Source organism: Acinetobacter sp. GQ146, assembly GCF_059758585.1.
The window spans coordinates 230,687-288,357 of sequence record NZ_JCAXDV010000002.1; the positions used below are offsets into that span (position 1 = coordinate 230,687).

Here is a 57,671-nt window from a genome sequence, read left to right on the forward strand (position 1 = left end):
TCTAAAGAACATGCACCAATTGACCGTTTCGTGAGCCCAGAAGAGTTTGAACGCTATGCAGAACATGGTCGCAAACTTGGCTTTAGAAATATCTGGTCTGCGCCAATGGTACGTTCTAGTTATTTTGCTGATCGTCAATATTATGGCGAGCCAGTGCCTGCTGTACGTCGCAAAACAGATCCTGCGAAAAAAATTGCAGTTCAAACCATTGAAGCTTAATTAGTTTTTTGATTTGCAAGACCCTTTAAATGTAAATATTTAAAGGGTTTTTTTTAAAAAAAATGAATTGATGTGCCTTAAATCCAATAAACATTAAAACTGTAAAAGAATTCATTAACTTCAAAGCGAACCTGATAGCCCAAATGGGTCAGCTCTGCTGAAAGCTCTCGAATTTCGACGAGCGGTAAGTGTTTGGGAAGTACCGCAAACACGGCAGTGTTGCCTTGTTGAGCACTTTCTTCAATGAGTTTGGCTAAACGTGATTTATATAAATTAATATCCAGTTTAGCGGTGGCTGATAGTATTTTTGCCTGCTCGGCAGTAAGAAAACTCATCTCTGTTCTCGTTATATTGATGAAGTATGCTTTTCCATCTTAGCAAAATCAAATCGAGCAATCGAGAACTTTTACCAACCGACTATTCGCCAACGCATCCACTTTCTAAAATTATAAAAAACATATAAAATCAATAACATAAAATTATTTATAATTCTCTTTTCACCCTCATTGTGCATAAAGCCATATCGTTAAACTTCTCTGTTTTTTATATGTAAAAGTTTAAAGTGCTATCACGACGTTTGCCGAGCTAAGCTGTATGTTTATACCATCTGCACATAAATTTTAGCTAAAGATGAATTGCTTTAAATTTGCTTAAAAACTAGACTAAAATTATAAAAGGCAGGTCTTAGTCATCTTTTGGTATTTCGGGCAAGCAATAGCAAGATGAGCTTCAAAATAGCCCTCAAGGCATGAGTAGCGAGGACATCCTCACTGATCTTGTTAGATTCAATATCAACAAAGAGATGTAAATATTATCCAGATAAAAACAACCAAATATGAAATCCAAAATTCTGAGTATTGCGATCACTTATAACTAATGGAGCTTTGATATGGAGGTTTTAAGCAGCCTTTTTGTTGGGCAACCCTTACACATCTTTTTTATTACGTTGTGTTTTTTTATTCTTTATTTGATTGTTAAAAATTTCAGTCATCGTCGCAGTTGTAAATATCTTGGTCTTACCACAATTTTATGGTTGCTCTACACCCTTTGGGAACTTTTCATCAAAATCAAAACACCAGATGCAAATATCCGAGTCGACTTATTCATCATTTGGCCAGTAATTTTTTGCCTTTCGCTATCTTCAATTATCTTGCTGTTTTTTAAGGCTGAAAAATAACTGGGGATTTAATCTTTCCCAAAAAAAGAACCAGTCGTTACCGACTGGTCAAGGAAAACAATACGATTTCATCATAAGAAATATGCAATTTCTCAATGGCTGGATAAAATCGTATTTGATTGAAAATCAATATTTATTGCGCAGTATATCCACCATCCATCACCACCGCCTGTCCTGTAATACCTGCCCCTTTATCACTCGCCAAGAAAATGGCATAGTCCGCAATTTCTTCAACATTTAATAAACGTTTTTGCGGCACCATCGCCAAAATCACATCTTCAAGCGCAGAATCTAAGCTGACATTTCGTGTTTTGGCCAAGTCTGCAATTTGTCCACGTACCAATGGCGTGTCTACATAGCCTGGGCAAAGTGCATTCACGGTAATCCCATCTCGAGCACATTCTAAAGCCGCTACTTTAGTGAGACCAATCACGCCATGTTTGGCACTGTTGTAGCCTGCTTTACCAGCAAAACCAATCAGACCATTAATCGATGCCATATTAATAATACGGCCTGATTTCTGTGCCTTCATGATGGGGAAAGCATGTTTAATTCCAATGAAGGAACCCGTCAACATCACCTGAATCAGCTTCTGATACACCGCCGTTGGAAACTCTTCAATGGGAGCAACGTGCTGGAAACCTGCATTGTTAATCAAAATATCTAAACGACCAAAGGTACTTTGGGTCAATGCAATTGCAGCTTGATACTCTGCTTCATCAGTGACATCACAAGGTGCAGAAAGTGCTTGAAAACCTTGAGCCTTGAGTGCCTCAGCAGTTTCCTGACATTTTTCAGCATTCATGTCCGAAATCACTACTTTCGCCCCTTCTTGGGCAAATTTCTTGGCAATTTCCAAACCGATCCCACTTGCTGAACCCGTAATAAATGCAACTTTATTTTCTAACTGCAAACTCATTGCTTACTCCTTTTACATCTTGCCGAGGTGAACTGGCAAGATGCGCAAATAAGATGTTTAAACGATACCAAAAATTGTAAATGCGGCAATCACCACAAACACGGCTACGGTTTTAATGATCGTGACTGCAAAAATATCTTTATACGATTGCTTGTGGGTTAAGCCAGTTACCGCAAGTAAGGTAATTACAGCACCGTTGTGCGGTAATGTATCCATACCACCTGATGCCATAGATACCACACGGTGCATCACTTCAGGCGGAATACCAGCAGCTAGAATAGCAGCATTGTATTGATCTGCCATCGCACTTAAAGCAATACTCATACCGCCCGAAGCTGAACCGGTAATCCCTGCCAATACCGTCGTCGTCACTGCACCATTGACCAATGGATTGGTAAAGGTAGAACTTAAACCATGACTGATCAAAACAAAGCCTGGTAATGCCGCAATAATCGCACCAAAACCATATTCGGAAGCGGTGTTCATTACAGCCAGTAAAGCACCACTAATACTGGTGTTTACACCTTCTTTAAATTGCACAATAACTTTTTGGTAGTCATATAAAAATGCACTGATGATCCCGACAATTAAAGCCAAACCAACGGCCCAAATTGCACCTGTTTTTGCGACATCAACTGTATAATTTGCTAAACCAATGGCATTAAAATCAAAACCATTTGGATACCATTTTGGTATTGCCGTAGATAAAAACTTGTTCATCACCGCAACAAGAATTAAGGGTACAAATGCCAAAGCTTGACGTGCTTTTGAACCATTTGGTGTATCTAATAAATTCGATGTGGTTGTAGTCGCAGTTGATTCAGTTTGAACTTGTGCATTAGCAAAGCCCGCATAGCCTTCACCTGCTTGAGCAGCAACACGACAGCGCCATTGCAGATAAAGCAAACCCATACACAAGACAAAAATTGCCCCAATGATCCCTAAGAACGGTGCTGCGTAAATATTGGTTCCGAAGAACGTCGTTGGAATTACGTTCTGAATTTGTGGTGTCCCTGGTAAAGCATCCATCGTGAATGTAAATGCACCTAAGGCAATCGTGCCAGGAATGAGACGCTTTGGAATATTAGCTTCTTGGAACAATTGGTTTGCAAATGGATACACTGCAAATACCACGACGAATAAGCTCACGCCACTGTAAGTCAGAATGGCACCTAAAAGCACCACGGTTAAAATGGCACGTTTTGCGCCAATCAAACTCACAATGGTTTTGGCAATTGAAGATGCAATTCCAGACATTTCTACGACTTTGCCAAAAATTGCACCCAATAAAAACACCAAGAAGTAGTCTTTAATGAAGTTCACCATCTTCGGCATAAACACGCCCGAATAAAACGGTAAAACATGGTTAGGTGCAATTAAAAAAACTGCAAGTAAGGCACAGATAGGTGCCATTAGAATGACCGAAAATCCCTTATAGGCTGTATACATCAACAAGCCTAAAGACAGCAGGATGACAAACAACTCCCACATATTCTTTTCTCCCTGATAAAGAATATTGAAGATTTCACACATTGCGAAACACAGTGTGATCAACCTTTGTTTTTTGACCGAAATAAATGCTCAATTTTATTAAGAGTAATCCTAAACTCCATATAAAATATCAAGCTTAAATATTTTTTAAAATAAAAATTTCTATTTAAAAAAATAACACCAAAAATTAAAAAAACAATATTTAAATATAAAAACAAATAAAAAATAAATTTATAATATTTAATAACAAGTACTTATAAAAACAGTTTAATAGAAAATATAATATATTTAAAAATATGATCAATTGTTTAAAAAAACTCATAAATAAAATATTAAAATAATTTAATCTAAAGACAATAATAAGATAAATCCAAATTAAATCCGGTTAAGATAAAAATAATCTACTGTTACTTAATTGTTTTTTTGCTTTTCACTCAAAAAAAGCTCAGAATCAATACAGTTGTCCTTCTTCGTCTAGACCTTGTGGTAAACATTCGCTTATGACTTTAAAACAATTAAAAGCTTTTCTAGCCCTTGCTCGCAGTTTGAACTATGCCAATGCATCCAGTGAACTGCATTTGAGTCAGTCAGCCTTGAGTCTCACCATCAAAACCTTAGAAGAAGAACTCGGAGGTAAGTTATTTAAACGCAACACTCGTCGTGTCGAACTGACGTTTGAGGGTAAGTCACTGATTCCTTATGCCAGAAAATTGCTAGCCAATTGGGAGGATATGGAAAAAGACGTTAAACAACGGTTTAAATTACAACGCGGTACGCTCAGTATTGCCTCCATGCCTTTTGTCACACATGCCATCATGCCCAATGTGATTCAAAACTTTTTGACCTTGCATCCAAATATTAATTTTTCTATTCATGACATCACCAATGAAAAAATTATTGAAAATGTCTTAGATGGAATTTTTGAATTAGGTATTTGTTTTGAACCCCAACAGATTGATACGCTGGAATTTCTTCCCCTCTTTAAAGAAGATTTTCTTGCTTTGTTACCCAAAGCACACCCTTTAGCCCATGCAGAGTCAGTCACCTGGAAAGAACTGTGTGCCAATCCGTTCGTCACTTTGCAACAACCCTCCATTGTGCGCCATTTAATTGAAGAAAATTGTATAAAAAACAATATTCAACTGGATTTAAAAGTGGAATGCCATCAAATCAGCTCTTTATCCAGTTTTGTGGCGCTCGGCATTGGTGTCAGTGTTATTCCGCGCCATTTTCAACAATTCATTGATACCGAAAAGAATGTGCTGGTTGAATTACAAGATCAGGACATCATCAAACCGGTTGGTATTATCTATAAAAAGAACTTTGAGATTTCAAACATTACGGCTCAGTTTATTGAAATCCTGAAACAGTACGACTATAGAAAACACATTTAAATCAATCTATTAAAACAATGTTTTTAATCTAATCTACCCAATTCAAAAGCATTCAGCCTGCGGATTCAGCTGAATTTTGCTGTTTTTTTGCTCCATTATTGAGTTTTTCTGATTAACTCTTTGAAATTTTCAACTTCATTCTGCTCCTACACAATGCTAATAATGAGTGTATAAAAACCTAAGGGATTTAGAGAAGTTGATATGAATAAGTTATATTCAAATGCAACACTTGCTTTGCAAGATGTCGTGAAAAATGGACAAACGATTGCTGTGGGTGGTTTTGGCTTATGTGGCATTCCAGAAGCACTGATTGAAGCTTTAAAAGAAACCGGTGTAAACGAGCTGACCTGTATTTCAAATAACGCAGGTGTCGATGATTTTGGTTTAGGCAAACTTTTACAAACCAAGCAAATTAAAAAAATGATTTCATCTTATGTGGGTGAAAACAAAGAATTTGAACGTCAGTATTTAAATGGCGAACTGGAAGTTGAACTGACCCCTCAAGGCACTTTGGCTGAAAAATTACGTGCCGGTGGTGCAGGTATTCCAGCATTCTTCACGCAAACAGGTGTCGGCACACTGATTGCTGAAGGCAAAGAACAACGTGAGTTTGATGGTAAACCTTATATTTTAGAAAACTCGTTGACCGCTGATGTTGCCTTGGTGAAAGCCTACAAAGCCGATAAAGCAGGTAATTTAATTTTCCGTAAAACGGCACGTAATTTTAATCCAGAATGTGCAATGGCGGGTAAATTTACCATCGTTGAAGTCGAACAGGTGGTGGAAATTGGTGAACTGGATCCAGATGACATCCATTTACCTGGCATCTATGTCAATCGCATTATTCTCAATACTGCACCTAAAAAACGCATTGAACAATTAACCATTAAGCAGGAGGCTTAATCATGGCTTGGACACGCAATGAAATGGCTGCACGTGCTGCCCTTGAACTTGAAGATGGATTTTATGTCAATCTGGGGATTGGCTTACCTACACTGGTTGCCAACTATATTCCAGAAAATATCAATGTCTGGTTACAGTCTGAAAATGGTTTATTGGGGATTGGTGAATTCCCGACGGCCGAAACGGTAGATGCCGATTTAATTAACGCGGGTAAACAAACCGTGACGGCCCGTAAAGGTGCTGCATTTTTTTCTAGCTCAGAATCATTTGCCATGATCCGTGGCGGACATGTCAATATTGCGATTTTGGGAGCTATGGAAGTTTCTGAAACTGGTGATCTTGCCAACTGGATGATTCCAGGCAAGAAGGTCAAAGGCATGGGCGGTGCCATGGACTTGGTCGCGGGTGTACAAAAAGTAGTGGTGCTCATGGAGCACTGTGCCAAAGATGGTAGTCCAAAAATTGTAAAGCAATGTGCCCTGCCCCTGACTGGTCAAGCTGTGGTAAATCGTATTATCAGTGACTTAGGTGTAATGGACATTACACCACAAGGTGTCAAACTCATTGAGTTAGCCAAAGATGTCACACTGGAACAAATTCAAGCGGTCACTGGCGTTGAATTGATTGTGGATGATGTCAAAGAAACTGCAAGCGCTTAATTGACTTTTTCAAAGCAGCTTCGGCTGCTTTAATTTTTTTATCAATAAAAATGGAACGCAAACATTCATACACGGAGATTCACATGAACAAAGACATCGTCATCGTTGCTGGTAGCCGTACCGCTATGGGAAGTTTTCAGGGTGCATTATCGAGCCTTTCAGCACCAGAACTTGGCGCGGCAGTGATTCAAGAAACTTTAGCCCGCGCACAAGTCCAAGGTGCAGAAGTTGATGAAGTCATTATGGGCTGTGTACTACCTGCGGGTTTAAAACAAGCTCCAGCCCGTCAAGCCATGCGTCTTGCAGGTGTGCCTGATCATGTGGGTGCAACCACCATCAATAAAATTTGTGGTTCTGGTATGAAAGCAGTTATGCAAGCCGCAGATGCCATTTGCGCAGGGAATGCAGAAATTGTACTGGCGGGTGGCATGGAATCGATGAGTAATGCTCCTTATTTATTACCGAAAGCACGTGCAGGTTACCGCATGGGACATGGTGAAATTAAAGACCATATGTTCCAAGAAGGTTTGGAAGATGCTGACACAGGTCTTTCCATGGGTGTGCTGGCACAAAAAATGGCCGATAAAAAAGGCTACACTCGTGAGCAACAAGACGAATTTGCCATTCGCTCACTGACGCGTGCACAAACTGCGATTCAAGAAGGTTATCTTAAAGCGGAAATTGCACCAATTACCGTTCCGAGCCGTAAAGGTGATGTTGTGGTCGCTCAGGATGAAAATCCGTTTCATGCCAATATTGATAAAATTCCAAACCTACGCCCCGCCTTTGCAAAAGATGGCACCATCACTGCGGCCAACTCAAGTTCAATCTCGGACGGCGCATCAGCCATGTTGATGATGTCGGCTGAACAAGCGGCATCCCGTGGTTTAACTCCTTTGGCACATATTCGCGCTACAGCAACCAACTCGCAACATCCTTCAGAATTTACCATTGCACCTGTGACTGCGATTGAAAAAGTCTTGAAAAAAGCGGGTTGGTCAGTGGCAGATGTGGACTTATGGGAAATTAATGAAGCCTTTGCCATGGTCACAATGGCAGCGATTGATGCTTTTGACCTTGATCCTGAAAAAGTAAATATTCATGGTGGTGCGTGTGCCCTCGGTCATCCACTGGGTTCTTCTGGTTCGCGTATTATTTTGACCTTGATTTACGCCCTGAAGCGCCTAGGCAAAAGCAAAGGGATTGCTACACTGTGTATTGGAGGTGGTGAAGCGACAGCAATTGCCGTTGAACTGGTTGACTAATCCTAAAGTTTAGAAAAAATGATACAGATCAAAGTGATAAAAGGTTAAACTTTTGTCACTTTTTTCATCAACAAGAGTGACACAAATGTCTCAGCAAGATTATGAAAATGGGTTAAAAGTACGTACTGAAGTGATGGGCGAAAGTTTTGTAAAACGCGCCCAAGACAACACTGTGCCTTTTACGCAGCCACTACAAGATTGGATTAATGAACATGCATGGGGCTCGACTTGGCAACGTGACGGGGTATTGCCACGTAAATATCGCTCACTGATCACCATTGCATTCTTAACCGCACAAAAAAGTCCTACTGAACTCAAGGGACACGTGCGTGGTGCGCTCAATAATGGCGCAACTGTTGAAGAAATTCAGGAAGTGTTATTACACAGCCTGCCTTATTGCGGAGCGCCCGCAACCCAAGAAGCTTTCCGTGCTGCACTCGAAGTGATTACCGAATATCAAAACAATCCGTAATACATTCGGGCATTGAAGGCATTTTCCGACCCTTCAATGCCTGAATGCTGGGCTAAACACTTTGCAACATCGCATACAACAGCATAAAAGCCAGTTGTAGGGCAATCACCATAGCAAACCATTTCCAGCCTTTTTGTTTTAATACAGCCTTGTTGGAATATGTTGCAACTTTCATCATTCCACGACTCCTTTTTATTGTTTGCCACAAGGATTCATTTCCTTTGCATGGCCTGAGCAAAGATTAAGCAACTTTTACACCAACTTTGCTTATTGCATTGGTTTAATGCTTCAAGCCATTTCCTTATGTCAGACTCTGTTCACAATTTAAACACTTTCTTCATGTTAAAATAGAAACAATAAAATTTCCATGCTTCTTAATAATGAATTTTAAACAAGCTATTTATACTTATATTCTGGTCTGTATCAGTTTTTATTCAGCGCATAGTTATGCTGATTTCTTCCAAAACCTGAATTTGTTACAACGGCAAAATACAACAATGAACATCCCCTACGGGACACATTCATTACAAAAACTAGATCTTTATCTGCCTACACCCAAAGCAAAACAGATGCTAAACCAAAGACTCGCACCAATATTAGTAATTGTGCATGGGGGTGCTTGGCGTATCGGGGATAAGTCTCATAATCGTGTTGTTCAAAACAAGGCCGCCTATTGGAACACACAAGGTTGGCTGGTGATCTCGGTAAACTATCGTTTAGTTCCCGAAGTTTCGGTACAGCAACAAACACAAGATATAGCCGATGCGCTGAGTTTTGTCCAAAGTCATGCTGCAAGTTGGCAAGCCGACCCTAATCATATTGTGATTATGGGGCATTCTGCAGGGGCACATTTAGTTACCCTGCTTTCTACGCATCCCACATGGATGATTCGATATCCGCAACCGTGGAAAGCCACGATTGCCTTAGATAGTGCAGCCTATGACTTGGAGAAACTGATGTCGGGTCAGCATGCGACTATTTATGATCCTGTATTTGGCACTTCAGTCGATTACTGGCATGCAGTTTCTCCTCAGCACCAAATCCGACAGGCACTCCCTGCTTTTCTTGCCGTGTGTTCGACCCTCCGTCCCGATCAGCCGTGTAACCAAGCTCACGCTTTTACTGAAAAAGCCAAAGCTTTAGGTACAACCACCCAACTATTACCGATTGCCTTAACTCATGCAGAGATCAATCAGGATTTAGGCTTGAACACCAGTTACACCCAACAAGTCGATCAGTTTATAAAACAACAGCTGCAATAACTTAAAATTTGAATATAAAAAAGCCACCCGAAGGTGGCTTTTCAATATGTTATGGCTTAACCAATAAACTTACGCGCATTACGGAACATACGTAACCATGCACCATCTTCAGTCCATTCTTCAGGTTTCCAAGAATGCTGAATTGCACGGAAATTACGCTCAGGATGCGGCATCATAATCGTTGCACGACCATCTTTAGAGGTTACCCCTGTAATCGCTTCTGGTGAACCATTCGGGTTCAATGGATAGTGCTGCGTTGGGTTTCCGTGACTGTCAACATAACGCAAGATTACTTGATGACCTGCATTCAATGCCGCCAATTGATCCGCACTCGCAACCACACGACCTTCACCATGTGCAACCGCAATCGGAAGAATCGAACCTTCCATACCCTCAAGTAATACCGAATTCGATTTTTCAATACGAACGTTTACTGCACGCGCTTCAAACACTTCTGAAGTATTGCGGTGGAAACGAGGCCATGCATCTGCACCCGGAATTAATGGTGCAAGTTGAGAAATCATTTGGCAACCATTACATACACCTAAAGTGAAGGTTTCTGAACGGTTAAAGAATTTTTCAAACTGGTCACGTAAGCGTGGGTTAAATAGGACTGATTTTGCCCAGCCACCACCAGCGCCCAAAACGTCACCGTAAGAGAAACCACCACAAGCCACTAGGCCTTCGAAGTCATCTAAATCAATTCGACCCGCCAGCAAATCGCTCATGTGCACGTCAACGGTGTTAAAGCCAACTTTATCAAAGGCAGCTGCCATTTCAGTTTGGCCATTCACGCCCTGTTCACGCAAAATCACCATGCTTGGGCGACGTAAGTTGATAAACGGCGCTTCCACTGGCTCATTCAAGTCAAAGGTTGGTTGAGCAATCAAACCTTTGTGTGCATTGTCAGCAATTAAGGCAAATTCTTGGTCTGCATTTTCGACGTTGTCACGTAAACGTTGAATTTGATGCGAAACTTCAGCCCAAGCTTGTTGCAAGTCTACACGTGCCAAAGTCAAACCATTTACGCTTAATTGATCCGTGTTATTCACGCGACCAACCACAGCAATGGCATCTTTTAAGCTTGATGCTGCAACTTCAGCTTGCAATGCATCCCAATCCGCTGTCTTGATTTGTACGACTGCACCAATTTCTTCAGCAAATAATGCAGCTGTTGACTGAGCTTCTAAGGCAACACCTAAACGTGAAGCAAACATCATTTCCGCAACAGTCGCCAATAAACCACCATCACCGATGTCATGGTAGGCTTGAATTAAGCCACGGTTGTTCCAGTCTTGTACCAAATCAAAGAAGGCTTTGAAGTCGTCAAAGCTGTCGACATCTGGAGTTACCGAACCAATCGCTTTGTACACTTGCGCAAGGATCGAACCACCTAAACGGAATTGACCTTTAGATAAATCAATACGTACCAACACCGAATCAGTATTTTTCAATTCAGGCGTTAAAGTTTTACGGACATCATTGACTGGTGCAAATGCGGTAATTACACCACTCATTGGCGAAGTGACAGATTTATCCTGACCATCTTCATTCCACGTGGTACGCATAGACAATGAGTCTTTACCGACAGGAATTGCAATGCCTAATGCAGGACACATTTCCATACCAATGGCTTTCACACCTTCAAACAGGGCTTGGTCTTCACCTTTTTGCCCTGCGGCGGCCATCCAGTTCGCAGACAATTTAATGTCGCTGATCTGTTCAATATTGGCACACATGATGTTAGAAATTGCTTCGGCAACAGCTAAACGTGCAGATGCTGCTGGGTTCAACAATGCCACAGGTGGACGTTCACCCATCGCCATCGCTTCACCAGTATAACCTTGTAAGCTAGTGGTGGTTACCGCTGCATCAGCAACTGGAACTTGCCATGGACCCACCATCTGATCACGTGCAACCATACCAGTAATCGAACGGTCACCAATCGTAATCAAGAATGACTTAGATGCCACCGTCGGGTTCTTTAACACACGGAAGATTGCATCTTTCAAGTCCACTTGAGCGGCATCAAAATCGTCGCCTTGACGTTCGATGGTTTCGTATGAACGGCTCATACGTGGTGTGCCACCCAACATCACTTGCATTGGCATATCCACGGCTTTGTTTTCAAACAATGGATCGTTAACCGTCAACTGACGCGCTTCTGTTGCTTCACCCAAGACTGCAAACGGGCAACGTTCACGCGCACAGATTGACTCAAATAATGCTAAAGATTCTGGTTTGATCGCGAGTACATAACGCTCTTGCGCTTCATTTGACCAGATCTCCATTGGAGACATACCTGGTTCAAGCGAAGGAATTTTACGTAAATCTAAAATCGCACCGAGTTCGTGATCATTGACCAATTCAGGCATGGCATTCGAGATACCGCCCGCACCGACGTCATGTACAGATACGATCGGGTTTTCATTTTCCATACGCCAGCAAGTGTCGATCACTTCTTGGCAACGGCGTTCCATTTCTGGGTTTTCACGTTGCACTGAAGCAAAGTCTAAGCTTTCGCCCATCGTACCACTGTCTACTGACGATGCAGCACCACCCCCCAGACCAATCAACATAGCTGGACCACCGAGCACGATCAATAAATCGCCCGGTTGGATTGGATCTTTTTCAACATGGTCAGGACGAATGTTCCCGTAACCACCAGCAATCATAATTGGCTTGTGGAAACCTTTGACTTCGCCATTTACATTTTGTTCAAAGGTACGGAAGTAACCATTTAAAGCAGGGCGACCAAATTCGTTATTAAACGCCGCACCGCCCAATGGACCTTCAATCATAATTTGAAGTGGCGATGCCATACGTGATGGTTTACCGTAGTTTTCTTCCCATGGTTGTTCAAAACCAGGAATATTCAAGTTGGATACGGTAAAGCCTGTTAAGCCTGCTTTTGGCTTACCACCACGACCTGTTGCACCTTCGTCACGGATTTCTCCGCCCGAACCAGTTGCTGCACCTGCAAATGGTGCAATCGCTGTTGGATGGTTATGGGTTTCCACTTTCATTAAGATATGAGCAGCTTGACTCTTATACTTATAGGTGTAGTGACCTGTGTCTTCGTCTTTTTTCGGGTAGAAACGTTGTGTGTCATACCCCACGATTACTGATGCGTTATCTTTATATGCAGACAAAACATCCGTTGGTGATTCTTTATAGGTATTCTTAATCATTTGGAACAATGACAGTGGTTGAACTTCACCATCAATCGTCCATTCTGAACCAAAAATTTTGTGACGACAGTGTTCAGAGTTCGCTTGAGCAAACATCATGAGTTCGATGTCGTGCGGGTTACGCCCTAACTTGATAAAGGCTTCAGTTAAATAATCAATTTCTTCATCAGACAAAGCAAAACCAAATTCAGAGTTCGCTTGAACTAAGGCTTGTTTACCTTGACCCAAAATATCGATTGAATTTAAAGGTTTTGGTGCAGTCTCTTGGAAAAGTGCGACCGCATCATCAATGCTGTTAAATACACTCTCGGTCATGCGGTCATGCAAAGCCTGTTTAACTTCATTCGATACTTCAGAAATACCTTTTAAAGTAAACAAAACACCGCGTTCAAGGCGGTGTATCGGGGTATTACAGTTGGCAAAAATATCCGTCGCTTTAGATGACCACGGCGAAATCGTACCGACACGTGGCGTCACCAGAATTTGAACTTCATCCGTTGCAGCTTGGCGGATTTGAAAAGCTTCGCCATCATTTAACAATTGTAAAGCAGATTGTTGCTGTTGCTCGTTGAGCGCTTGGTCGAACAGATAGACCCATTGGCTTTCTATTGATTGAACAGAACTAATTGACGATAGACGTGATAATAGTTGAGTTTTCTTAAAAGAAGAATGTGCTGGTGCACCGGCCACGATAAACATGCTGATTTTGGCTCCACGGGCAAGTCTTTTGAACTTTACCGCAATGTGACTTTGAAGAGAGCACATATTCTACTGTGAAAAGGAGAAATCAGCTAGATAGATAATTCCAATTATGTAACCTAATCCTGCAATAAAATCATCTGTAGGGTCTTGCTTTTATTTTTTTAGATAAAATCACATAAAAATAAACAACTAGCAATATGGCAAAATCCTCAAGCTCACGGCAAACACAGTCTTATCTCAAACCCCAAAAACAATCGTGATGCTCTGCAAAATTCTGGCGAAGCCTCTCAACGGATTTTATCCCTTAGCAGCCAATATTTACATTCCAACAGTCAAATCATGTCGCACTGCTCTAGTGCAACTTACGGTTTTTTGGCATGATTCAAACAACCCTTTAATGAAACATAATAAATGGAACAAATGCGTTGGTTAGAACTGCTCTCCACAGTTCGCATTGGTCGTAAAAAGCAAAGTACAGAACAAGCTCGAAGCCCTTTTCATAAAGATTATGATCGTATTATTTTTTCCCAAAGCTTTAGACAGCTAAACCGTAAAACCCAAGTTCATCCACTCACCCAGCATGATGGCATCCACACACGACTCACGCACTCCTTAGAAGTGTCCTGTATTGGTCGTTCACTCGGCATGCTGGCCGCGGAAAAAATTAAAGATGAACTGCCAGTCTGGATTTCTCCGGCTGATGTTGGCGCCATCATTCAAGCCGCTTGTCTGGCGCATGATATTGGTAACCCACCCTTTGGACATGCCGGTGAATATGCCATTAGAGAATGGTTTGACGATGCCTCACATGGTGATTTTCTTGCCAAACTGACCCCTGAAGAAGAAGCCGATGTCCGCCAGTTTGAAGGCAATGCGCAGGGTTTACGTTTATTGACCAAGATTGACTACCATCCCAATGATGGCGGTATGCGTCTAACTTATGCCACTTTGGGTGCATATTTAAAATATCCTTGGTTATCCAAAACCATTGCCGAACAAGGCAATACCCCTGCCAGCATGCGTGCGAAATTTGGCTGTTATCAATCCGAAAAAGAAATTTTGACTCAAATTGCCGAACAACTCGGTTTAATTCAATTGGCACAGGATCGTTATTGTCGCCATCCCTTGACCTATTTACTTGAAGCAGCGGATGACATCTGTTATGCGCTGATTGATTTGGAAGATGGCATAATTCTGAACATGTTGAGCTATGAAGAAGTTGAACCGATCTTTCTGGATTTGATTGCAGATTATGGCAGACCTTCTGAACTTTCCATGGATACCACATGGCAACAGAAAATTGCGGCATTACGTGGTCGAGTCATGAAACGTCTGGTGGATGAAGTCACTACCGCTTTCGCCAAACATCATTATGAGATTCTGACAGGACAACTCAAAGGCAGTTTATTGCAATACTGTGCCGAAGATATTGAACTCGGCATTAACCGCGCCAAAGAACTGGCGCGCGATAAGATTTTTGAACATCCGCAAAAAGCAGGTTTAGAAATTATTGCCCATCAAAGTTTACAAAATATTCTAGATGCCTTTATTCCACTGACCACACCGCACAAAACCTTAAGCTTTAAAGAGCAGCGCTTGTTTACCATCTTACAGCGTTCAGGTGCACGTTTTGGCAACAATCATTATGAAAATATTATGCAAGTACTGGATATTATTTCGAAGTTTTCAGATCATCAGGCCTATAATCTGTCGCAAGAACTACAAGGCAATAAATCTGGCTTGATGTAACATACCGCAGCAATCCAGACATGCTTTTCACATGATTGATGCCTGATGTTAAATCAGCACAGCTTGAAGACGAATAACCGTATACACCTAAAATAGTGAAGTTTTAAAAATGATTGGATGTTTAATTGGCGAAGTGTTTGCCCTCGAAGCCCCAACCGTGCTGCTCAATGTGAATGGCGTTGGCTATGAGATTGACACCCCATTGTCGACATTTTGCCAATTACAAAAAGGACAAAAAGTCACGTTATGGACGCATTTAGCCGTACGAGAAGATGCGCAACTCCTGTATGGTTTTTTACATCAACAGGAAAAACTGATTTTCCGTACCCTGTTAAAAGTCAATGGAGTCGGTCCGAAAATGGCTTTGGGTATTCTTTCAACCTTAAGCGTAGACATGCTGATTCATACGGTGGAGCATGAAGATGTCAACACACTGGTTAAAGTGCCAGGGGTTGGTAAGAAAACTGCTGAACGCTTGATGATTGAGTTGCGTGATCGCTTTAAAGCCATGTCTACAGGTACAGTCCCGAGCAACTCAACTGCTGAACAAATCCAATTTACAGGCAACTCAGCGGTTGCCGAAGCCGAGGCCGCTTTACAGTCTTTGGGTTATAAACCTTTAGAAGCGCAAAAACTGGTGAATGCAGCCAAAGGGGATTTTACTGAAGCCAGCGACATCATCCGTGCTGCACTCAAGTCGATGAATAAATAAAAATGTCCAATAATTTTGGATACACGCAGGCGACATGGATGTCGCCGTTAAACTGTGCTACAAGGATGTAGCATCAGTTTAACAAATGGGTTTTGTCACTTTTTCCCAGTCAAAAGTGAAATTGCCTACACAAAGGCATATAAAACCTAAAAGATTTTTGAGGCTGTGAGTTAATCCACCTCGAATGACTGTAAAGAGATAGATTTAACACATATGCAAGACCGTCTCATCGGTGGTTCCGAAAAACCCGAAGATCATATTGATCGTGCCATTCGCCCAACTTCACTAGATGATTATATTGGTCAGCCTGTCGTCCGTGAACAAATGGAAATCTTTATTGGTGCAGCCCGTGGTCGTGCGGAAGCACTGGATCACACTCTGATTTTCGGCCCGCCCGGTTTGGGAAAAACCACACTCGCCAATATTATTGCGCGTGAAATGGGTGGCAACTTAAAGTCGACTTCAGGACCGGTGTTAGAACGTGCAGGTGATTTAGCCGCCATGCTGACCAATCTAGAAGAAGGCGATGTACTGTTTATTGATGAAATCCATCGTCTTTCCCCAGTAATTGAAGAAATCCTCTACCCTGCGATGGAAGACTACCAACTCGATATCATGATTGGTGAAGGTCCAGCCGCCCGTTCAATTAAATTGGATTTACCACCATTTACTTTGGTGGCTGCTACAACACGTGCGGGTCTACTCACCTCACCACTACGTGACCGTTTTGGTATTGTGCAACGTCTTGAATTTTATTCGGTAAAAGACTTAACCCATATTGTCACCCGCTCTGCCAATTTGATGGATGTACCCATTACGCATGAAGGCTCGGCAGAAATTGCACGTCGTTCGCGCGGTACACCACGTATTGCCAACCGCTTACTACGTCGCGTACGTGACTATGCACAGGTTAAAGGCACAGGTGAAGTGACACAAGACATGGCACAGCGCGCCTTGAATATGCTGAATGTCGATAAGGATGGTTTAGACACCTTAGACCGTCGTTATTTATCCATGCTCCTTGAACGATTTGATGGTGGCCCTGCTGGTGTGGAAGCTTTAGCGGCAGCCATGGCCGAAGACTCAGGTACCTTGGAAGATGTGATTGAACCTTATTTGATTCAGCAAGGTTATGTGATGCGTACTGCGCGTGGCCGTATTGCCACCAATATGGCGTATTTGCAATTTGGGATGACACCGCCCGAACCGAAAGAGAAGTAATTTCAAAGGGAGCCTCATGCTCCCTTTTTTTATTTTCAGTCGGATGGATTTGAATTGCATGATTTGAACTACTGAAAATGAACGATGGCTTTTCTTGCTAACGATACCTTTAAATCAATTAAATATACCTATATGGTTTTTGCCTTCTTGATTTACGAATGGCATGTTTTACATGCTTAAAACTTATAATTCACAAGGCTGTGTATTTCATGAAACCATTTCTCTTATGCTGTTCCGTCGCTTCTCTTCTACTATCAAGTCCATTGAGTTTTGCCGATTGGATTAATACGGCTGTCGAAAAGAATGAAACTCAAACTATTCAACTACGCCAGCACATTCATCAGCATCCTGAACTGGGCAATATGGAATTCAATACAGCCAAACTGGTGCAAAAAGAACTTAAATCTTATGGCATAGAAGTAAAAACTGGCTTTGCCAAAACTGGGGTGATTGGCGTATTAAAAGGAGCAAAAACTGGTCCTGTCATGGCATTACGTGCTGATATGGATGCCTTGCCCATCGAAGAAAAAACCAATCTTGCATTTGCCAGCAAAACCAAGGCTATCTATCAAGGCAAAGAAGTTTCAGTCATGCATGCCTGCGGACATGATGCCCATACTGCGATGTTACTTGGTGCTGCCAAAGTATTGGCCGAAAACAAAGATCAACTTGCAGGAACTGTTGTTTTTATCTTCCAGCCAGCCGAAGAAGGCGGTGCAGATATTGATAACTTTAGCCAAGGTGCTGAAATTGGCTCACGTAAGATGATTGCCGATGGCGCATTAAAAAATCCACAGCCAGAAGTTATTTTTGGTTTGCATGTGATGGCCGGTATGCCAAGTAACCAACTGTTCTATAAAGAAGGCGTAATACTGAATAGTGCAGATCATTTACGCATCCAAATCAACGGCAAGCAGGTGCATGGTTCTATGCCTTGGGATGGACGTGATCCAATTTATGCCGCTTCGCAAATGATTAACAATTTACAAAGTTTGATTAGCCGTAGATCGAATCTGACCCAAGGTATGGGCGTGATTAGTATTGGCAGTATTCATGCTGGTACGACTGGGAATGTCATTCCCGAACAAGTCAATATGGTCGGTACCATCCGCTCCAACAATGAAGATATTCGCCAGAACTTATTAAAGAATATTCCCATCATGTTAGAGCATAATGCCTTGGCCAATGATGTAGAGGCGAAAGTTGAAATTGCGACCTACGCACCAGTCACCTCAAACAATCCCACGCTAACCCAGCTGATGCAACCAACACTCAGCCAAGTCGCAGGTCAGGATAAACTCCATATCTTGGATCACAATGCCAGTGCCAGTGAAGACTTCTCTTATTATGGTCAACTGATGCCGTCGCTCTTTGTATTTTTAGGAGCAACGCCGCCAACACAACAAATGGATCAGGCAGCACCCAATCATAGCCCGTATTTTATGGTGGATGACGCTACGCTCAAAACTGGTGTAGAACTGCATGTTCGCTTGATTCAAGACTATCCTAAGTTCGCGAATCAGATACAGAGCCAATGGAAAAAAACTGTGAAAAACAGCAATTAAAAAATATAAAAAGGTGCACATCTAATGTCACCTTTTCATTCCATGTTGAAGTCTTGGGCGGTAATCAAACGACGCTCAATCGTGTTCTTATATTGGTCGTTATTGCTTAAAGTTCTCTGACTTCTTCCACCAACATCAACTCACACGCACCATTGCCCGTATCTTCACGGCTTAATGAGCTGCGCCATGTCCAGCCATCACCAGCTTTCACTTCAACCAAATGCCCTTTCAAATAAATTAAATCATCCTGATCAATCTCTGCCAACTGTTTAGCCACGGCGGTATTGGCTGGAATTAAATGTGTATTGGCACTCTGCGTTTCAATGTCATGTCGAGGAATCGGTGGCTGATTTTCATAACGCCAATAATACCAGCGATTACTTTGACGTATTGAAAGCTGCTTATAAACTGCAGAATCAGCCATCGCGCCCCAACCCAAAGCGAAATCGACAGGACTGATCTCAGCTTCACGTCCCAAACGGTAATTTTCGCGGGATAAAACCCGAAATTGCCCCTCATAACCCGCCAAATTGGTCATGGTATAACCATTAAAGGTTTGAACATCTTGACTCACACGCTGATAATCCTTGGCACTTTCAAGACTAGGACTCGGTCTCCACCAATAGATGCTTCCCAAGACCATCAAAATTACCAAAATCAAATAAGAGCGACGACTCATCTTTTCCCCAAATTTTCAAACCCGAATAGGCATTTTTAAGTCTTGATTGTATCCCCCATCAGTTTTCAGATTGAAATCTTGTGCCATTGGACGGTCATTTCAAACTGCTAAACTTCAAGGCATTAGCAACCCATCACTCAGACCAAGACTTGCAACAACACCTCCCTGCAGCTTTGGATCATCATGGGTTTCGACACACAACATTAAATCTAGACATGGAATACTATCATGGCGAATAAATTCGAATTTCAGATTCGTGTATATATTGAAGACACTGACGCAGGCGGTATTGTCTATCATGCCAACCATATTCGCTTTATGGAACGTACCCGTACTGAGTGGTTACGTGCCTCTGGTGTAGACCATTACTGGCACCAAAAAGACTATAACTTTGTCGTACACAAAATTAATGTCAAATATCACCGTCCAATCCTCATGGATGACTTAATTACTGTTACAGCAAGTGTAGTTTCGTGTAAAGCTACGTCATTTGTATTGCAACAAAATATTTATCGTGGTGAAATCTTGTTGGCATCTGGCGAAGTTGAATTGGCATGTATTAGTGCAGAAATGAAACCGCGACGTTTGCCAAATGAAATTCACGATCTAATTCGTAAAGAGTTAGAACAAATCTAAAAAAACTCGGCTCCTGTGTAACTATGGCAAATCAATTAGACTCCACACTTCACGTTTCAGACCTCATTTTACAAGCAAGTCCTGTCGTACAACTGGTGATGCTTTTACTCCTTCTCGCATCACTCTATAGTTGGTTTCTAATTGCCAAGTTGCACCTGAGTTATAAAAAAGCCCAAGCAGATGATGAACATTTCCAAAAAATGTTCTGGTCAGGTGCCGAACTTAATACACTTTATAATAATGCCCAACTCAACTCGAAACGTGTCGGGCTAGAAGATATTTTCTATCAAGGCCTAGGCGAATATCTCAAACTCAAAAAACGCCATGCACCTACTCAACAAACTATTGAAGGCACCGAGCGTATTCTTCGCGTAGGTTTAAGTCGTGATCAAGGTCACTTGGAACAAGGCTTAGGCGCATTGGCCAGTATTGGCTCTGTCGCACCTTATGTCGGTTTATTCGGTACAGTCTGGGGCATCATGAATGCCTTTATTGGACTGGCAGATGTCGATCAAGTCACTTTAGCCACTGTTGCACCTGGTATTGCCGAAGCCTTAATTGCGACAGCAATTGGTCTTTTTGCAGCAATTCCAGCCGTGTTAGCATTTAACCATTTTACCGCCAAAGGAGAAACCGTTTATTCGGACCGCGCTTTGTTTGCGGAAGAAATGGTGGCGCTATTACAACGTCAATCAGTCGGTTCTGTTCAGGAAAATGACTGATGGCAATTCAACGTTCAGGACGCTTTGAGCGTATCAAAAAACCCTTAAAAAGCGACATGAATGTCGTGCCCTACATTGACGTGATGTTAGTGCTTCTGGTCATTTTCATGGTTACAGCCCCCATGATTACGACTGGGGTGAGCGTAGACCTCCCTAAAGCCAACAGCACCCCAATCGAATCGAAAGACGTTTCTGCAATTGTTTCCATAACCCAAGATGGGCAATTTTATTTAACCTATAAAGACAACAAAGCCAATCAAGCATTAAGCTTAGCTGAACTGCAAACTATTTTAAGTGCCGCTCAGCAGGATGCAGAACAAAATCAGCAAAAACTGACTGTCTTGATTAATGGGGATCAATCTCGTCCTTATGGGGATGTGATGTCGTTAATGTCGAGCTTACAAGATGCTGGTCTAACCCAAGTTGGTTTACTCACCGAACCGTTAAAGTAATGTATGAAAAATTTTCAAACACCGCCTTTTAAACAAAATGCCATCGCACTAGGTTTTACCTTTGGTGTGCATGTGCTTGCGGTTGTTGGCTTACTTTATTTAGGCATGAGTAAACCGCCAAAGCAGCCTGAGCCCATCAAAACCATTTTGGTGAAACCCCAAGATTTACCCGAAACACTGCGTGAAGAAACTGAGTTTTCTGAAACTGTACATGAAAATATTGCACAAGAAATTACCCAAACAGCTGAACCAACTGCGGTGCCTGCCCCTGTCATTCCAGTCGCACCACCTAAGAGCAATCCAACTGAACAGCAAAATACCCGCTTAGCTCAGGAAAAAGCGCAAGCTGATGCTGCTGCAAAAGCCAAAGCACAAGCCGATGCTGCCGCTAAAGCCAAAGCGCAAGCCGATGCTGCTGCTAAAGCTAAAGCACAAGCCGACGCTGCTGCAAAAGCCAAAGCTCAAGCTGATGCGGCTGCAAAAGCCAAAGTACAAGCCGATGCGGCTGCAAAAGCCAAAGCTCAGGCTGATGCCGCGAAAGCTAAAGCACAAGCCGACGCTGCTGCTAAAGCTAAAGCACAAGCCGATGCTGCCGCTAAAGCCAAAGCGCAAGCCGATGCGGCTGCAAAAGCCAAAGCGCAGGCCGATGCTGCTGCAAAAGCTAAAGCACAGGCTGCTGCTAAAGCTAAAGCGCAAGCCGACGCTGCTGCTAAAGCTAAAGCACAGGCTGATGCCGCTGCGAAAGCCAAAGCGCAAGCCGATGCTGCCGCAAAAGCTAAAGCGCAAGCCGATGCTGCCGCTAAAGCCAAAGCACAAGCCGATGCTGCCGCTAAAGCTAAAGCGCAAGCCGATGCTGCTGCAAAAGCCAAAGCTCAAGCTGATGCCGAAGCAAAAGAACGTGCTGAAGCAGAGGCCAAAGCCTCAGCCGCAAAGAAAGCTGCTCAAGAAGCAGCGGAGAAAAAAGCCGAAGCTAAACGCATCGCCTCTACCGCGAAGCGCGACTTTGAAAATAAAGTGAAACGTGCTTGGAATCCACCTACCAGTGCATCAGGTCAAAAAGCCAGTGCACGTGTGACTTTAAGTGATAGTGGTGCCGTTTTATCGGTTGTAGTGAATGCAAGTGATCCTGACATGAAGGCCAGTGTCGAGGCTGCCGTTCGTTCCGCAGCACCGTATCCGATGCCATCAGACCCAGATGCGCGACGTGAAGCACGTATTTTCACCTCATCATTCACCGCTCAATAAAGCTTAATCGCCATCGCATTTGCATGGCGATTAACCATTTTCACAGTGTTATAACAGTTTCGCCATAATGTAATGCTTTTAATCATGAAAATTCATGCCATTATGTTAGGCAAATTTAGACAACCCACAAAAACTGACGTTCCAGAGTATACAGCGAATGATGGAAAATACGCGTAAACATCTACTAGGTTTGGCAATCTTCACGGCGCTTATGCCAGTTGTTGTACAAACTGCTCACGCACAATTGCATTTAGAAATTGCTAAAGCACCCGAACAAGCCCCTAAAATTGCCATTATTCCTTTTAGTAATGATCAAACCATCTATTCGATTGTCGAAAATGACTTGAATCGTTCAGGTAAATTCAGCAGTGCCTCGCAAAACCTTCCAGCAACAGCAAGTATGGACAATCCGAATGCGGCTGCGTGGCAATCTGCTGGTGTACCGTATGTGGTGACGGGAAATGTCAAACCGACTGCAACAGGCGATTTTGAAGTTCGTTATCAACTCTATGATATAGAGAAAAAACAATACTTATTAAATGAACTTTTAACTGTGCCTGCATCACGTGTACGTCAAGCTGCACATATGATCAGTGATACCATTTATCAAGCCATTACTGGGATTCAAGGTGACTTTAGCGGACGTATTGCTTATGTATTACGTAACCCGCAAACGCCTGAACAGCGCTACACCTTGCAAATTGCCGACACCGATGGCGAACAACCTAAAACCATTTTGACCTCACGTGATCCAATCCTGTCCCCGGCTTGGACCCCTGATGCACAAAAAATTGCGTATGTGTCTTTCGAAAGCAAACGTCCGGCCATTTACCTACAAGATTTAGCCACAGGACAACGTGAAAAACTGGCAAGCTTCCGTGGTTTGAACGGTGCACCAAGCTTCTCCCCTGATGGAAAATCGATGCTGTTCACCGCTTCGATGCATGGCAATCCAGAAATTTATCAAATGGATTTGAGCAGCCGCCAACTTCAGCGCATGACCAATGACAGTGCGATTGATACCGAAGCCCGTTATGCGCCTGATGGAAAATCTTTTATTTTTACCTCAGACCGTGGTGGTTCCCCACAAATTTACCGTTACAGCTTTACTGACGGGAGCAGTAAACGCATCACCTTCCGTGGCGCATTTAACGCACGTGGTACTTTAAGTGCCGATGGCAAACAAGTGGCTTTAGTCCATCGTCCAAGTGGCAGCAGCTACAAAGTCGCGATTCAGGACATTAACACAGGCATTACCAATATTTTAACGCCGACCAGTTTGGATGAGTCGCCAAGCTTCTCACCAAATGGGCAAATGGTGGTTTATGCCACACGTGAAGGCAATCGTGGACTATTGTCCATCATGTCGGTCGATGGTCGTTTCCGTATGAATTTACCAAGTGAGCAAGGTGAAGTCCGCGAACCAGCTTGGGCACCTAAATAACTTCTAGAAAATCAATCTTTATGGAGATGAAGATGAACTCAATTAAACTGTTTGTGTTACCTGTACTGGCGACTGCTGTCATTATGACAGGATGTGCGAGCCGTAAACCTGCAGCAGAAATTCAAACAGGTCAAACCCCTAACTCAGCAGGTACAACAGTCAGTACCGATGGGTTAAGTGAAGATGCAGCGCTAAATGCACAAAATCTTGCAGGCGCTTCTTCTAAAGGTGTCACTGCTGCAAACAAAGCATTTTTAGCAAAACGCGTGGTACATTTTGACTACGACAGCAGCGACCTTTCCAATGAAGACTACCAGACCTTACAAGCTCATGCGCAATTTCTAGTAGCTAATGCCAACTCAAAAGTTGCACTGACAGGTCATACCGATGAGCGTGGTACGCGTGAATACAACATGGCACTCGGTGAACGACGTGCCAAAGCGGTAGAAAGCTTCTTAATTACCAATGGTGTAAACCCAACACAATTAGAAGCGGTCAGCTACGGCAAAGAAATGCCTATCAATGCCGGGCATGATGAAAATGCATGGAAAGAAAACCGTCGTGTAGAACTGAACTACGAAGCGGTGCCACCTTTATTAAAATAAGGATGGACAAATAATAAAAAAGCACTTTCAATCTAAAGTGCTTTTTTATTGCCTCAGTGCTTAAGCTGGTTTTTGTTCCTCATCCTCGTCCTCATGCGCATGTTGCATGGATTCGATCAAATCGTGCTTGTTGAAGTCTTTATATTCAGGCTTGGCTTCATAATCTTTCCAAGCCGCTTTTACTGTTTCAGGACTAATGTCATCTAAACTAATGCCTTCATTTTCCGTTGGCATCGCATCAAACTTTTGCGTTGTCATGGTTATGTTCCTCAATTCTGCTCAATCCTTCACATCAACATAGCACTATCCCTAAAAGTTGCAAGGGCAAAATCAAGCCAAATAATCGAGTTTAATTTTTCTTTTGTCTCATTCTCATCTAAAATGACTGTCTAAATTTTTTTGCTCAATTTGATTGCTTTTCACTCGGAGTTTTCCTGCCATGGCATACCTCACCCTTTCCCAATTCTTAGAACAACAAACTGGGAATCTTACACCTGAACTTGCAAAAGTCATTGATACCATTGCAAATACGTGTAAAACCATTGATCAAGCTTTACAAAAAGGCGCGTTAGCTGGGGTATTGGGAAGTGCTGAACATGAAAATGTACAGGGCGAAACTCAAAAGAAACTCGATGTGATTTCTAATGACTATTTAATTGATGCATTAAAAGTTCATCCTCACGTCGGTGGTTTGGCTTCTGAAGAACTCGATGAATTCACACCTGCACAAGAAAATGGCGAATTTCTAGTTTTGTTCGATCCACTTGATGGTTCAAGCAACATCGACATCAATATGTGCGTAGGTACTATTTTCTCGATTCTTCCTGCAAAAAATGCAGTGACTCAATCGGAAGATTTCATGCAAGCGGGTATTCACCAAGTTGCTGCAGGTTATGTACTGTATGGTCCTTCCACCATGATGGCATTAACTGTAGGTGCAGGCGTAGTCTTCTTTACTTTCGACCCTGAATCTCAACAGTTCCTATTAACCACTGACAACATTCAAGTGGCAGCGGATACCAAAGAATATGCGATCAATGCATCAAATCAACGTCACTGGGAAGCGCCTGTAAAACGTTATATCGATGAACTTCTTGCTGGTAAAACGGGTCCACGTGAAAAAGACTTCAATATGCGCTGGGTGGCATGCATGGTAGGTGATATCCACCGTATTCTGTGCCGTAGCGGGATTTTCATGTACCCATACGACCTTAAAGATCCGAAAAAAGCAGGCCGCTTACGCTTAATGTACGAAGCCAACCCAATGAGTATGTTGATGGAACAAGCGGGCGGTGCTTCTACCACAGGTCGTGTTCGCATTCTTGAAATTGAACCAACTGAGTTACACCAACGTGTTCCTGTAATTATTGGTTCTAAAAACGAAGTCAATTTAGTGACTGGCTACCACAACTAATTTTTTAAATGCGCATAACCATCTGCTGTGTTATGCGCATGAGTCTCCTCCATGTCCATTATTTTCCTTGAATCAAAAGACAACCCAAAAATTAAACATCTCCGTGGTTTAATAGAGCAAAGTAGCTACCGTAAAAAGCAAGGTCAAACTGTGCTTGAAGGGACACACTTAGGCTTAGCTTGGGTTGAAAAAAAGAAGAAAATTAATTCTATTTTCACCACTGAAAATGCACTCGAACACCCTGATATTTGCGATATTTTAGATGAATATGAAGGTGCTGTTTTTGTCATTGCTGAAAGCCTATATCGCGACTTAAGCACATTGGGAACCACTTTACCATTCTTGGCAGTTGTAGACTTACCAAGTTCAAGCCAAAGTGTAGACTTTAGCGTGGATACCCTAATTTTGGAAAATATTCAAGATCCAGGCAATGTTGGCACGCTACTCCGTTCTGCAGCAGCAGCGGGTATCAAGCAAGTGATTTGTACCAAAGGTTCTGCAGCACTCTGGTCACCACGTGTATTACGCGCAGGTATGGGTGCACACTTCTCACTCAACACCTATGAAAACGTTGCCATCGAAGATGTACTCGACCGCTTTGAAATTCCAGTGTATGTGACTAGCTCGCATCAGGCTGAAAGTTTATATCAAAAAGATTTAACACAAGCTTGTGTCTGGATCTTAGGTAATGAAGGCCAAGGGGTTTCTGACTTTGCTTTAGCACATGCTCAAGCACTAAGCATTCCTCAACCAGGTGGTCAAGAATCTCTTAATGTCGCTATTGCGGGATCAATCTGCTTTTTTGAAATGGTGCGTCAACGCATCTAAAACGTTTTTTTATTTTAAATTGCCTCGCCCTATTTTAAAAATAGATTACACTTGAAAAAATAATAACGGGTATTGTCAACCAAACCATTATTTCCAACGTTATTAAGGATATGTATTGGAAATAATGGTGATGATCCAATGACAGGGTTTTCCATCTCTATGGATTTAGCGCCGAAACAGTCTCAGTCGGAAAATTTAAGTGCTTTAAAAAGTACGGCTGAACAACGTCTGAAAAATTTTATGCAAGACGTAACTGGACGTGCCTTAGTCATGATGGAGAATGCAACACAGGGGCAACAAGGCATCGCGATGGATCTCGTTCAAGAGGCTTTCATCGCCCTGCATAAATCCTATTCGGACAAATCAACCGATGAATGGTATCCCCTGTTCTACACCATTTTAAATAACAAATTGCAAGATTGGCGTCGCAAAGAACTCCGTCGCTCACAGCCTTTTTCATTTTTCAAAAAGGTGAGCCTCGAAGAAGACAATCTAGAAATTCAAGATGTTATTGATGAAACAACGCCAAGCCCTTTGGAGTTCCTCGATCAAGCGGTCACGATTGAGGAAATTCAAGCAGCGATACGCCAACTGCCTGTACGGCAGCAACAGGCTTTTATGCTGCGGGCATGGGAAGGATTTGACACGCAGACCACCGCACAAATCATGAACTGCAGTGAAGGGAGTGTTAAAACACATTACCATCGCGCCATTCAGGGTTTACGAACTGCGTTATCACATTTAAATCCATATTCGGGAGGGTCATCTGAATGAAACAAGATGATTTCTTAAAACAAGTCACCGCCAAACTCGATGGACTGGCACAACAGCATAAAGACAAACCTTTAGTGATGAATCATGTTCTGGATCAGATCCAGCAGCAAAAAACATCACGTTTTGGATATCTCAAAATGACTGGGTTTGCTTTGGCTGCAGCAATCGCAGGAATTGTGGTATTACCAAATTCTGTAGATTTGTCTGAAAAGCCACAAAATCAGGTGGTGGTCACTCCTAAACTTTCTCCGCAAATGGTGGAAGATTTAGAAATGTTGTTAGTTTTAGGTGAGGACAAAGTTCCACATGGCAGCTAGAAGGTTAGCTTTTGCTTTTTGTGCACTCGGCTTCTTGCAAACTAGTTTTGCAGGTTTTGAACGTTTTTGGTTTTTTTCCAAAGATGCCAATACCCAAGTTGCTGAAACGTGGGAAACACTTTCAGAACAAGAGCAACGAGCCCTGATTAAACGCTATCAATCCCTGAAGGAACTTCCAGAAGAACAGAGTGATAGTCTACAACAGCGTATGGACTGGTTTACCCAATTACCTGAACAAGAAAAGCAAAAAATGCGTGAAACTTGGCAACAGATGAGTAGCCAAGAACGCAATGATTTACGTGCCCGTATGCAAAAAGCCACACCTGAAGAACGGATCAACATCCGTCAGGAATATATGAATAAATATTTGCATCACACGGTGCAGCAGCCTTAATTTTTCCTGTGTTTTCTAGTGTAAAAAAATAAAAGCCAATCGAAATTAAGATTGGCTTTTTATATTTCACACTATTTTTAAATCAGAAGCCCATCAACATGCCGTGAGCTTCTCATGCTTTCATCCTTAATTTTTTTTACTTCGGCGTAGATAGCGATAGCCAGCCAATCCAAACAAACCGAATAAGCTTAACCATCCCATAGAACCGCCTCCACCACCCGAAGTCACGGTATTTTTGGCGGTATTATTCAAGTAGATTTTTGCCCGATTGGAAGCCAAGCCCTCCGCATCAAAAACTGTATATTCAAGCACTTGATCAAAAGGACTATAATTACTTTTCACCTGTACCACCAAATCACTTGTATAACAGGTATCACGCATAGCACTGCCAGGGCAAGATCCATGAGGTACAGAAGGATCAACCATCATTGCACTGGGCAAACTATCTAGGCGAATCGCCAATTCCTGCCCAGCTTCATTATGATAGAAATCAGACTTGTTGAGCCCTGAAATACTGGTTTTCGGTCCATCATCATCAAAATCATTGTCTAGTGGATGCAATGCTATTTTCTGGTTTGTACCATATTCCAAACGATAGGTGTCTTCTTTAGCAATTGGTGCGATGTTGGAAAAACTGGCACTCATCAAACCTGTGGTCGTTTTAGCTGCATCGCTTTTTGAAGTAATGCTATAAGTACAAAATGAATTTTCACCAATCGTCGATAAATGATCATCTAAACGATAAAACATGATGCGTTTTAACTCAGGAACCCATTCACATTTTAACTTCGCGTCTTGATCACCGATAAACTGAAAACTGCTCCCTTCACCAGAATAGCTCCCAACCCCTAAAACTTGGGTCTGAATCGTATAATTCTCTACATTCAAAGCCTGAACTTGGGATTGATTGTTGACCCATATTTCATCTGGCAAGGCTAAAGCAAAAGGATCAATGTAAATCGCGCGGTACTTGGCATATTTTTCGGTATAGGTTTTTAAATCCTGAAAAGCTTGCAACTCTGCGGTGTACTGCGGTAAATATTTTGGATCGGTCGATGTAGCATTGATTCTTGCTTGATACAAATCAATCGCCTGCTGATAATCTTCAATCATCTGGGAATAAGATGTATTTTTTAAATTGATGATATCTGCAGCGGTTAAACGCATAAGCTCTACCGAGCCAATATCACAGCTATTTTTCAGATTTGGATTTAAAATTAAGGTTGCATCCGTAATGCGGCTAAATCCACGCTGGTCCAGCTCACTACAGCCAATTGCACCCACATTCACCAAATCATTAGCGGTTTGATTATCTCTTGGATAATACAGCGGCAAAAATTCAGTGTTTGCACTGGCTTCGGTATAACTCGACAGTAAACTACTGAGTGAAATATTACTCACATCAATATTTGAATTGCTGCCCGAAGCATTATTTACATAAGCACTATTCGGTAAATTACACTGCCCTACGACGACTCCCAATTGCAGTGCGTTATGCATGGCAACCACATTTAACTTGGCATCAGCAACATTGCCATTATTTAATGCATATCGACAGGATTGCCCTGAATTATAGGCCAGCACATTAAATGCAATATTTTTACTGCCCAGCTGATCATACAGCAAGGTGCTGGCCGCTTGGTTTTCAACAATGGTATTACTAAGTAAAATCAGGCTACTATTTTCACTTAAATTGGCTTGTGCCGAATTTGAAGAAATCGTTTTAATAATTGCGCCTGTACTGGCATTGGCTTGGTTCTGGGCTATGGTATTGGTTTGGAACTGGCTTGCGGCTGCACCACATAACTCAACAATACTTTGACTGCTTGTATTCCCATTTTTAACAAGACTACTATTTTGCACTAGAATATTTGGTTTAGTAAACAAGAGGTTATTCTGGCAAGTCATGGCTAAGACACTACCTTTATTCGCCTGATTACCCTGCATAAGACCATGGTCCATGGTGAGTGCGATATCCCCATCCAGATAAATTGCCCCCCCTTCGGCTGCTTTCGCGTTCACAATCGCCACATTAGATAAATTAATATCTGCACCCGCATAAATTGCACCACCTAATCCAGCCGAGACACCATTAGCCAAAGTCAAATTCTTAAATGTAGTTCCATATTTAGATAAAGAGCTATTAAAAATTCGAGTTTGATTTTCACCACTAATGATGGTTTTAATGGCCGTGGTTGCAGGGTAAGTATGCGTTAATACATGTTTACTGGAATAATCTAAAGGTTCAGCCCCATAGATTTCGAGCACCGATTGCGGCACCAATTCACGCTTGAGTTTATAAGTGCCTTCTTTCAGCTGAATTCGATCTTTTTGTCCTAGGCGAGTATCTCCTGCATTACATCCCCCATAAGATTTATTCTCTGCAGCAGTTTTAATTGCCTCACGTAATGAGCACTGATTGAGGTTTTCGCCATCCTCATCATCAAAAGTTGTCACATAAATAAGAGTATCTTCTGCTGCCATCAGCGACATCGCTGAAAGTACCATTAACGTCAGTAAACCTTTTTTATAATTTTTCACGGTCATTTCCCTTGCTTATTTCTTGCAGCGACGCAATCCAATCAGGCTCAAAAGCCCCAATAAACTCCACATCCCAATACTGCCTCCAGACGTCTTGACTTTACTGCTCTCCATTTGTCCTGCGGGAGCTTGAGTCACCTGTACTTTAATTTCTAGATAGGGATTTTCAGAATCATTAAAGCGCGTTGTCGTTGTAACTAAGCGGATTTTAAAAATATCTGCGCCATGCCAATTTCCATTTGGGGTGTACTGCAAATTACCTTCTTCATCGATGGTAAGTGTGCCTTTAGGCTGAGTAATGGTGGGCACGACTTGTAAACAGCCATCTTGCCACGCTTCCCCTGTCAGGTTCTTGCCAAGTAATGCTTCACATTGATCTTTTGGTAAAAGCTCGCCATCGCCAAGTAATTCAGCAACTGACATCTTCGCCACTTCACCATAGTTAATGTCTTCACCTACCAAGGAAATGGTCGTCGGAAACACCAATTCAACCGCACCTCGGTCACACAATACATTATTGGAGTCACGGACTTGACCACGTTGATCACTCGACTCACATTCCACAAGGACCGTATCAGAACCTGTCGACTGTTTGCCTTTATTGACAATGAGTGAATCACTCAGCTGTTGATAAGTGACCAATAAACGTGGCTTAAAATACCCTAAAAATAAATGAGTTCCCTGTGTAAATGGACAGAATAGACTTTGCCGATCAGCATTGGCTGTTGCACACTTGCCCTCTAAGCTTGTCCCTGCAATTAAGGCATTCTGTGTCAAAATATCATTAGGATATTCTACCGAACCCTGCCCACAACCAGCGGACACAAGGTTATTTTGCAAAACACTATGATCTCCGGCATCAAAACTACAATCTGCTTGGTGAGTTACTGGATAGGGGTTACCGACTAAAATACTGTTGGCTAGAAAAGCTTTGCCTTGTGGTGCCGAAAATTTAACGCCTTGTGCATTGCCCAGTAGGGTCAAGTTATTTAAGCCAATACCATCGCGTAAATTAATTAACATCCCTTTATTCTGTAAAAATGTACTATTTTTAATATAATTCGCCACGCTTAACACTGTACTGGGCAATTGGTTTATAGCAAAAGCCGTAGAAGAATAAATATTGGCTGAAGCAGCGTTACTCGTTTCATTGTTCCGAATTACACTATTCAGTATTTTAAATGCTGGGCGATGGGTATAAAAAACTGCCCCTTCAGGCGCGGAATTGTTCTGTAATAGACTATTTTGGATGACCACCAGACTGTCACTGGTATTTTCCATAGTCGCATTCCCGACATTATAAATAGCACCGCCTTGTGCCGCATACCCTCCGGATAAAGCGGTATAACTCAGTTGCAGATACTCATTGTTATAAATCAGCCCGCCTTGCTGCGCACACTGGATCTGATTACAGCCTTGTAAACTGACCTCATACAATACGATGCTCAAAAGCTTCTCTTGTGAACCGTCATCTATACGCAGGATGTTATCTTTCGCTTGCATTTGCAGCACAGCATTGTTGCTACCCAACACAGGCGTTTCATTAAAATCCACCTCATAATTGGTTTTGATAGTGAGTTCACGTTGAACTTTCAAATGTGAATTAAGTTTATAAATCTTCTGTTTTTCTAATAAAATAACAGGGCTAGCATCTTCCCCGCCACAACCAAAGTAGCCAGCTTTAGGTAGATCTTGGTTAATATATTCGACTGCTTCACGAAGAGAACATTCTTGGTCATCTTTAACGATATCTTCTGTGGTCGTGACACTAATATTTGCACTATAAGCATGCCCTGCCAGACACAACATTCCCACACCAATGCTCTGCTTGAGCATACTTCTCTCCTTCATTTTTTTATCTTGTTTTTCTAAATTGCGTCATGCATATAACAGTCGAAAAAATACGACTCTATCCTTGGTCCTTAAGACTAAAAGAAGCGAATAAAAATATAATTGACTAATCTGCCAGATTATCTCGGCATTAATGCGAATCAAAAGTATGACAAGTACTCTTGAGATCAAAGAAGAGAGCAACTTTTTGTTGGATACGACAATTCTTCATGCCATGAAATAGCATCATGTTCTCCCTAACTGGTCTTTGTATTATTTTTCTATGACCGCAAATCCATGCGATACAAATTTCTGAGTAATTTGTTACAGCTTTTTAAATTACTCAAGTACTTTTAATGTTTACTGATATTCGTCAATCAACGCATAAATTTGTCGCAAGGTGGCATGACTCAGTTTGGTCTTTTCACCTTTAAGCAATTGAATAAGCTGCTCTAATGTCTGTAATAAAATTGAAGCTTGATGAGGACCATGCGCCAATAGATAATCAATAATCTGTTGATCAATATGAATACCGCGTCGTGCCAGCACTGAACTGACTAAGATTTGACGGTCGGCATATAGACTGCCGTTTGGAACCTTGACACTGACTGCTTGGGTCAAACGGGACTGCAAGTCGGGCAATTCTAGTTTTAATTCTATCGGCGCCACTCTCGAAGAGAAAACCAGCTGTCCTCCCACTTCATTATTATAATTGATTAGATGAAATACAGCTTTTTGCCAATGTGGAACACCACAAATCGCTTCGATATCATCCAAAGCTACCAAATCATAACGTTCCAGTGACGTAATGGCTTCTGTGGGTGCATCGAGCAGTTCAAGCAAGGATACCTTAATTGCTGACTTACCGACATCCAAATACGAGTCACAGATGGCAGAGAGTAAATGACTTTTGCCAGTACCTGCACCGCCATAAACATAAAAACGATTCATCAATCCTGCATGAAGCTGACGAATCGCATCAATGACATGCCCCCAACCCGGACCAGAAAAGTCACTGATTCGGGCATCAAGTTGAGGTTCAATATCTAATTGGAGTTGACGCATATTCGTGATTAAGCCTTATACGCTTTATGTTTTCGGTTCAATGTTACTCGAATTTTCAGCAACTTGCTGATCTTTCGAGGCTTGGTCTTTAATTTCAATATCTACATCAACCTGAGAGGTTTCTATACTAATAGAGTTAGTATCTGCAAAGGAAGTAATAACTGTTTGCGGACCATACAACTGACTCTGTTCGTACCATTCTCGTGCATGTTTTAACAGCACAACAATGACAGCGGCGACGGGTAACGCGATTAACATACCCAAGAAACCACCTAGTTGTGCGCCTGCCAAAACGGCAAACACTACCGCAACAGGAGAAAGTCCAATCTTATCGCCCAGTAAAAATGGTTGCAGGATATACCCTTCTACGGCCTGCCCAATCATGAAAACCACACCGACTAAAGCCAACTGCATCCAGTCGATACCAAACTGGAATAAGGTTGCGATGACCGCAGCAATAATACCAACCGCAAAGCCCAAATAAGGAATAATACTGGCCAAACCTGCGACCATGCCAATAATTAGCCCCACTTCAAGCCCAATCAGCTGTAAACCCATGGCATAAACAATGCCCAGCAACAGCATAACCAAGAACTGCCCTTTGACAAATGCCCCCAATACACTGTGACATTCACCGACAATTTTGAGTGTTGATGCTTCATATCGTCGTGGAATCAAGCGACGCATACTGTCTAGCATGCGATCCCAGTCGAGCAAGAAATAAAAGGCAATCACAGGGATTAAAACCACCGTACCGCCAATTTGAATAAAGCTTAGGCCAGATTGCGCAATTTTAAGCGCCATGGCTTGAAGACTATCTGCACTATAATTGGTCTGGATATAATCCATAATTGAAGTCGATAACTGTTCTGTATCAATTTCCATTTGTACCAGATTAAATGTTTTCGACGTCCACGGTAAAAAGGTGTAATTTAGCCAGTGAATCCCTGCGGGAATACTGCTTTTGGCATACATTAACTGTTGCCAAACCAGAGGGGCTAAGTAAGAAACGGCCAAGGTTAAAATAACACCAATGCCAATGAACACCACACTAATCGACAACCAACGCGGAAATCCGATTTTATGGAATTTTTCGACCAACGGATTAAACAAATAAGCGATTAAAAATGCGACAATAAATGGCAATACTACAGGTTTCAATAGATATAAAATCCAAAGAATAATGACGATACCCGTAAGAATAAAAATGCGACGCAAGGTTCGATCGACCATATAAACCCGCCTTTTTCAATTTAATCGTTATAAAAAGTAAAATATTTAAGTAAAGATAGCATTTTAGCGCATAAATAACATAAGAGTTTCGTATATTCGGGTTATAATCCCCGCGCAAATGCGGAGACTTCACTATGAGCAACTCAACTTCTACCCCAAACACTGGTTTAAGCTATAAAGATGCAGGTGTCGATATTGAAGCGGGCGACGCACTTGTCGATCGAATCAAATCTGTCGCTAAGCGCACAACTCGTCCTGAAGTGATGGGCGGATTAGGTGGCTTTGGCGCACTATGTAAAATTCCGAAAGGCTATGAAGAGCCTGTTCTTGTGTCTGGCACAGATGGTGTTGGTACAAAATTACGTTTAGCATTGAACTTAAACCGTCATGACACCATTGGTCAAGACTTAGTTGCAATGTGTGTAAACGACCTTCTGGTGTGTGGTGCAGAACCTTTATTCTTCCTTGATTACTATGCAACAGGTCACTTAAATGTTGATGTTGCTGCTGACGTTGTTACAGGTATTGGTAAAGGCTGTGAGCTTGCAGGTTGTGCATTAGTCGGCGGCGAAACTGCTGAAATGCCTGGCATGTATGAAGGCGAAGATTACGATCTTGCAGGTTTCTGCGTAGGTGTAGTTGAGCAAAGCAAAATCATTGATGGCTCTAAAGTGCAAGCGGGTGATGTCTTGATTGGTGTTGCATCAAGCGGCGCACATTCAAATGGTTACTCTTTACTTCGCAAAATCTTAGATGTGAAAAACGTAGATCTTACTCAAATCGTAGATGGTCGCCCACTTGCTGATACTGCAATGGAACCAACACGTATTTATGTAAAACCGATTCTTGAGCTTTGCAAACAAGTGGATGTCCATGCAATGGCACACATCACAGGTGGTGGTTTACCGGGTAATTTACCTCGTGTACTTCCAAACGGTGCGCAAGCCATTATTAATGAATCTTCTTGGGAATGGCCAGAATTGTTCAAACTTCTTCAAAAAGAAGGCGGTGTTGAACAGTTTGAAATGTACCGCACCTTTAACTGTGGCGTTGGTATGGTCATTGCCGTAGATCCTGCAGATGCAGAAAAAACTATCGCGCTTTTAACCGAGCAAGGTGAAAAGGCATGGGCGATGGGTCATATCGTTGACAACGCAGAATCTGTTGAAGGCGCTGACGAGAAAATTCGCGTAATCTTTGCATAATGAAAATTGCTGTCCTTGTTTCAGGCAGTGGCAGTAACTTACAAGCCCTGATAGACGCCCGTCTATCAGGTGAAATTGTTGGAGTTATCTGCAATAAACCTGAAGCGTACGCACTCGAGCGTGCGCGTCAAGCTGGCATTCAAACTGCCTTGATTGAGCACAAACAGTATCCGACACGCGAATCTTTTGATGATGCCATGCATCAACAATTATTGGCATGGGATATTGATTTGGTGGTCTTGGCTGGTTTCATGCGTATTCTCAGTGCTCAGTTTGTACGTGCTTGGGAAGGTAAAATGTTAAACATTCATCCTTCTTTATTGCCACATTACAAAGGCATGCATACCCATCAACGTGTGCTGAATACGGGTGATGTCTATCACGGCTGTACCGTACATTATGTCACTGCCGAACTAGATGCAGGTCAATCACTGGTTCAAGGTGTATTAAAAGTTGGGCGCGATGAAATTGCCGACACTCTGGCACAACGCGTACATGTCCTTGAGCATTTGATTTACCCTCAAGTCGTGGAATGGATTTGTACTGGTGTATTGCAATACCAAGATGCCAATACAGTGTTCTATCGGAATCAACCGTTACAGGCTCCGATCCAGTTTTGCCAACTGTGATCCACTAAATTCAGATATAAAAAAATGCATCCTCGGATGCATTTTTTATTGTATTTTTATTGCTGAATCAGCTGCTTAATTAATTCTACCGTAGCTTCAGGACGTTCCAACGGGAACATATGTCCGCCCTCAGCTACACTAAATGGAATGCCCACTTTTTTCTTGGCAATTTGTGGAAAACCGTGTTTTAAGAACTCACTCTGATCGCCGACCAACAAGTGTATCGGCACTTTTGGCTGCTGCATCGGTAACCACCACCAAGATGGCATATTGCGGAAAATAGCAACTTCGGCAGCTTTCGGAATGGTCAAGGTTACCCCACCGCGTTCTGCATCTTCAGTTAAGGCATGATCTAAATACGCTTGAAAACACTCGGGATCAAACTGCTGATACAGCCCTTTCGGTCTCAACATTTCACCAGCCTGTTCACGCGATTCCCAATGATCACGGCGACGTTTACTCAGACCTGCGGGGGTCATACGATCCACAAGTTTCGGGTGAACCATTTTCGCAGCATGAAATAGTAAAGAAGCTTTCCCCATAATTAAAGGAGGATCTAGCATAATCACTTGCTGGAATAATTCAGGCCGTTTATAAGCTGTCATCATGGTCAAGACGGAGCCTAAGGAGTGCCCCAGTCCAATCACAGGTCGTCCGTGTGCTTGACGTACAATACTGTCGGTCACTTGATCCACCAAGCGTGGCCAATGATTGGTCACAGGATAGCGTTGGTCGGTTCCAATGACTGGAACATACACTATATCGTAATCATCCCGGAGTAAATGAAAGAGTTTTTCATAAACTTTGGATGGCACGCCATTGGCATGCGCAAAGTGGATTAATGGTTTCATTGTAATTGGGTCGTTTGCTCTGCTTGAACCTGTTCTTTAAGCGAAGTAGCAAAACCTTGTCCGATTGAGCTACCCATACGTCCTAAAACAGAATCCAATGGATTATATTGAATGGTATAGTCCACTGTTTTATCGAGTTTCAATTCACGTTTCAAGCTATTTAGGCTACCTGTACGGTCAGCAATTCCTAATTTTACAGCCTGCTCTCCTGTCCAGAACAAACCAGAGAAAATTGCAGGATCTTGTGATTTAAGTTTATTACCCCGACCTTGTTTCACAGCTTGAATAAAATGATCATGTACATTATCCAAAACAGCCTGAACATGTGCTTTTTGCGCGACATCTACTGGTTGAGTCATGGACAAGATGGCTTTATTTTCACCTGACGTCATGGTGCGGTCTTCTACCCCTAGTTTTTGCATCAATCCGTTCACACCGTAATTTGGCATAATGACCCCAATAGATCCCACCAAACTAGAAGGATTGACAATAATTTCGTCGGCTGCCGAAGCAATGTAGTAAGCGCCTGAAGCCCCGGTGTCACCAATAATGGCATAGAGTTTTTTATCTTTATGTTGTTGCTTTAAATATTGAATTTCTTGCCAAATTTCATCTGACTGGACCGGTGAGCCGCCTGGTGAGTTGATATTCAACACGACTGCCTTACTGCTGTGATTCTCAAATGCTTTCTTTAACGACTTAATGGTGTCTTGACTGTTGACACTTTGTTTGTCCGCTGCAATTGTCCCGATAATATCAACGACGGCAATATGCGAGCCTGAAGTTGTGCTGACATCTGTTGTGGTGGTACTACAACCTTTCCCCAAAGCAACCAAAATAAATAAAATATAAGCAAAAGTAAGCAGTTTGAAAAAAATACTCCAACGACGTGCACGGCGCTGTTCTTCTACAGAAGCCAATACCGCTTTTTCAAGAATTTGCCATTCTTTGCCAGTATGCTTTTCTAAGTTTTGTTGTGCAGGTTGACTTTCGTTTTGTGGTTTTGGTGGCCAATCGGACATATAGGAAGATCCAATAATGAATAAAATTACCCTCATTATATACATGGAATCGCAATAAACTGTTTAATCACCGTGTTTTCGCCTATAATAATCGCTGTTTTATATTTCTTATATCCACATCCATTAGGCAATGACTGATAAAACTTCTAAAACAACGACTGATCGCTTACTCCATTTTGCAAGTCGACAACCCATTCAAATTTCTCGGTTAATTGCCCGTTCACTGGCTGGATTAGTGAACCTATTAAAAATCTCTAAAACTTCACAAACAATCCGTCTAAATCTTGAAATTGCTTTACCTGAATTAAACGCTACTCAACGGGAAACCATTACCCGCCAAGCCATTCGTAATGAACTGACCTCTTATTTTGAATTTTTTAGTATTTGGGGTTCAGAAAATCAGAAAAATATTTCGCGGATTCACTCTATTACTGGCGAACAATATTTACATGATGCCCTCGCAGAGCAAAAAGGCATGGTCCTGATTGTTCCACATTTTGGGACTTGGGAAGTCATGAATGCCTGGGTGGCGCAGTTCACCCAAATGACCATTCTCTATAAGCCGGTAAAAAACCCTGCGGCTGATAATTTTGTTCGTAGTGCACGTAGCCGTGAACAGGCTAACTTGGTTCCAACCGATGAATCGGGTGTACGGCAAATTTTTAAAGCCCTCAAACAAGGGGGAACAACGGTTATTCTCCCTGACCATACGCCCAATGTCGGTGGTGAGTTGGTTCCCTTGTTTGGCTTACCCTTAGAATCCAGTAATCTCAGTGCGAAATTAATTCAAAAAACTAAAGCTAAAGCCCTATTTCTTTATGCCATTCGTAATGAACAGCATGGTTTTGATATGTATATTGAGCCAATGTCTGACGAAGTTTATCAAGGGACAGCCAATGATGGGACTTTGGTGATTCATCAAGCGATTGAAACGCTGATTCAACGTTTTCCAGAGCATTATCACTGGAGCTATAAACGTTTTAAAGCCAATCCGGAATTACGCGGTTTATATAGTCTTCCACATGATCAAGCCATGCAGTTGGTTACTAAGATCCGTCAGCAACAGGCACATGTCTGAGCCAACTCAACTGCTCTCGATACAAATGTAATTGCATCCGGCCATCTTTGGCTTGAATAAATTGTACGCTGCCATGATTGGCTGTTGAAAATAACGGGATGTTTAATGCTTTTAAACGACGTTGAGTGTATAGACTTGGATGCCCATAACGATTGTTGAAGCCAGCGGAAGCAATAGTAAGTTTAGGGTTCAGTCGCTTGAGGAAGTCATAAGCGGAGCTGTGTTTGCTGCCATGATGTCCAAGAACCAAAACATCCACTTTTAAAGTTGGATAATCCTTCAACAAGCGATATTCAGTTTCCCAACCCGCATCGCCCATAATTAAAAAATTGGCATAAGGATACGCATTAGCAACTTGAATGTAGACCACGCAAGAATACTCATTCTGATTTATCGCAACTTGGGATAATTGTGCTGGCCGTGGAGAAAGCACCTCAATTTTCACCCCCTCCCATTGCCACACTTGTCCTATATGACAATAGTCAAACTGTGATGCAGGCGGGACTTGCACCTGTTGATTGCTGTAAATGGATTGAATAGGTAACAGCGATTGCAAAGACATATAGCCACCGCTATGGTCCTGATCTAAATGAGTCAAGATCAGTTGATCTAAATGCTTAATTCCCTTGTGATTTAAAAATGGCAGAATTAATTGCCGACCTACACTGAATTTATCTTCATCATAATTTCCCCCCATATCAATCATCATCTGCTGATCACCTTGCTGTACAAAAATGGCTTGCCCTTGTCCAACATCTAAGACCTGTAGCTCAAAAGGTTGCTGCGATTGATCCAACATAAAGATCGGCAAAAAGCACACAATCCCCCAAGTTTTAGGAATGACTCCGCGTGGTAGAAACAAGATGATTAATCCCACGATTAAACCCAAGACACCAATCCAACTTATAGCTACATTCTGTGCGCTAGAACCAAATAAAAGTTCTAACATCTGTAATAAACTTATTAAGCCAGACAGGCTGATATCATTTAGCTTGAACAGTAAAAGTCCGAATGCAGGACTTAGCCATAGACACAAAGCCGCCACGATACTTAAAGGTACCACCAAAATGCTCACCCACGGTAAGGCGATCAGATTACTCAATGGTGCAATCCAGACAATTTTCTGAAAAAAGATCAACATCAGTGGCGATAGAGCAATAAAAATTTTCCATTGTGATTCAAAGAGCAATGCCAACTTTTGTTTGAACTGCCCATAACCTGATGGTACAGCTTGTGCAGGGTGCTGCTGTAGAGTCTGGTAAATTCTGAACAAGATTAAACATGAGCCATAGGACAACCAAAACGCGGCCGATAAAATACTAAATGGATCGAAGTACAGTAATAGTGCCGCACTCAGCAGCAAGACCTGCACAGGTCTTAAAGGCAACTGGAACAAAACAAATAACGCAATAAGGATACTGCTTAGTAATGTTCTTAGCGCTGGAATTTCAAATCCGACCAAAGCCGTATATAAGAACACCCCGAAACAGAAAGGAAGGATTAATAAATAAGGTTTAGGAACTCGCAAATACCATATTGGCATAAAACGGACGATGACGTGATGTAAAGCCCAACACAGCATCAAAGCAAAGATCAAGACATGTGGCCCAGAAATAGCCAATAAATGACTCAAGCCGAGACCTTGAAACAAATGCTCAACATCAGGGGTCAATAAACTTTCATCGCCGGTCAATAACGCCAATAATAGTCCCGAATTTTGCAGCTTTGCTTGATGTAAAATATTGCGTAAATTTAATCTCTGCTGTTCAATCGCTAAAAAGAATTGGGCATACCATCGCTGTTGCGCTTTAACAAAAGCCTGTTGCCCCAATAATTCCACTTGCTGCTTGGTCAACCGCTGTACCGCTTGCACTTGAAAAGCCGACATCAGGTTGCGTTGCAAGAACCATTTTTCTTGGTCAAAAACACCTTCCATCGCATAGCTATGTGCAGGCAGAATTTGCCCACGCAATCGATAATATTGCCCCAGTTCCAGTGGATGTTGGTCTTTAGAAGAAAGATAAGCTAACCATTGCACAGGTTGCTTTCGATTATTTAGTACGACGATCGGTTGTTGTATACGATGAGGTTGAATCTGATTCAAAGAATGAACATAGACCACGACTTCAGTCTGTTTGGGCATCAACTCGCGCAGCGCCATTCTCTGATGTAGGGCATCATTGGCATGTAAATAAGCCCAATTAAAGCTAAACAGACTTAGAAATAAAACCGAAGCAAAATGTGTAAGCTGTGGTCGAAATCGAGAATATTTGTATTTAAAAGCATAGCAAAAGACCGTACATACTCCGAAGATGACACAACTCGAGTCCGTTAAAGCCCAGTCTTTTCCTATCGCTGCTGTACCTAAAATCCATGCGATCAGTGCAATATACATTTATTATTTTCATGATTTTTTTATATAAGATGCACATGATAAAGCCCACCGTAGTGGGCTTCAAGTTAAAGACGATTATTCCAATAAATCAAGCCTCAACCCAGATTCCATCTTGCATATGTAAGACCGAATCCGCAGCCCGAGCCAATTGCTCATCATGCGTCACAATCAGCATTGCCATATTGAATTCCTGCCTTAAATCACTCAACAATTCAAAAATTTTCACTGCTGTTTGACGATCTAAATTACCGGTTGGTTCATCGGCCATCATTAACGCAGGTTTAGCCACCAAAGCACGAGCAAGAGCAACACGCTGACGCTCACCACCCGACAATTCACCCGGCTTATGGGTTAAACGATGAGACAGACCGACACGATTGAGTAGATATTCGGCTTGCTCTTTAACTTCTTTATAATTCGTGCCTGCACGCAACATCAAAGGCATAGCAACATTTTCCAATGCACTAAACTCAGGCAACAAATGATGGAACTGATAGACAAAACCTAAATGCTGATTACGTAAATAACCGCGTTCAGCTTCACCCATATGATCGAAACGCTGACCATTCAGCCAAACCTGCCCTTCGGTTGGTCGGTCCAATCCGCCCAAGACATGCAGTAAAGTACTTTTGCCTGAGCCACTTGAGCCGACAATCGAAATAAACTCTCCTGCATGCACTTTCAGGGACAGTCCTTTAATCACTTCAACCGTAGATTTTCCATCGGTAAAATGTTTCACGACATTTTTGGCTTCTAATACCACATTACTCATAACGTAAAGCCTCCGCTGGTTGAATTTTTGCCGCACGTAAGGCTGGATAAATGGTCGCCAAGAAACTCAAAATTAAAGACAAGCTGACAATAATCACCACATCTTGCCATCGCAAATATGAAGGTAAATAGTTAATAAAATACGCATCAAATAAATGCAGACCTAATGCTGTGTTGACCCAATCAATAAAGCCACTAATGCCTGTTGCAAACACAATACCCAGTACGGCACCCGCAAGCGTGCCAACAACACCAATGACTGTACCTTGCACCATAAAGATTTTGGTAATAGTGGCAGGCGAAGCACCCAAAGTCCGTAAAATTGCAATATCTGCTTTCTTATCCGTTACCACCATTACCAGTGAAGATACAATGTTGAATGCAGCCACTAAAACTATCAGGAAGAGCAACAGGCTCACCATGGCCTTTTCCATCTGAATGGCACTAAATAAATTACCGTGGGTATAAGTCCAATCCGAAGCGTAATAATTGCCCGGCAATTCACGCACAATATCATTGCTAACTTGTGGTGCCGCAAAAATATCATCCAATTTTAAGCGAATGCCCTGTGCACCATCCGGAAGGCGTAATAAGGTCGAAGCATCATTCAAGGCGATATAACCCATCATAGAATCGACTTCTGCCCCAATACTAAAGATGCCGACAATCTTAAACCTTTTAAAGCGTGGTACCACCCCCGCAGGCGATGGCGTTGCTTCTGGTAAAACCAAGGTCACACTATCATTCAAGCCCAGACCTAAGGCATCCGTTAATTGCTTACCTAAAACAATCCCGAATTCACCTTTTTTTAACTGGTCTATGTTACCTTCAACCATGTGGTCTTGAATAATCGAGACTTTTTTCTCGTATTCTGGCTCAATACCTGTCACCATAAGGCCAGAAACCTGACCATGCGCGGTAATCATGCCTTGTAATTGAGTAAACGGCGCAACACCTTTAACATGTTCATGCTGCTCAACTTTTTTTGCAAGTTCAGGCCAATCTGTTAAAATTTGTGTTGATGAAACAGTGGCTTGAGGTATCATGCCCAGTACACGGTTTTTCAATTCGCGGTCAAAGCCATTCATTACAGATAAAACTGTAATCAGAACAGCCACACCTAAGGTGAGACCGATCATTGAGACCAGAGCAATAAAAGAAATAAAGTGGTTGCTACGCCGTGCGCGAGTATATCTTAACCCGATGTACAGCGAGATTGGTTTAAACATACCATCTAGTCCGAGGTAATACATTATGGAAAATTTACAGCATCAAAGCGCCTCAGCGGAACGTCGCGTAATGTCACGTATCGATGCTGCCTTGCGAATTAACTATCAGGTTATTTCTGATGATGTTGCTCTTAATGATCCTTACGATCCAAATTTTGTCTTGCCCCGCTATTTTCTACTACTCGCAGAATTAGATCAATTTGATCTGGCTTTAAACTACGAATTAGAACAATTAACTGAAAAAGATCAACAAATTGCTCGAATATTATCCTTATTCAACCAAAAATTAAACCTGATTACCGGTTCTTTATACGATGCAATTGTACAATCCATGTTACCTGTACCGGAACAGGTCAATTTTTCAGAAAGTGGATTAAGCTTTTATTGCGATCGCGAAATTCAAGAAGGCACTTATATTCATGTGACTTTAAGTCATCCTGAAAACTTCTTTCATATCGCAGCAACAGCGCAAGTGGTGTATAGCCGTGATGAAGGCAAAGGTAAATTCCGTACAGGCGCCTATTTTATTACCCTACACCCACAAGACCGAGTCAAACTAGCAGAATGCGTTAATCTCGAACAGGCTAAAGATTAAGGTTTGCATGAATTTTTTTGTAATTTCAATTTAAGAGCGAGTTCTCGGCTCGCTTTTAAATCCCGATAAAAATAAATAAATAGCCCAAATAATAAAATAGCTGCTCCCACAAAAACCATAAACGACAGCATTTCCTGATTGAGCAGTGCGCCAATTAACATTGCCAGAATCGGCGTCATGACCGTGGTTAATGAAATAGTTGTGGGTTGTAAGTTCTGCACCAGCTTAAAGTAACAGAACATCGCAACCAGTGAGGCCATGATTACCGTATAAAACAAAGCCAACAGTGATTTAAGCTGCGGAATATGCGTCGGTGCATATTGCCAAATAAAGGGAATAATACACACCGCGACCAGTGTAGAGATCACAATAGAACCTGAGGCTTGTGCGATTGGATTGAGTGGTGCATTGACTTTCTTCACCCAAAACATCGATAACGCATAAATAAACACACTCAGCAGCATCAACAAAATACCGACTGGATGTACATGCTGTTGCCCACCCGTAAAGCAAATAATGGCCAGTCCAGTGACCGAGATCGTCATCCCTAACCATTGCAGACGATGCAAATGCTGCTGAAAAGCAAATCGTCCAATTAAGCCCGCCATAATCGGGGCCAAACCAAACATTAAAGCAATCATACCGGAGGACAAATATTGGGTCGCGAGATAGGTGAAAATTTGCGAACCAATAAAACTGCATGCCCCTGCCAGATAGCTATGTAAGCTGACACGATCAAAGGGAAATTTAACCTTTAGCGCATAAACCAGCAGCAGCGCCAATGGTAGCGCGATAAAAAACCGCAATACCAAAGCCCATAACAAATGCAAATCCGACACACTCCATACAATCGCCAAGGGTGTGGTCGCCCAAATAAATACCAATAAGGCATAGGTCGACATAAGATTGGCTTTGGAGGGCATATTGAAATCCAATTATTTGCTGGTTTTACGTTTTTGTTTCTGAATGGTTTGATCCAGACTACTAGAAAACTCACGCTTATCGCGCTCAGAAATTGGCGGGGGTCCACCTGTTTGTACCCCTGCCCCACGCAAGGTGTCCATAAAATCACGTAAATGCAGTCGAGCTTTAACATTGGCCGTTGTATAAATTTCACCGCGTGGATGAATTGCAATACCGCCTTTTTCAATGACTTGAGCTGCTAAAGGAATATCTTGCGTGATAACAATGTCATTCTCTTGCATGCGATCAACAATTTCTTGATCGGCCGCATCGGCACCACTCATGACTTGGATGGAATTAATCCGAACCGAAGGTGTAATACCGACATTTTGATTGGCAACAAAAGTAACTTCAAGTTGATAGCGATCCGAAGCACGTAGAATCACTTCACGTAAAATTTTTGGTAATGCATCCGCATCGACCCAAAGTTTAAATGGCAGCACACGCACCTTCATCATTCAATATGGACAGCCCAGTGTAACAAAAACCGTAGCCTCACACGGAGCAAAATCGGAAATATACTTGAAAAGTATATTTTTATAGCAAAGAAATACAGCTGCATAAAAGTCCAGATTTTTAACTCACTGAGCTGAATTTCTCACGCTTCTGACTGAGCTTCAGTTTGATTCATTTACTTTTTATGCCTGTTTTCATTCAGATAGACTTGAAATATCAAAATAACCCTCGATTAAATAGAGTAAAGCCACTGAACATTCAAAATTGTGCTTATGAAAAATCAAAACAGACCTGAAATGATCACCATTGAAGATCAAAACTTCGGCAGCCATATCGAGCATTGGAATTTGCTCACAGAAAATCCAACCACTGAAGTTCCCAAATGGTTAGGTCTGGCACTCGATGCACCGATTATGCCAATGGGGCTTTGTCGTGACGAGTGCGATATGGATGCCTCTGTATGGCTCATTCAAGGACCCAGCAAAGAGCAGGTACAACTCTGCCAAGTAATTGCCGTAGAAAATAATAAACCGAAAGCAGTAAAAACCGCTTTTCCAAGTTTTGAGAGCCCGTATAAGGTTAAAGCCTCTATTGAACGCATCATTAGCTGCAAATCCAATACCCAAGCAGTGCTGCAATTAAACCTTGGGGAAAATAGTGTCGTCTATGCGTTTGATAGCTTATACAGTGTCAATCATGACCAATATCAAAAAGATCAGTCCTATTTAGTGCAACTGAATGCTTGGGCCTATGAGCTTCAAGCCGTATCTGAGCATGAGCAACTGGTGGTAGATGACCCTGCGTCAATTAAACACCACCGTGCTTTAAATGACATTTTGGCTGCCAATAATGGGATTGCACCAGCCAACCTCCAAGAACAGATTGATGCTTGGGAACCAAAATGTGAGGATGATAAAGCGCCTGTAACCGTTGATTTCTCGAAAATGGTGGCCTATTTGTATGGCGAGAAAATGGGACAAGAAGATGAAGCTTGGTTCCAAGGCAATATCGTCGGCAAAACCAGCCTGCAATTTATGGGACAAGAATATACGCTCTATGACGTCACGTTAATTCATGATGAAAATCAGGAAGCAACGCTAATTCGTATTGCTACGAAAGATGAACAATATAAACATTTTAATATTGGTCAATACATTCGCGGCAACATTTGGGTGCAAGTGAGTATTCACACACAAAACTAGCTGGCACTGTACCCAAGCACATGCAAACGGGATGAAGCTCACAAAGCTGTGACTTACATCCCGTTTTTGTATTGTGAGGGTTATAAAAATACGGCTTCAAATATTATTGCTTATATTTTATCCACAGTTTTTTATTTTAATTGTGTTTTTAAATTCAAATTATAATCGGTTATCCACAGTTTTAAATTTATTTAACCCTCAATATCGATAGACAATAAAATATAAGTAAAAACAGTTTGTTATTATAATATTTATAAAAACTATCGTTTATCATTTATCACGACGAAGATTAAATTAAAAATCGGACGGATTTTTTCATTCATGACAATTAGTACTTTATTTAATCAATTTTTTATGCTTATAATATGAACAAGCCATAGGATTTAACGATAATATAGATCGGAACGAGATATCTATGAAAATCGTACAAGAAGAAAATTTACAGCGCGTTGAAACCCAACTTGAACAACGCTACCAACTCGACACCATGTCATGCATTTTTTTTGTCTTCGGCATGATGACATCTGCTTATATTCTGCATCAGTTTATTCTGTAATTGAACAGTTAAAATAAAAAAACCCATCTTATTCAGATGGGTTTTTTCACATATAGGGCTTAACCATTGCGTTTGGCAAAGTCATCCATAAAGTTGACCAATGCCTGCACCCCTTCTAAAGGAACTGCATTATAAATACTTGCACGCATACCGCCCACTGAACGGTGACCTGCCAAATTCAATAAATGGTTTTCTTCCGCTTCTTTCAAGAATAATTTTTCCAAATCAGCATTGGCTAAAGTGAATGGCACATTCATGATTGAACGGTTGGCTTCTGCAATCGGGTTTGCATAAAAATCACTTGAATCGATATAGCCATAAAGTAATTTTGCTTTTTGCAGATTCACTTGCTGCATCGCGTCTACACCGCCATTTTCTAGCAACCATTCAAACACGAGACCAGACAAGTACCATGCATAAGTCGCTGGGGTATTCACCATCGAATCATTTTTCGCTTGAGCAGAATATTTAAGCAAACTTGGAATTTCAGGTTTCGCTTGATCGAGTAAATCATCACGAATAATCACTAAGGTTAAACCTGCTGGACCAATATTTTTCTGCGCACCCGCATAAATGAGACCAAACTTCGACACATCTAAAGGTGCAGATAAAATGCTTGATGAATAATCGCAAACTAAAGGCTTGTCGGTTTCTGGAATTGAAGCAAACTGTAAACCACCAATCGTTTCATTATCCGCATAGTGTACATAACCAGCATCTGCAGACAAATTCCATTCGCTTTGCGCTGTAATGGCAAGTTTGCCATCAATTTTGGTACCAGCTTCAATGACATTAATATCGCCATAACGCTGTGCTTCTTGCAGCGCTTTTTCAGACCAGATGCCAGTATGGATATAGTCCGCTTTATTATTTTTACCCAATAAATTTAATGGAATGGCAGAAAACTGTAAGGATGCCCCACCCTGTAAAAACAACACTTTGTAGTTTTCAGGAATGTTCATAAGCTTGCGTAAATCCGCTTCTGCTTTTTCAGCAACCGCAACATAGTCCTTGCTACGGTGGCTCATTTCCATAATGGACAACCCTTTGCCATGCCAATCCAACATTTCTTGTTGAGCTTTTTCTAAAACGGCAGTAGGTAATGCAGCAGGACCAGCACAGAAATTGTACGCGCGCATGATTTTTCCTTTCAGAGGTGAAACACAATAAAATGATGGCATTTAATCATATCTTGCTCAGGCTTGCAGTAAATTATCCTGAAAATATTTCAATGCTATCGGGTATTTAAAGTCAAAACATCAATAAAGATCGCCACGTCTTTTCGGCTGAATGGCTTTTATTAAAGATTCTCCAGCCACTAAGTAGCTGACTATACGTACAATTAACGCTGGAATAACCACCACGGCATGAATCAAAAAAGCCAGAAGTAAATAAATACAAAACTCTACGGTACGAATAAAGTGAGTTTTTTTCATGGAGGAATCTGCGAGATATTGGCTACGCAAATCGGTCAGCTGGGTATCGCCATGCACATCAATCCAGATACGCGTAGATGGCGCATATAAATTCCGACTCCACACACCACGCTGAAAGGCAGACCACATTCGCTTCGGCTGCAAGAAAAAACCTGTAGAAAGCGCAATTAAATTCATTACCCCGAGTATGGGATGATTAAACATAGACCCCGTGCCCAACTCCCAGGCACTGACTTCGCCTTCGCCTATTCGGCCCACACTATAGCCCGTTAAAATATGATGTAAGTCATGGTATTTGAGATACCGATGCCTGACCCCAATATTTGGCAAAGGCACCAATAAACAGCCATTATAAACATGGACTGTACAGGGTTCCTGTTCGGGTAGTATCGGAGCAAAGCCATTGTGCTGATAAAATAAATCTAATGCCTGATTAATGCTCATCTGTGCTGATGGCATTACAATATTGTATTGATGATTTGGAATATACTGAATCATTTGTATTTTTATCTATGTCATTTTTTAAAAAGTATAAATTTGTCGTATTATAACTTTGCAGAATAACGAGTCTAGCGTCCGTCAAAGTTAAAATGTAAACGCGGTCGTTTACCCCCATAAAATTAAGATCGGTATAATTGCTGATAACGATCATGCGAGTTTGATGAATGCCACAGCGTTTTCAATTAAAACCAAGAAAATTAACGCTTACCATGAAACCTGTTTTCCCGAGTTTTATCTGCCTGTGTATAGGTTTGTTATACCTAACTCCAAGTTATGCTCAACCACTCAGCTATACTGAAGCGGAACAGAGCATGCTGACGCAGTCCTATAGCACACAAGCGGCTCAAGCCTTACAACAATCGGCACAATTGCAAGCTGAAGCAGTGAAAGGACTCGGTCTGCCACGTGTGGATTTGAATGTTCGTGCTTATGCCTTTCATAATGAAGTGGATGTACCCCTAAATTCATTCAAAAACAATCTCGATAACACCCTGACTCAAGGGGTAAATAATCAAATTGATCAATGGCAAAATAACAGCGGAATCCCCAGTGATGTTACGGACACATTAAAAGACCGGGTCGGTGGTGCTATAGATCGCGGGATTGGTTTAATTCCTAATGAAGCCACTATAAATTTAGATGATCAGGTGGTCCGTCCGACTGTATCTGTATTTATGCCACTTTATACCGGTGGACTAACCTCGAGTGCCAAACAGATAGCACAAATTCAGTCCGAACGGAGTGTCATCAATAATCAACAGCAACAAGATCTTCAGCGCTTTGAAATTATTCAGGCCTATTTTAATACCCAGCTACAACAGCAATTATTCAATGCAAGCCGTTTAAATTTTAAGGCGATGCAAACCCATTATCAAAATGCCCTGAAACTGGAACAACAAGGCTTCATCAGCAAAGGGCAACGCATGCAATTTGAAGTGGCAAAAAACAATGCTGATCGACTCATGCAAAATGCACAAGCCAATTTACGTACCAGCCTATTTCAGCTTAATAATTTATTACAACGTAGCCAAGTTACGGAACTTACGACTCCGCTGTTTGTGAATACAGTCAAAAATCATTCGATTGATCAATGGTTAGCAAGCTATCCAAAACAATCGTCACTGCTACAAAAACTACAAAAGGATACTGAGCTTGCAGGCGTCAAAGTCCAAGCAGAATCCGCAGCGAAAAAACCGACACTGTTTGCCTTTGGTGAATATAGTTTAGATGAACATCAAAATTGGATTGTCGGGGTTGCGGCTCAATACAATTTATTTTCAGGCATAGATAAACAAAAAAATGTGCAAGCAGCAGAATTACAACGCTATGCCCTTGAGCTAAGCACTGCGCGGACCAAACAAGAAATCGAAAATATCATTTATCAATCATATAGTGAACTGGAATCTGCCCAGCACAGTCATCAACTCCTGCAACAGAATATGTTGGCTGCACAAGAAAATTTACGTATACAAATGCTGTCATTTAAAGAGGACATGGGCACTGCCACACAGGTGATTGATGCGCAAAATATGATCAGTGCATTAAAATCGGAAATGGCGTTGAATGCTTTCAAATATGTGATGTCATTGGCCACATTATTACAAAGCCACGGCTCAATTGCTGAGTTCCAAAGCTATGTCCATCAAAACAATACTCAATTTATTCGTTAACTTTAATGGGGAACCTACATGAATCAAGATCAATCAACACCTGATCAAGAAAGCAATGCCTCCTCATTAGAGCAGCCAACGCCACCACAGTCTCAACACGCTGAGCAGAGCAATCCCTCAGAAAATATGACGGAGCAACAACAGAACAATACTGAAACACATGCCTCATCCACACCAAAACCCGAACCTGCTCAAAACTCAAAATCGGCAAAAATTAAAATCGCGCTGAGTGTGGTAATCATCTTATTACTGGGTTTAATTGCCTTTGGCTTATGGCAAAGCTATCAACCGAAAATGGTTGAAATTCAAGGTCGTGTTGAAGCCGAAACACTACATATCAGTACCAAAATTCCGAGCCGCATTGAAGAAATTTACGTCCATGATGGACAAAAAGTCGAAAAAAATCAGCCCTTAGTGCGTTTGTACAGCCCCGAAATTGATGCGAAAAAGCAACAAACACTGGCCAGCCTACAATCGGCATTGGCCTTACAAGCCACAGCAGATCGTGGTTCACAACAGGAAAATATTGATACTCTGTATGCAAATTGGCAAGCCATGAAAGCCCAACAAAATTTAGCCGAAACAACGTATCAACGGGGTGCCAAACTGTATCAAGAAGGTGTCATCTCTCGCCAACGTCGTGACGAAATGCATGCTGCAGCACAGTCAGCCAGTCAACTAACTGAAGCAGCCTACCAGCAATATGCCCGTGCCAAACGTGGCAGCACCAGCGAACAAAAAACGACGGCTGATGCTCAAGTTGCAATTGCCAAAGCGGCAGTCGCAGAAGCCAACGCGCTGGAAGCAGAAACCCAATTATTTTCCCCTGTAAAGGGTACGGTTTCTAAAACCTACAGCAAAGTGTCTGAACTGGTCGCGATGGGTGTACCGGTCATGAGTATCATTCTGGATGATGAGAAATGGGTGAGTTTGAATGTGCGGGAAGACCAATATGCTCAAGTCTATCAAGCCAAGACTTTAGACGGTTACATTCCTGCTTTAAATAAAACTGCGCAGTTTAAAATCGAGAGTATTGATGCTGAAGGTGAATTTGCCACAATCAAAACCACTCGACAAACGGGTGGCTATGATATTCGGAGTTTCAAATTACACTTAACGCCGATCAGCCCGATTGCCGATCTTAGAGTCGGAATGAGTGTGATCTTTAAAGTCAAAGAGCAATCCTGATGTGGTCAGTTTTTTGGCGTGAACTGCGCTATTTAGCGACCCATAAGTGGGACTTGTGTTTAGTTACACTCGCCCCGCTGTTGGTGATTGTGTTATTTAGCTGCATGTTTGCGCAAGGCAAGCCTGAACATTTGCCGATTGCCATTATTGATCAAGATCAAAGCAGTCTGAGTCGGAATATTGAAAAATATTTAACGCACAATCAAAGCTTGTCCATTTATAGCATAAGCTCAGATACGCATCAGGTTGAGCAACTGCTCAATGAAACTAAAATTTGGGGTTATGTCCTGATTCCAGAAGGTGCTGAACAGCGCCTAGTGAATGCCAAAGATGCCGAAATCGCGATTGCCTTCAATCAAAGTTATTTCAGTGTCGGCAATGCTATTTCATCAGCCATGCTCAGTAGTACTCTACAAGGCATGGCTAATTATATGGGGCAACATTATTTAGCCAATAGTCTCCCCTATATAGAACTTCCAACGCCCAATGTAAAAATTTCTCCGCTGTATAACCCTAGTTTAAGCTACGAATTCTATTTAGAACCGTTTGTCATTCCTGCGGTTTTACATTTATTGCTTTGCTGTTGTGTTGCCTTTGCAATTGGACAAGAATTTCAATTTCAACCATCACAGCTCTGGTTAGATGTGCCTAATTTATGGACAGCTTTACTGAGTAAATTATTGACCTATGTCTTAATCTTTAGTTTCTGGACCTGGCTATGGATGTTCTGGTTAATCGAAATTCGCGGCTGGTTTATTGCAGGCAATTTAGCCCTATTGCTCGTTGCTCAGTTTCTCTTTTATTTTGCCTATGCCTGTATCAGCGCCACTGTAGTGCTTGCTACCAATAATCTATCAAAAACCTTTGGTTTTATTGCTGTTTATGGGGGATCATCCTTAAGCTTTGCCGGTGTAACACTACCGCTGAACAATGCCCCTGTTTTTACCCAGTTTTGGGCCAATATTATTCCCTATACCCCTTATGCAAAATTACAAACGGAACAATGGGTGATTGGTAGTCCAGTACAACTTTCGCTATGGCCCTGTTTGATTTTGGCATTTTACTGCCTGTTTTATTATGCAGCCTCCCTCTTTTTACTCAAAAAGCGTCGTGTTGAGGTGCGGGTATGAAGCACAGATTTAAACTATTTTTATCCTATTATCTGAAGACCTTTGGCGATATTGCCAAAAATAGTTCAATTTTAACTACGATGATTCTTTCGGTCTTTTTTTATAGCTTTTTTTATCCCACGGCGTATAAAGCACAACATGCCGAAGCTTTACCGATTGTCATTGTAGATGAAGAGCAAAGTGTACTGACTGCAAGCATTATTAATGCTGCCAGTCATAGCCCCAATATTCAGGTACGTGCAGTAACAGGCAATTTTGCTGAAGCTGAAGCCATGATCAAGCAGCAACGCGCAGATGGTATTTTATTATTGCCTGACAATCTCTCCAATAGCCTGCACCGCGGTGAAGTGGGCGGTGTCGGCTTATACCTGAGTGCCGCCTATTTTTTAAGAACCAAACAGATTGGCTTAGGACTCGCCACAGCAATTGAAAATACATTGGCTGAACACGCGGAAAAGTTTGGACAGATTTCGCATTTTTCCCCTGCTCTTTCGATTCACCAAATACCTTTGTTCAATACTCTGTCGGGTTATGGCAGTTACATTTTCCCAGCGATTGCACCGTTAATCATTCATCAGACCATTGTTTTAGGTTTATGCATGTTGGTAGCAGGATATCGCAATAAGGGCTGGAAAACTAAAAGCGTAGAGTTTTGGGGCTTATTTGCAGCCATCTTGACCATTGGCTGCCTCGGTTGTTTCTATTTATTTGGTTTTACTTTCTGGCTCTATGACTACCCTCGCGGTGGCAATTTCTTCGGCATGTTGCTTGCCGTACCCATCTACATAAGCTGTGTGATCGGTCTCAGTCTTGTTTTGGCATCATATCTGGATATTCCTGAACGTGCCGGGCATGTGATTGTCTTTACCTCAATTCCTTTATTTTTGCTCTCAGGAGCAGCATGGCCACATGCAGCCATGCCGGAATGGATGCAACTGTTGGGTTTAAGCTTGCCTTCAACCCAAGCCATTCAAATGTTTATTCAACTCAATCAAATGGGAGTCCCAACGTCAATGGTGATCCCTAAACTGATTTATTTAGCCACATTTGCGGCAATTTGCTTAGTCTTGAGCTATTGGCGGTTAAGCCGTAGCAAATGCTAAGCAAATCATGCGCTAGCTCAACCAGCTAAGTCTATGGATCTAAAAGTACTTACTTAGCAGCAAAAAAAACAATCCGCTTAGTTGGTTGAAGCCCCAAAGACCTTCACATCAAATGCACGAATTTTAGTACTTCCGCCCGCTTGATCAAACCCGACATCATATTGCACTAGGTTTTTATTGCCATAAGCATACTCATAACTGACTTTATATAAACTGGGTTTATCTGTTTCCGTTTCAATTTTTTTGGAAACGATTTTTTGATTGGTTATGGCCTGCTGAGGAATCGTTTTGGCAAATTTACGCATATCATTTTCATGCTGCATAAAATCGGCTTTTAATTCAGGTTCAAAATAGCGATAAAGTTGGTCAAAATCAGCCTGCTTAAAAGCCTCGTAAGCTTGTTGTGCTGCTTTTTCTTGTTCAGGACTCGGATTCGGTATGGCATCTTGATTTTGTCCAAGTTCACATCCTGCCAGTGCCAACATGACGCTAAAACAGAGAAGCTTTGCTTTCATTTTCGACCTATAGGTTCAATTCACTGCGGCTAGTATATAAAAAGCAGAGTTTATACAGTTGTATAATTTTTATTTCAAACTTGATTTTGCTCATGAATTTCTCAATGGCTCCATCATCATAAGCCCCCAACATGAAGCTCTATTAGAATCTATGCACAAAAAAGGACGCCGTAGCGTCCTTTTCTGAGAGATCAAACTTAGTCTTCTTCAGATTCATTCAAATCTGATTCATCCTGAGCTTCATCAAAAAGCGTTACATCATCCACTAAGGTTTCATTAGCAACTAACGATTCAACAGCTTCAATATCATCTTCTTCTACAGCATCAATTGCTTCAACACCCACCAATGTTTCATCCTCTCCTAAACGGATAAGACGAACACCTTGCGCATTACGACCTGTTTGTGCAACTTCAGAAGCGCGGGTACGGACTAGCGTACCACCATCCGAAATCAGCATCAGTTCTTTGGTTTCATCAATTGCCACTGCACCAACCAATTCACCATTACGTTCTGAGGTCTTAATGGCAATTACGCCTTTACCACCACGTTTCTTGGTTGGGAAGTCATCAACAGGTGTACGTTTGCCATAACCATTGGCTGAAGCACATAGCACTTCCCCTGTTTCAGGCACAACCACTAAAGAAACAATACGGCTAATAAAGCTGGCATCTATTGCATCATCTTCATCCGAATCCACTTCTTCAGCTTCTTCAGCCTGCGCTGAGCCTATCGTCACACGCATACCGCGCACGCCTTTGGCTGAACGCCCCATGGCACGAACATCGGTCTCAGCAAAACGAATGGCTTTACCTTCATTCGAGAACAACATAATTTGCTGTTCGCCATCGGTAATCGCCACACCAATCAAGGTATCTTCTTCGTTCAATTCAATTGCACGTAAGCCGTTTGAACGAACATTACTGAATTGTTCCAGCTCTACACGTTTGACTGTACCTGAGGCCGTTGCCATAAAGACAAAGAAGTTTTTACGCAGGTTTTCGACCAGTTCTGCAAATTCGGCAACAATTTCATCATCCAAATCTGTTGCAGAAAGCTCTACACCCAACTCTTTTAACTGCTTACGTAAGCCATCCGACAATTCATCAGCATCAGCCGCAAGCTCATCAAATGAGGCTTTTAAGGCTTCATAATGTGCTTCAATAACACTGTTTTCACGTAGTTTCACCACGTTGGCACGGACATAGGCTTTAAAGTCCGCTAAACGGTCTTTAAATTTCTTCGGTGCATCAATCACTGGTAAAATAGCGGTAATGGTTTCATCTGCTTCTAATGGTAACAAGTTCACCATTGGACGGCCTTTTGCCCCACGTGACGCCTGTGGAACTTCAAATACTTTCAAGCGATACACTTTACCGACATTGGTAAAGCACAACACCGTTGCATGGTTCGAAGTCACAATCAGATGTTGAATGTAATCATCTTCTTTCATCGAAGTCGCAGATTTACCACGGCCACCGCGACGTTGTGCCGCATAGTCAGACAACGGCTGCGTTTTTGCATAACCAGTTTGTGAAACGGTTAATACCACTTGTTCTTCAGGAATCAAGTCTTCACGACAGAAGTCAACGCGTGATTCCACGATTTCAGTACGGCGTGCATCGCCATATTGTTGCAGAATTAACGCCAATTCTTCTTTAATGACTGTCATCAGCAAGTTAAAGTCATTCAGAATGGCTGTATATTCAGCAATTTGTCCCAGAATCTCTGTGTATTCGGCATGCAGTTTGTCTTGCTCAAGACCCGTTAAACGATGTAAACGCAGCTCTAGAATCGCACCCACCTGAGTTGGCGACAAACGATACACTTGACCATCTAAACCAAATGGACGATTTGGATCTTCACCTTCAATTTCGTCTGGACGGATAGAAATTGAACCTGCTTTTTCGAGCAAGGCCACCACACTACCGGCTGCCCACTCACCGGCTTGTAAACGCTCACGCGCTTCTGCAGGATTGGCAGAAGTTTTAATGGTTTCAATAATTTGATCGATATTGGCTAGCGCAACCGTCAAACCTTCTAAGATATGGCCACGTTCGCGTGCTTTACGCAATTCAAACATGGTACGGCGTGTCAC

General features: G+C 42.0%; 54 protein-coding genes (2 of these 54 running past the window's edge). 32 read left to right on the plus strand and 22 right to left on the minus strand.

Annotation, left to right across the window (positions count from 1 at the left end; genetic code table 11):
• On the plus strand, window positions 1-219 hold the 3' end of the coding sequence (lipA, locus tag AC6CHI_RS04270; protein ID WP_498119605.1) for a lipoyl synthase. It extends 795 nt beyond the left edge of the window; only the last 219 of its 1,014 coding nucleotides appear in the window; its start codon lies beyond the left edge, outside the window; its stop codon occupies window positions 217-219.
• A 77-nt stretch (window positions 220-296) separates the two neighbouring features.
• Here lipA and AC6CHI_RS04275 read toward each other — a convergent pair whose 3' ends face one another.
• The 3 genes from AC6CHI_RS04275 to AC6CHI_RS04285 form a co-directional block, all read right to left on the minus strand.
• Window positions 297-554 carry a hypothetical protein gene (locus tag AC6CHI_RS04275; protein WP_498119607.1) on the minus strand — a complete coding sequence of 86 codons (258 nt, stop codon included), beginning with the start codon at window positions 552-554 and terminating at the stop codon, window positions 297-299.
• A 975-nt stretch (window positions 555-1,529) separates the two neighbouring features.
• Window positions 1,530-2,315, minus strand: coding sequence for a 3-hydroxybutyrate dehydrogenase (locus tag AC6CHI_RS04280; protein WP_458891403.1), 786 nt, complete (start codon window positions 2,313-2,315; stop codon window positions 1,530-1,532).
• 57 nt (window positions 2,316-2,372) lie between these two features.
• Window positions 2,373-3,806, minus strand: coding sequence for a GntP family permease (locus tag AC6CHI_RS04285; RefSeq protein WP_458891402.1), 1,434 nt, complete (start codon window positions 3,804-3,806; stop codon window positions 2,373-2,375).
• Between the two features lie 500 nt (window positions 3,807-4,306).
• On the opposite strand from AC6CHI_RS04285, the gene AC6CHI_RS04290 reads away from it, so the two are divergent.
• The 5 genes from AC6CHI_RS04290 (at window position 4,307) to AC6CHI_RS04310 (ending at window position 8,499) form a co-directional block, all read left to right on the plus strand.
• Window positions 4,307-5,200, plus strand: coding sequence for a LysR family transcriptional regulator (locus tag AC6CHI_RS04290; protein WP_498119610.1), 894 nt, complete (start codon window positions 4,307-4,309; stop codon window positions 5,198-5,200).
• Window positions 5,201-5,401: 201 nt separating this feature from the next.
• Window positions 5,402-6,103, plus strand: a complete 702-nt coding sequence (locus AC6CHI_RS04295) for a CoA transferase subunit A (protein ID WP_498119611.1) — start codon at window positions 5,402-5,404, stop codon at window positions 6,101-6,103.
• 2 nt (window positions 6,104-6,105) lie between these two features.
• Window positions 6,106-6,762 (plus strand): CoA transferase subunit B, encoded by a 657-nt coding sequence (locus AC6CHI_RS04300; protein ID WP_458891399.1) that lies wholly within the window; start codon window positions 6,106-6,108, stop codon window positions 6,760-6,762.
• A gap of 83 nt (window positions 6,763-6,845) precedes the next feature.
• Window positions 6,846-8,027, plus strand: coding sequence for a thiolase family protein (locus tag AC6CHI_RS04305; protein ID WP_498119613.1), 1,182 nt, complete (start codon window positions 6,846-6,848; stop codon window positions 8,025-8,027).
• A gap of 85 nt (window positions 8,028-8,112) precedes the next feature.
• The gene (locus AC6CHI_RS04310) at window positions 8,113-8,499 is read left to right on the plus strand and encodes a carboxymuconolactone decarboxylase family protein (RefSeq protein ID WP_458891397.1); all 387 of its coding nucleotides are present in this window, start codon (window positions 8,113-8,115) and stop codon (window positions 8,497-8,499) included.
• Between the two features lie 52 nt (window positions 8,500-8,551).
• Here AC6CHI_RS04310 and AC6CHI_RS04315 read toward each other — a convergent pair whose 3' ends face one another.
• Complete coding sequence (locus AC6CHI_RS04315; protein WP_498119615.1) at window positions 8,552-8,677, minus strand: KGW motif small protein; 126 nt, start codon at window positions 8,675-8,677, stop codon at window positions 8,552-8,554.
• A gap of 202 nt (window positions 8,678-8,879) precedes the next feature.
• Between AC6CHI_RS04315 and AC6CHI_RS04320 the strand changes: the two genes are divergently transcribed.
• The gene (locus tag AC6CHI_RS04320; RefSeq protein WP_498119617.1) at window positions 8,880-9,761 is read left to right on the plus strand and encodes an alpha/beta hydrolase; all 882 of its coding nucleotides are present in this window, start codon (window positions 8,880-8,882) and stop codon (window positions 9,759-9,761) included.
• Between the two features lie 56 nt (window positions 9,762-9,817).
• On the opposite strand, the gene purL is transcribed toward AC6CHI_RS04320, so the two are convergent.
• Window positions 9,818-13,651 carry a phosphoribosylformylglycinamidine synthase gene (gene purL, locus AC6CHI_RS04325; protein ID WP_498119619.1) on the minus strand — a complete coding sequence of 1,278 codons (3,834 nt, stop codon included), beginning with the start codon at window positions 13,649-13,651 and terminating at the stop codon, window positions 9,818-9,820.
• A gap of 414 nt (window positions 13,652-14,065) precedes the next feature.
• Here purL and AC6CHI_RS04330 point away from each other — a divergent pair, with 414 nt between their 5' ends.
• The 4 genes from AC6CHI_RS04330 to AC6CHI_RS04345 all read left to right on the plus strand — a co-directional run bounded on the left by AC6CHI_RS04330 (window position 14,066) and on the right by AC6CHI_RS04345 (window position 18,901).
• A complete protein-coding gene (locus AC6CHI_RS04330) occupies window positions 14,066-15,403 on the plus strand; it encodes a deoxyguanosinetriphosphate triphosphohydrolase (protein ID WP_498119621.1) in 1,338 nt (445 codons plus the stop codon).
• A 109-nt stretch (window positions 15,404-15,512) separates the two neighbouring features.
• On the plus strand, window positions 15,513-16,115 hold the full coding sequence (ruvA, locus tag AC6CHI_RS04335) for a Holliday junction branch migration protein RuvA (RefSeq protein WP_458891392.1): 603 nt from the start codon (window positions 15,513-15,515) through the stop codon (window positions 16,113-16,115).
• A gap of 213 nt (window positions 16,116-16,328) precedes the next feature.
• A complete protein-coding gene (gene ruvB / locus AC6CHI_RS04340; RefSeq protein WP_498119623.1) occupies window positions 16,329-17,336 on the plus strand; it encodes a Holliday junction branch migration DNA helicase RuvB in 1,008 nt (335 codons plus the stop codon).
• 209 nt (window positions 17,337-17,545) lie between these two features.
• Window positions 17,546-18,901, plus strand: coding sequence for an amidohydrolase (locus AC6CHI_RS04345; protein ID WP_498119625.1), 1,356 nt, complete (start codon window positions 17,546-17,548; stop codon window positions 18,899-18,901).
• A gap of 106 nt (window positions 18,902-19,007) precedes the next feature.
• Here AC6CHI_RS04345 and AC6CHI_RS04350 read toward each other — a convergent pair whose 3' ends face one another.
• Window positions 19,008-19,580, minus strand: a complete 573-nt coding sequence (locus AC6CHI_RS04350) for a hypothetical protein (protein WP_498119627.1) — start codon at window positions 19,578-19,580, stop codon at window positions 19,008-19,010.
• Window positions 19,581-19,808: 228 nt separating this feature from the next.
• On the opposite strand from AC6CHI_RS04350, the gene ybgC reads away from it, so the two are divergent.
• The 6 genes from ybgC to pal all read left to right on the plus strand — a co-directional run bounded on the left by ybgC (window position 19,809) and on the right by pal (window position 24,684).
• Window positions 19,809-20,216 (plus strand): tol-pal system-associated acyl-CoA thioesterase, encoded by a 408-nt coding sequence (gene ybgC / locus AC6CHI_RS04355; RefSeq protein ID WP_458891388.1) that lies wholly within the window; start codon window positions 19,809-19,811, stop codon window positions 20,214-20,216.
• 23 nt (window positions 20,217-20,239) lie between these two features.
• Window positions 20,240-20,938 carry a protein TolQ gene (gene tolQ, locus AC6CHI_RS04360; protein ID WP_498119628.1) on the plus strand — a complete coding sequence of 233 codons (699 nt, stop codon included), beginning with the start codon at window positions 20,240-20,242 and terminating at the stop codon, window positions 20,936-20,938.
• Window positions 20,938-21,390, plus strand: coding sequence for a protein TolR (tolR, locus tag AC6CHI_RS04365; RefSeq protein ID WP_498119630.1), 453 nt, complete (start codon window positions 20,938-20,940; stop codon window positions 21,388-21,390). The genes tolQ and tolR overlap by 1 nt, the downstream gene beginning before the upstream one ends.
• 3 nt (window positions 21,391-21,393) lie before the next feature.
• A complete protein-coding gene (gene tolA, locus AC6CHI_RS04370; RefSeq protein ID WP_498119632.1) occupies window positions 21,394-22,635 on the plus strand; it encodes a cell envelope integrity protein TolA in 1,242 nt (413 codons plus the stop codon).
• Window positions 22,636-22,795: 160 nt separating this feature from the next.
• Window positions 22,796-24,079, plus strand: a complete 1,284-nt coding sequence (gene tolB / locus AC6CHI_RS04375) for a Tol-Pal system beta propeller repeat protein TolB (protein WP_498120043.1) — start codon at window positions 22,796-22,798, stop codon at window positions 24,077-24,079.
• Between the two features lie 32 nt (window positions 24,080-24,111).
• Entirely contained in the window at window positions 24,112-24,684 is a 573-nt protein-coding gene (gene pal, locus AC6CHI_RS04380; RefSeq protein WP_498119633.1) for a peptidoglycan-associated lipoprotein Pal, read from the plus strand.
• A 60-nt stretch (window positions 24,685-24,744) separates the two neighbouring features.
• Here the strand turns inward: pal and AC6CHI_RS04385 are convergent, their stop codons facing one another.
• Window positions 24,745-24,942: an NF038105 family protein gene (locus AC6CHI_RS04385; protein ID WP_498119635.1), complete on the minus strand. Its 198-nt coding sequence runs from the start codon at window positions 24,940-24,942 to the stop codon at window positions 24,745-24,747.
• Window positions 24,943-25,123: 181 nt separating this feature from the next.
• Between AC6CHI_RS04385 and AC6CHI_RS04390 the strand changes: the two genes are divergently transcribed.
• From AC6CHI_RS04390 to AC6CHI_RS04410, 5 genes are all read left to right on the plus strand, one after another.
• Window positions 25,124-26,098, plus strand: coding sequence for a class 1 fructose-bisphosphatase (locus tag AC6CHI_RS04390; protein WP_458891382.1), 975 nt, complete (start codon window positions 25,124-25,126; stop codon window positions 26,096-26,098).
• Window positions 26,099-26,149: 51 nt separating this feature from the next.
• A complete protein-coding gene (locus AC6CHI_RS04395; RefSeq protein WP_498119637.1) occupies window positions 26,150-26,926 on the plus strand; it encodes a TrmH family RNA methyltransferase in 777 nt (258 codons plus the stop codon).
• 159 nt (window positions 26,927-27,085) lie between these two features.
• Window positions 27,086-27,700, plus strand: coding sequence for an RNA polymerase sigma factor (locus tag AC6CHI_RS04400; RefSeq protein WP_498120044.1), 615 nt, complete (start codon window positions 27,086-27,088; stop codon window positions 27,698-27,700).
• Window positions 27,697-28,017: a hypothetical protein gene (locus AC6CHI_RS04405; RefSeq protein WP_498119639.1), complete on the plus strand. Its 321-nt coding sequence runs from the start codon at window positions 27,697-27,699 to the stop codon at window positions 28,015-28,017. Before AC6CHI_RS04400 ends, AC6CHI_RS04405 begins: the two co-directional genes overlap by 4 nt.
• Entirely contained in the window at window positions 28,007-28,411 is a 405-nt protein-coding gene (locus AC6CHI_RS04410) for a DUF3106 domain-containing protein (RefSeq protein ID WP_498119641.1), read from the plus strand. The genes AC6CHI_RS04405 and AC6CHI_RS04410 overlap by 11 nt, the downstream gene beginning before the upstream one ends.
• A gap of 126 nt (window positions 28,412-28,537) precedes the next feature.
• Here AC6CHI_RS04410 and AC6CHI_RS04415 read toward each other — a convergent pair whose 3' ends face one another.
• From AC6CHI_RS04415 to cxpE, 4 genes are all read right to left on the minus strand, one after another.
• Window positions 28,538-30,952, minus strand: a complete 2,415-nt coding sequence (locus AC6CHI_RS04415) for a CSLREA domain-containing protein (protein WP_498119642.1) — start codon at window positions 30,950-30,952, stop codon at window positions 28,538-28,540.
• A gap of 15 nt (window positions 30,953-30,967) precedes the next feature.
• Window positions 30,968-32,788 carry a rhombotarget A gene (gene rbtA, locus AC6CHI_RS04420; protein ID WP_498119644.1) on the minus strand — a complete coding sequence of 607 codons (1,821 nt, stop codon included), beginning with the start codon at window positions 32,786-32,788 and terminating at the stop codon, window positions 30,968-30,970.
• 354 nt (window positions 32,789-33,142) lie between these two features.
• Entirely contained in the window at window positions 33,143-33,847 is a 705-nt protein-coding gene (gene hda / locus AC6CHI_RS04425) for a DnaA regulatory inactivator Hda (RefSeq protein WP_458891376.1), read from the minus strand.
• 24 nt (window positions 33,848-33,871) lie between these two features.
• Window positions 33,872-35,080 carry a chloramphenicol efflux transporter CxpE gene (gene cxpE / locus AC6CHI_RS04430; protein ID WP_498119646.1) on the minus strand — a complete coding sequence of 403 codons (1,209 nt, stop codon included), beginning with the start codon at window positions 35,078-35,080 and terminating at the stop codon, window positions 33,872-33,874.
• 134 nt (window positions 35,081-35,214) lie between these two features.
• On the opposite strand from cxpE, the gene purM reads away from it, so the two are divergent.
• Together purM and purN are read left to right on the plus strand one after the other, a co-directional pair.
• Window positions 35,215-36,285 carry a phosphoribosylformylglycinamidine cyclo-ligase gene (purM, locus tag AC6CHI_RS04435; protein ID WP_498119648.1) on the plus strand — a complete coding sequence of 357 codons (1,071 nt, stop codon included), beginning with the start codon at window positions 35,215-35,217 and terminating at the stop codon, window positions 36,283-36,285.
• Complete coding sequence (gene purN / locus AC6CHI_RS04440) at window positions 36,282-36,914, plus strand: phosphoribosylglycinamide formyltransferase (protein ID WP_498120046.1); 633 nt, start codon at window positions 36,282-36,284, stop codon at window positions 36,912-36,914. The genes purM and purN overlap by 4 nt, the downstream gene beginning before the upstream one ends.
• A 56-nt stretch (window positions 36,915-36,970) precedes the next feature.
• Here purN and AC6CHI_RS04445 read toward each other — a convergent pair whose 3' ends face one another.
• Both AC6CHI_RS04445 and sppA read right to left on the minus strand, forming a co-directional pair.
• Window positions 36,971-37,771 carry an alpha/beta fold hydrolase gene (locus tag AC6CHI_RS04445; protein ID WP_498120047.1) on the minus strand — a complete coding sequence of 267 codons (801 nt, stop codon included), beginning with the start codon at window positions 37,769-37,771 and terminating at the stop codon, window positions 36,971-36,973.
• A complete protein-coding gene (gene sppA / locus AC6CHI_RS04450) occupies window positions 37,762-38,787 on the minus strand; it encodes a signal peptide peptidase SppA (protein ID WP_498119650.1) in 1,026 nt (341 codons plus the stop codon). The genes AC6CHI_RS04445 and sppA overlap by 10 nt, the downstream gene beginning before the upstream one ends.
• A gap of 130 nt (window positions 38,788-38,917) precedes the next feature.
• Between sppA and AC6CHI_RS04455 the strand changes: the two genes are divergently transcribed.
• Window positions 38,918-39,865 (plus strand): lysophospholipid acyltransferase family protein, encoded by a 948-nt coding sequence (locus tag AC6CHI_RS04455; protein WP_498119652.1) that lies wholly within the window; start codon window positions 38,918-38,920, stop codon window positions 39,863-39,865.
• Here AC6CHI_RS04455 and AC6CHI_RS04460 read toward each other — a convergent pair.
• The 3 genes from AC6CHI_RS04460 to AC6CHI_RS04470 form a co-directional block, all read right to left on the minus strand.
• Window positions 39,834-42,260 (minus strand): DNA internalization-related competence protein ComEC/Rec2, encoded by a 2,427-nt coding sequence (locus AC6CHI_RS04460; RefSeq protein WP_498119654.1) that lies wholly within the window; start codon window positions 42,258-42,260, stop codon window positions 39,834-39,836. The two genes, AC6CHI_RS04455 and AC6CHI_RS04460, sit on opposite strands and share 32 nt — an antisense overlap.
• A gap of 88 nt (window positions 42,261-42,348) precedes the next feature.
• Window positions 42,349-43,032 (minus strand): lipoprotein-releasing ABC transporter ATP-binding protein LolD, encoded by a 684-nt coding sequence (gene lolD, locus AC6CHI_RS04465; RefSeq protein WP_498119656.1) that lies wholly within the window; start codon window positions 43,030-43,032, stop codon window positions 42,349-42,351.
• Complete coding sequence (locus AC6CHI_RS04470; protein ID WP_498119658.1) at window positions 43,025-44,260, minus strand: lipoprotein-releasing ABC transporter permease subunit; 1,236 nt, start codon at window positions 44,258-44,260, stop codon at window positions 43,025-43,027. Before AC6CHI_RS04470 ends, lolD begins: the two co-directional genes overlap by 8 nt.
• Window positions 44,261-44,285: 25 nt before the next feature.
• Between AC6CHI_RS04470 and AC6CHI_RS04475 the strand changes: the two genes are divergently transcribed.
• Window positions 44,286-44,855 carry a PilZ domain-containing protein gene (locus AC6CHI_RS04475; protein WP_458891368.1) on the plus strand — a complete coding sequence of 190 codons (570 nt, stop codon included), beginning with the start codon at window positions 44,286-44,288 and terminating at the stop codon, window positions 44,853-44,855.
• On the opposite strand, the gene AC6CHI_RS04480 is transcribed toward AC6CHI_RS04475, so the two are convergent.
• Together AC6CHI_RS04480 and AC6CHI_RS04485 are read right to left on the minus strand one after the other, a co-directional pair.
• Complete coding sequence (locus AC6CHI_RS04480; RefSeq protein ID WP_498119660.1) at window positions 44,852-45,778, minus strand: DMT family transporter; 927 nt, start codon at window positions 45,776-45,778, stop codon at window positions 44,852-44,854. The two genes, AC6CHI_RS04475 and AC6CHI_RS04480, sit on opposite strands and share 4 nt — an antisense overlap.
• Before the next feature lie 12 nt (window positions 45,779-45,790).
• Complete coding sequence (locus AC6CHI_RS04485) at window positions 45,791-46,276, minus strand: YaiI/YqxD family protein (RefSeq protein ID WP_458891366.1); 486 nt, start codon at window positions 46,274-46,276, stop codon at window positions 45,791-45,793.
• Window positions 46,277-46,546: 270 nt separating this feature from the next.
• Between AC6CHI_RS04485 and AC6CHI_RS04490 the strand changes: the two genes are divergently transcribed.
• Together AC6CHI_RS04490 and AC6CHI_RS04495 are read left to right on the plus strand one after the other, a co-directional pair.
• On the plus strand, window positions 46,547-47,476 hold the full coding sequence (locus tag AC6CHI_RS04490) for a hypothetical protein (protein ID WP_498119662.1): 930 nt from the start codon (window positions 46,547-46,549) through the stop codon (window positions 47,474-47,476).
• Window positions 47,477-47,891: 415 nt separating this feature from the next.
• On the plus strand, window positions 47,892-48,032 hold the full coding sequence (locus AC6CHI_RS04495; RefSeq protein ID WP_498119664.1) for a hypothetical protein: 141 nt from the start codon (window positions 47,892-47,894) through the stop codon (window positions 48,030-48,032).
• 59 nt (window positions 48,033-48,091) lie between these two features.
• Here AC6CHI_RS04495 and serC read toward each other — a convergent pair whose 3' ends face one another.
• Together serC and AC6CHI_RS04505 are read right to left on the minus strand one after the other, a co-directional pair.
• Window positions 48,092-49,171, minus strand: coding sequence for a 3-phosphoserine/phosphohydroxythreonine transaminase (gene serC, locus AC6CHI_RS04500; RefSeq protein ID WP_498119666.1), 1,080 nt, complete (start codon window positions 49,169-49,171; stop codon window positions 48,092-48,094).
• Between the two features lie 120 nt (window positions 49,172-49,291).
• Entirely contained in the window at window positions 49,292-49,966 is a 675-nt protein-coding gene (locus AC6CHI_RS04505) for a hypothetical protein (RefSeq protein WP_498119668.1), read from the minus strand.
• Window positions 49,967-50,178: 212 nt separating this feature from the next.
• Between AC6CHI_RS04505 and AC6CHI_RS04510 the strand changes: the two genes are divergently transcribed.
• The 4 genes from AC6CHI_RS04510 (at window position 50,179) to AC6CHI_RS04525 (ending at window position 55,060) form a co-directional block, all read left to right on the plus strand.
• Window positions 50,179-51,639, plus strand: a complete 1,461-nt coding sequence (locus AC6CHI_RS04510; RefSeq protein ID WP_498120049.1) for a TolC family protein — start codon at window positions 50,179-50,181, stop codon at window positions 51,637-51,639.
• Between the two features lie 126 nt (window positions 51,640-51,765).
• The gene (locus AC6CHI_RS04515; RefSeq protein WP_498120051.1) at window positions 51,766-52,827 is read left to right on the plus strand and encodes an HlyD family secretion protein; all 1,062 of its coding nucleotides are present in this window, start codon (window positions 51,766-51,768) and stop codon (window positions 52,825-52,827) included.
• Window positions 52,827-53,957 (plus strand): ABC transporter permease, encoded by a 1,131-nt coding sequence (locus tag AC6CHI_RS04520; RefSeq protein WP_498119669.1) that lies wholly within the window; start codon window positions 52,827-52,829, stop codon window positions 53,955-53,957. Before AC6CHI_RS04515 ends, AC6CHI_RS04520 begins: the two co-directional genes overlap by 1 nt.
• Window positions 53,954-55,060, plus strand: coding sequence for an ABC transporter permease (locus AC6CHI_RS04525; RefSeq protein WP_498119671.1), 1,107 nt, complete (start codon window positions 53,954-53,956; stop codon window positions 55,058-55,060). The genes AC6CHI_RS04520 and AC6CHI_RS04525 overlap by 4 nt, the downstream gene beginning before the upstream one ends.
• A gap of 77 nt (window positions 55,061-55,137) precedes the next feature.
• Here AC6CHI_RS04525 and AC6CHI_RS04530 read toward each other — a convergent pair whose 3' ends face one another.
• Both AC6CHI_RS04530 and gyrA read right to left on the minus strand, forming a co-directional pair.
• Complete coding sequence (locus AC6CHI_RS04530; RefSeq protein WP_458891359.1) at window positions 55,138-55,575, minus strand: DUF3887 domain-containing protein; 438 nt, start codon at window positions 55,573-55,575, stop codon at window positions 55,138-55,140.
• A gap of 197 nt (window positions 55,576-55,772) precedes the next feature.
• Window positions 55,773-57,671 carry the 3' portion of a DNA gyrase subunit A gene (gyrA, locus tag AC6CHI_RS04535; protein ID WP_498119673.1) on the minus strand. The gene runs 1,077 nt beyond the window's last position, so 1,899 of the gene's 2,976 nt are visible here — the last part of the coding sequence; its start codon lies beyond the right edge, outside the window — the gene reads right to left on this strand; the stop codon is at window positions 55,773-55,775.

Bases quoted from the DNA above. Each gene is read 5' to 3' on its own strand.
- AC6CHI_RS04275 (WP_498119607.1), bottom strand. From the start codon at position 554: ATGAGTTTTCTTACTGCCGAGCAGGCAAAAATACTATCAGCCACCGCT.
- AC6CHI_RS04280 (WP_458891403.1), bottom strand. From the start codon at position 2,315: ATGAGTTTGCAGTTAGAAAATAAAGTTGCATTTATTACGGGTTCAGCA.
- AC6CHI_RS04285 (WP_458891402.1), bottom strand. From the start codon at position 3,806: ATGTGGGAGTTGTTTGTCATCCTGCTGTCTTTAGGCTTGTTGATGTAT.
- AC6CHI_RS04290 (WP_498119610.1), top strand. From the start codon at position 4,307: ATGACTTTAAAACAATTAAAAGCTTTTCTAGCCCTTGCTCGCAGTTTG.
- AC6CHI_RS04295 (WP_498119611.1), top strand. From the start codon at position 5,402: ATGAATAAGTTATATTCAAATGCAACACTTGCTTTGCAAGATGTCGTG.
- AC6CHI_RS04300 (WP_458891399.1), top strand. From the start codon at position 6,106: ATGGCTTGGACACGCAATGAAATGGCTGCACGTGCTGCCCTTGAACTT.
- AC6CHI_RS04305 (WP_498119613.1), top strand. From the start codon at position 6,846: ATGAACAAAGACATCGTCATCGTTGCTGGTAGCCGTACCGCTATGGGA.
- AC6CHI_RS04310 (WP_458891397.1), top strand. From the start codon at position 8,113: ATGTCTCAGCAAGATTATGAAAATGGGTTAAAAGTACGTACTGAAGTG.
- AC6CHI_RS04315 (WP_498119615.1), bottom strand. From the start codon at position 8,677: ATGATGAAAGTTGCAACATATTCCAACAAGGCTGTATTAAAACAAAAA.
- AC6CHI_RS04320 (WP_498119617.1), top strand. From the start codon at position 8,880: ATGAATTTTAAACAAGCTATTTATACTTATATTCTGGTCTGTATCAGT.
- purL (WP_498119619.1), bottom strand. From the start codon at position 13,651: ATGTTTATCGTGGCCGGTGCACCAGCACATTCTTCTTTTAAGAAAACT.
- AC6CHI_RS04330 (WP_498119621.1), top strand. From the start codon at position 14,066: ATGGAACAAATGCGTTGGTTAGAACTGCTCTCCACAGTTCGCATTGGT.
- ruvA (WP_458891392.1), top strand. From the start codon at position 15,513: ATGATTGGATGTTTAATTGGCGAAGTGTTTGCCCTCGAAGCCCCAACC.
- ruvB (WP_498119623.1), top strand. From the start codon at position 16,329: ATGCAAGACCGTCTCATCGGTGGTTCCGAAAAACCCGAAGATCATATT.
- AC6CHI_RS04345 (WP_498119625.1), top strand. From the start codon at position 17,546: ATGAAACCATTTCTCTTATGCTGTTCCGTCGCTTCTCTTCTACTATCA.
- AC6CHI_RS04350 (WP_498119627.1), bottom strand. From the start codon at position 19,580: ATGAGTCGTCGCTCTTATTTGATTTTGGTAATTTTGATGGTCTTGGGA.
- ybgC (WP_458891388.1), top strand. From the start codon at position 19,809: ATGGCGAATAAATTCGAATTTCAGATTCGTGTATATATTGAAGACACT.
- tolQ (WP_498119628.1), top strand. From the start codon at position 20,240: ATGGCAAATCAATTAGACTCCACACTTCACGTTTCAGACCTCATTTTA.
- tolR (WP_498119630.1), top strand. From the start codon at position 20,938: ATGGCAATTCAACGTTCAGGACGCTTTGAGCGTATCAAAAAACCCTTA.
- tolA (WP_498119632.1), top strand. From the start codon at position 21,394: ATGAAAAATTTTCAAACACCGCCTTTTAAACAAAATGCCATCGCACTA.
- tolB (WP_498120043.1), top strand. From the start codon at position 22,796: ATGGAAAATACGCGTAAACATCTACTAGGTTTGGCAATCTTCACGGCG.
- pal (WP_498119633.1), top strand. From the start codon at position 24,112: ATGAACTCAATTAAACTGTTTGTGTTACCTGTACTGGCGACTGCTGTC.
- AC6CHI_RS04385 (WP_498119635.1), bottom strand. From the start codon at position 24,942: ATGACAACGCAAAAGTTTGATGCGATGCCAACGGAAAATGAAGGCATT.
- AC6CHI_RS04390 (WP_458891382.1), top strand. From the start codon at position 25,124: ATGGCATACCTCACCCTTTCCCAATTCTTAGAACAACAAACTGGGAAT.
- AC6CHI_RS04395 (WP_498119637.1), top strand. From the start codon at position 26,150: ATGTCCATTATTTTCCTTGAATCAAAAGACAACCCAAAAATTAAACAT.
- AC6CHI_RS04400 (WP_498120044.1), top strand. From the start codon at position 27,086: ATGGATTTAGCGCCGAAACAGTCTCAGTCGGAAAATTTAAGTGCTTTA.
- AC6CHI_RS04405 (WP_498119639.1), top strand. From the start codon at position 27,697: ATGAAACAAGATGATTTCTTAAAACAAGTCACCGCCAAACTCGATGGA.
- AC6CHI_RS04410 (WP_498119641.1), top strand. From the start codon at position 28,007: ATGGCAGCTAGAAGGTTAGCTTTTGCTTTTTGTGCACTCGGCTTCTTG.
- rbtA (WP_498119644.1), bottom strand. From the start codon at position 32,788: ATGCTCAAGCAGAGCATTGGTGTGGGAATGTTGTGTCTGGCAGGGCAT.
- hda (WP_458891376.1), bottom strand. From the start codon at position 33,847: ATGCGTCAACTCCAATTAGATATTGAACCTCAACTTGATGCCCGAATC.
- cxpE (WP_498119646.1), bottom strand. From the start codon at position 35,080: ATGGTCGATCGAACCTTGCGTCGCATTTTTATTCTTACGGGTATCGTC.
- purM (WP_498119648.1), top strand. From the start codon at position 35,215: ATGAGCAACTCAACTTCTACCCCAAACACTGGTTTAAGCTATAAAGAT.
- sppA (WP_498119650.1), bottom strand. From the start codon at position 38,787: ATGTCCGATTGGCCACCAAAACCACAAAACGAAAGTCAACCTGCACAA.
- AC6CHI_RS04455 (WP_498119652.1), top strand. From the start codon at position 38,918: ATGACTGATAAAACTTCTAAAACAACGACTGATCGCTTACTCCATTTT.
- AC6CHI_RS04460 (WP_498119654.1), bottom strand. From the start codon at position 42,260: ATGTATATTGCACTGATCGCATGGATTTTAGGTACAGCAGCGATAGGA.
- lolD (WP_498119656.1), bottom strand. From the start codon at position 43,032: ATGAGTAATGTGGTATTAGAAGCCAAAAATGTCGTGAAACATTTTACC.
- AC6CHI_RS04470 (WP_498119658.1), bottom strand. From the start codon at position 44,260: ATGTTTAAACCAATCTCGCTGTACATCGGGTTAAGATATACTCGCGCA.
- AC6CHI_RS04475 (WP_458891368.1), top strand. From the start codon at position 44,286: ATGGAAAATTTACAGCATCAAAGCGCCTCAGCGGAACGTCGCGTAATG.
- AC6CHI_RS04480 (WP_498119660.1), bottom strand. From the start codon at position 45,778: ATGCCCTCCAAAGCCAATCTTATGTCGACCTATGCCTTATTGGTATTT.
- AC6CHI_RS04485 (WP_458891366.1), bottom strand. From the start codon at position 46,276: ATGATGAAGGTGCGTGTGCTGCCATTTAAACTTTGGGTCGATGCGGAT.
- AC6CHI_RS04490 (WP_498119662.1), top strand. From the start codon at position 46,547: ATGAAAAATCAAAACAGACCTGAAATGATCACCATTGAAGATCAAAAC.
- AC6CHI_RS04495 (WP_498119664.1), top strand. From the start codon at position 47,892: ATGAAAATCGTACAAGAAGAAAATTTACAGCGCGTTGAAACCCAACTT.
- serC (WP_498119666.1), bottom strand. From the start codon at position 49,171: ATGCGCGCGTACAATTTCTGTGCTGGTCCTGCTGCATTACCTACTGCC.
- AC6CHI_RS04505 (WP_498119668.1), bottom strand. From the start codon at position 49,966: ATGATTCAGTATATTCCAAATCATCAATACAATATTGTAATGCCATCA.
- AC6CHI_RS04510 (WP_498120049.1), top strand. From the start codon at position 50,179: ATGAAACCTGTTTTCCCGAGTTTTATCTGCCTGTGTATAGGTTTGTTA.
- AC6CHI_RS04515 (WP_498120051.1), top strand. From the start codon at position 51,766: ATGACGGAGCAACAACAGAACAATACTGAAACACATGCCTCATCCACA.
- AC6CHI_RS04520 (WP_498119669.1), top strand. From the start codon at position 52,827: ATGTGGTCAGTTTTTTGGCGTGAACTGCGCTATTTAGCGACCCATAAG.
- AC6CHI_RS04525 (WP_498119671.1), top strand. From the start codon at position 53,954: ATGAAGCACAGATTTAAACTATTTTTATCCTATTATCTGAAGACCTTT.
- AC6CHI_RS04530 (WP_458891359.1), bottom strand. From the start codon at position 55,575: ATGAAAGCAAAGCTTCTCTGTTTTAGCGTCATGTTGGCACTGGCAGGA.